The organism is Mesorhizobium sp. B3-1-7 (assembly GCF_006439385.1).
Classification (GTDB): Bacteria; Pseudomonadota; Alphaproteobacteria; order Rhizobiales; family Rhizobiaceae; genus Mesorhizobium.
The window spans coordinates 111,758-166,741 of sequence record NZ_VFTL01000007.1 but is presented as its reverse complement, the minus strand read 5'-3'; the positions used below and the strand labels follow the sequence as shown (position 1 = coordinate 166,741).

At 64.1% G+C, this 54,984-nt stretch carries 58 protein-coding genes and 1 pseudogene (2 of these 59 only partly in view); 25 read left to right on the top strand and 34 right to left on the bottom strand.

Annotation, left to right across the window (positions count from 1 at the left end):
- From FJ417_RS08375 to FJ417_RS08360, 4 genes are all read right to left on the bottom strand, one after another.
- Window positions 1-275, bottom strand: the beginning of a protein-coding gene (locus tag FJ417_RS08375) for a glycosyltransferase family 4 protein (protein WP_140783114.1). 838 nt of this gene lie to the left of the window's left edge; the window shows 275 of its 1,113 coding nt (coding positions 1-275); its start codon is at window positions 273-275; its stop codon lies off the left edge, out of view.
- Window positions 276-339: 64 nt separating this feature from the next.
- Complete coding sequence (locus tag FJ417_RS08370) at window positions 340-741, bottom strand: hypothetical protein (RefSeq protein WP_281405917.1); 402 nt, start codon at window positions 739-741, stop codon at window positions 340-342.
- Between the two features lie 147 nt (window positions 742-888).
- Window positions 889-2,631 carry a GGDEF domain-containing phosphodiesterase gene (locus tag FJ417_RS08365; RefSeq protein WP_181183180.1) on the bottom strand — a complete coding sequence of 581 codons (1,743 nt, stop codon included), beginning with the start codon at window positions 2,629-2,631 and terminating at the stop codon, window positions 889-891.
- 208 nt (window positions 2,632-2,839) lie between these two features.
- Complete coding sequence (locus tag FJ417_RS08360; protein ID WP_181183179.1) at window positions 2,840-3,727, bottom strand: MEDS domain-containing protein; 888 nt, start codon at window positions 3,725-3,727, stop codon at window positions 2,840-2,842.
- Between the two features lie 186 nt (window positions 3,728-3,913).
- Between FJ417_RS08360 and FJ417_RS08355 the strand changes: the two genes are divergently transcribed.
- A complete protein-coding gene (locus FJ417_RS08355; RefSeq protein ID WP_140783111.1) occupies window positions 3,914-4,804 on the top strand; it encodes a LysR substrate-binding domain-containing protein in 891 nt (296 codons plus the stop codon).
- A 48-nt stretch (window positions 4,805-4,852) separates the two neighbouring features.
- On the opposite strand, the gene gshB is transcribed toward FJ417_RS08355, so the two are convergent.
- From gshB to FJ417_RS08340, 3 genes are all read right to left on the bottom strand, one after another.
- Complete coding sequence (gshB, locus tag FJ417_RS08350; RefSeq protein ID WP_140783110.1) at window positions 4,853-5,794, bottom strand: glutathione synthase; 942 nt, start codon at window positions 5,792-5,794, stop codon at window positions 4,853-4,855.
- Window positions 5,795-6,019: 225 nt separating this feature from the next.
- Window positions 6,020-6,394: a GtrA family protein gene (locus tag FJ417_RS08345; RefSeq protein WP_140642012.1), complete on the bottom strand. Its 375-nt coding sequence runs from the start codon at window positions 6,392-6,394 to the stop codon at window positions 6,020-6,022.
- Complete coding sequence (locus tag FJ417_RS08340; RefSeq protein ID WP_140642010.1) at window positions 6,394-7,398, bottom strand: glycosyltransferase; 1,005 nt, start codon at window positions 7,396-7,398, stop codon at window positions 6,394-6,396. The genes FJ417_RS08345 and FJ417_RS08340 overlap by 1 nt, the downstream gene beginning before the upstream one ends.
- A gap of 126 nt (window positions 7,399-7,524) precedes the next feature.
- Here FJ417_RS08340 and FJ417_RS08335 point away from each other — a divergent pair, with 126 nt between their 5' ends.
- From FJ417_RS08335 to FJ417_RS08300, 8 genes are all read left to right on the top strand, one after another.
- On the top strand, window positions 7,525-9,321 hold the full coding sequence (locus FJ417_RS08335; protein WP_140783109.1) for a GtrA family protein: 1,797 nt from the start codon (window positions 7,525-7,527) through the stop codon (window positions 9,319-9,321).
- A gap of 257 nt (window positions 9,322-9,578) precedes the next feature.
- Window positions 9,579-10,928 carry an EAL domain-containing protein gene (locus tag FJ417_RS08330; protein ID WP_140783153.1) on the top strand — a complete coding sequence of 450 codons (1,350 nt, stop codon included), beginning with the start codon at window positions 9,579-9,581 and terminating at the stop codon, window positions 10,926-10,928.
- 274 nt (window positions 10,929-11,202) lie between these two features.
- Window positions 11,203-11,970, top strand: a complete 768-nt coding sequence (locus FJ417_RS08325; RefSeq protein ID WP_140783108.1) for an SDR family oxidoreductase — start codon at window positions 11,203-11,205, stop codon at window positions 11,968-11,970.
- Complete coding sequence (locus FJ417_RS08320; RefSeq protein WP_246687415.1) at window positions 11,967-12,902, top strand: 2-dehydro-3-deoxygalactonokinase; 936 nt, start codon at window positions 11,967-11,969, stop codon at window positions 12,900-12,902. Before FJ417_RS08325 ends, FJ417_RS08320 begins: the two co-directional genes overlap by 4 nt.
- Window positions 12,899-13,537: a 2-dehydro-3-deoxy-6-phosphogalactonate aldolase gene (locus FJ417_RS08315; protein WP_140654573.1), complete on the top strand. Its 639-nt coding sequence runs from the start codon at window positions 12,899-12,901 to the stop codon at window positions 13,535-13,537. The genes FJ417_RS08320 and FJ417_RS08315 overlap by 4 nt, the downstream gene beginning before the upstream one ends.
- Window positions 13,537-14,409 (top strand): SMP-30/gluconolactonase/LRE family protein, encoded by an 873-nt coding sequence (locus FJ417_RS08310; RefSeq protein WP_140783106.1) that lies wholly within the window; start codon window positions 13,537-13,539, stop codon window positions 14,407-14,409. Before FJ417_RS08315 ends, FJ417_RS08310 begins: the two co-directional genes overlap by 1 nt.
- Before the next feature lie 112 nt (window positions 14,410-14,521).
- On the top strand, window positions 14,522-15,580 hold the full coding sequence (locus FJ417_RS08305; RefSeq protein WP_140783105.1) for a D-alanine:D-lactate ligase-like protein: 1,059 nt from the start codon (window positions 14,522-14,524) through the stop codon (window positions 15,578-15,580).
- A gap of 83 nt (window positions 15,581-15,663) precedes the next feature.
- A complete protein-coding gene (locus FJ417_RS08300) occupies window positions 15,664-16,932 on the top strand; it encodes a low temperature requirement protein A (protein WP_210240640.1) in 1,269 nt (422 codons plus the stop codon).
- Window positions 16,933-16,949: 17 nt separating this feature from the next.
- Here the strand turns inward: FJ417_RS08300 and FJ417_RS08295 are convergent, their stop codons facing one another.
- From FJ417_RS08295 to FJ417_RS08255, 9 genes are all read right to left on the bottom strand, one after another.
- Window positions 16,950-17,237, bottom strand: a complete 288-nt coding sequence (locus tag FJ417_RS08295; RefSeq protein WP_140783104.1) for a DUF1330 domain-containing protein — start codon at window positions 17,235-17,237, stop codon at window positions 16,950-16,952.
- 54 nt (window positions 17,238-17,291) lie between these two features.
- On the bottom strand, window positions 17,292-17,975 hold the full coding sequence (pyrF, locus tag FJ417_RS08290; RefSeq protein WP_140783151.1) for an orotidine-5'-phosphate decarboxylase: 684 nt from the start codon (window positions 17,973-17,975) through the stop codon (window positions 17,292-17,294).
- Window positions 17,976-17,998: 23 nt separating this feature from the next.
- The gene (locus tag FJ417_RS08285) at window positions 17,999-18,595 is read right to left on the bottom strand and encodes an NADPH-dependent FMN reductase (protein ID WP_140709233.1); all 597 of its coding nucleotides are present in this window, start codon (window positions 18,593-18,595) and stop codon (window positions 17,999-18,001) included.
- 79 nt (window positions 18,596-18,674) lie between these two features.
- Window positions 18,675-19,277, bottom strand: coding sequence for a phospholipid N-methyltransferase PmtA (pmtA, locus tag FJ417_RS08280; protein WP_140654565.1), 603 nt, complete (start codon window positions 19,275-19,277; stop codon window positions 18,675-18,677).
- Between the two features lie 164 nt (window positions 19,278-19,441).
- Entirely contained in the window at window positions 19,442-20,572 is a 1,131-nt protein-coding gene (gene dnaJ, locus FJ417_RS08275) for a molecular chaperone DnaJ (RefSeq protein ID WP_140641991.1), read from the bottom strand.
- A gap of 222 nt (window positions 20,573-20,794) precedes the next feature.
- Window positions 20,795-22,711 carry a molecular chaperone DnaK gene (gene dnaK, locus FJ417_RS08270; protein WP_140641989.1) on the bottom strand — a complete coding sequence of 639 codons (1,917 nt, stop codon included), beginning with the start codon at window positions 22,709-22,711 and terminating at the stop codon, window positions 20,795-20,797.
- A 464-nt stretch (window positions 22,712-23,175) separates the two neighbouring features.
- On the bottom strand, window positions 23,176-24,144 hold the full coding sequence (locus FJ417_RS08265) for a substrate-binding domain-containing protein (RefSeq protein WP_140783103.1): 969 nt from the start codon (window positions 24,142-24,144) through the stop codon (window positions 23,176-23,178).
- Window positions 24,145-24,162: 18 nt separating this feature from the next.
- Window positions 24,163-25,458, bottom strand: a complete 1,296-nt coding sequence (locus tag FJ417_RS08260; protein ID WP_140641985.1) for an ABC transporter permease — start codon at window positions 25,456-25,458, stop codon at window positions 24,163-24,165.
- On the bottom strand, window positions 25,455-27,035 hold the full coding sequence (locus FJ417_RS08255; protein ID WP_140783102.1) for a sugar ABC transporter ATP-binding protein: 1,581 nt from the start codon (window positions 27,033-27,035) through the stop codon (window positions 25,455-25,457). The genes FJ417_RS08260 and FJ417_RS08255 overlap by 4 nt, the downstream gene beginning before the upstream one ends.
- A gap of 219 nt (window positions 27,036-27,254) precedes the next feature.
- Here FJ417_RS08255 and FJ417_RS08250 point away from each other — a divergent pair, with 219 nt between their 5' ends.
- Window positions 27,255-28,274, top strand: a complete 1,020-nt coding sequence (locus FJ417_RS08250) for a LacI family DNA-binding transcriptional regulator (RefSeq protein WP_140641981.1) — start codon at window positions 27,255-27,257, stop codon at window positions 28,272-28,274.
- Here FJ417_RS08250 and FJ417_RS08245 read toward each other — a convergent pair.
- The 5 genes and pseudogenes from FJ417_RS08245 to FJ417_RS08220 form a co-directional block, all read right to left on the bottom strand.
- A pseudogene (locus tag FJ417_RS08245) lies at window positions 28,264-29,065 on the bottom strand (inositol monophosphatase family protein). The gene FJ417_RS08250 and the pseudogene FJ417_RS08245 overlap by 11 nt on opposite strands.
- A gap of 72 nt (window positions 29,066-29,137) precedes the next feature.
- Entirely contained in the window at window positions 29,138-30,136 is a 999-nt protein-coding gene (locus FJ417_RS08240; protein WP_140783101.1) for an LLM class flavin-dependent oxidoreductase, read from the bottom strand.
- A 3-nt stretch (window positions 30,137-30,139) separates the two neighbouring features.
- Complete coding sequence (locus tag FJ417_RS08235; protein WP_140783100.1) at window positions 30,140-30,961, bottom strand: arylamine N-acetyltransferase; 822 nt, start codon at window positions 30,959-30,961, stop codon at window positions 30,140-30,142.
- Between the two features lie 88 nt (window positions 30,962-31,049).
- Window positions 31,050-32,219 (bottom strand): AI-2E family transporter, encoded by a 1,170-nt coding sequence (locus FJ417_RS08230; protein WP_140641971.1) that lies wholly within the window; start codon window positions 32,217-32,219, stop codon window positions 31,050-31,052.
- A gap of 440 nt (window positions 32,220-32,659) precedes the next feature.
- Window positions 32,660-33,721, bottom strand: coding sequence for an LLM class flavin-dependent oxidoreductase (locus FJ417_RS08220; RefSeq protein ID WP_140783099.1), 1,062 nt, complete (start codon window positions 33,719-33,721; stop codon window positions 32,660-32,662).
- A 232-nt stretch (window positions 33,722-33,953) separates the two neighbouring features.
- Here FJ417_RS08220 and FJ417_RS08215 point away from each other — a divergent pair, with 232 nt between their 5' ends.
- Window positions 33,954-34,382, top strand: a complete 429-nt coding sequence (locus FJ417_RS08215; protein ID WP_140641967.1) for a DUF6481 family protein — start codon at window positions 33,954-33,956, stop codon at window positions 34,380-34,382.
- Window positions 34,383-34,557: 175 nt separating this feature from the next.
- On the opposite strand, the gene sugE is transcribed toward FJ417_RS08215, so the two are convergent.
- Complete coding sequence (sugE, locus tag FJ417_RS08210; protein WP_140709213.1) at window positions 34,558-34,872, bottom strand: quaternary ammonium compound efflux SMR transporter SugE; 315 nt, start codon at window positions 34,870-34,872, stop codon at window positions 34,558-34,560.
- A 193-nt stretch (window positions 34,873-35,065) separates the two neighbouring features.
- A complete protein-coding gene (locus FJ417_RS33785) occupies window positions 35,066-35,191 on the bottom strand; it encodes a hypothetical protein (protein WP_095819016.1) in 126 nt (41 codons plus the stop codon).
- A gap of 222 nt (window positions 35,192-35,413) precedes the next feature.
- Here FJ417_RS33785 and FJ417_RS08200 point away from each other — a divergent pair, with 222 nt between their 5' ends.
- Together FJ417_RS08200 and FJ417_RS08195 are read left to right on the top strand one after the other, a co-directional pair.
- The gene (locus tag FJ417_RS08200; protein WP_140641963.1) at window positions 35,414-36,373 is read left to right on the top strand and encodes a cation diffusion facilitator family transporter; all 960 of its coding nucleotides are present in this window, start codon (window positions 35,414-35,416) and stop codon (window positions 36,371-36,373) included.
- 35 nt (window positions 36,374-36,408) lie between these two features.
- Entirely contained in the window at window positions 36,409-36,813 is a 405-nt protein-coding gene (locus FJ417_RS08195) for a GFA family protein (protein WP_140641961.1), read from the top strand.
- 56 nt (window positions 36,814-36,869) lie between these two features.
- On the opposite strand, the gene FJ417_RS08190 is transcribed toward FJ417_RS08195, so the two are convergent.
- Window positions 36,870-38,123 (bottom strand): DNA recombination protein RmuC, encoded by a 1,254-nt coding sequence (locus FJ417_RS08190; protein WP_140783098.1) that lies wholly within the window; start codon window positions 38,121-38,123, stop codon window positions 36,870-36,872.
- Window positions 38,124-38,226: 103 nt separating this feature from the next.
- On the opposite strand from FJ417_RS08190, the gene def reads away from it, so the two are divergent.
- Genes def through truA form a run of 4 tightly spaced genes read left to right on the top strand, consistent with a single transcriptional unit; the run spans window position 38,227 to window position 41,033 of the window.
- Window positions 38,227-38,757, top strand: coding sequence for a peptide deformylase (def, locus tag FJ417_RS08185; protein ID WP_140783097.1), 531 nt, complete (start codon window positions 38,227-38,229; stop codon window positions 38,755-38,757).
- A gap of 58 nt (window positions 38,758-38,815) precedes the next feature.
- A complete protein-coding gene (fmt, locus tag FJ417_RS08180) occupies window positions 38,816-39,751 on the top strand; it encodes a methionyl-tRNA formyltransferase (protein ID WP_140783096.1) in 936 nt (311 codons plus the stop codon).
- On the top strand, window positions 39,748-40,254 hold the full coding sequence (locus tag FJ417_RS08175) for an N-acetyltransferase (protein ID WP_140641953.1): 507 nt from the start codon (window positions 39,748-39,750) through the stop codon (window positions 40,252-40,254). Before fmt ends, FJ417_RS08175 begins: the two co-directional genes overlap by 4 nt.
- 23 nt (window positions 40,255-40,277) lie before the next feature.
- Window positions 40,278-41,033 carry a tRNA pseudouridine(38-40) synthase TruA gene (gene truA / locus FJ417_RS08170; protein WP_140783095.1) on the top strand — a complete coding sequence of 252 codons (756 nt, stop codon included), beginning with the start codon at window positions 40,278-40,280 and terminating at the stop codon, window positions 41,031-41,033.
- Between the two features lie 10 nt (window positions 41,034-41,043).
- Here the strand turns inward: truA and FJ417_RS08165 are convergent, their stop codons facing one another.
- The 3 genes from FJ417_RS08165 to dapE all read right to left on the bottom strand — a co-directional run bounded on the left by FJ417_RS08165 (window position 41,044) and on the right by dapE (window position 43,217).
- Entirely contained in the window at window positions 41,044-41,325 is a 282-nt protein-coding gene (locus FJ417_RS08165; RefSeq protein WP_140783150.1) for a type II toxin-antitoxin system ParD family antitoxin, read from the bottom strand.
- Window positions 41,326-41,409: 84 nt separating this feature from the next.
- A complete protein-coding gene (locus FJ417_RS08160; RefSeq protein ID WP_140642079.1) occupies window positions 41,410-42,015 on the bottom strand; it encodes a transporter in 606 nt (201 codons plus the stop codon).
- 2 nt (window positions 42,016-42,017) lie between these two features.
- Window positions 42,018-43,217: a succinyl-diaminopimelate desuccinylase gene (gene dapE, locus FJ417_RS08155; RefSeq protein ID WP_140783094.1), complete on the bottom strand. Its 1,200-nt coding sequence runs from the start codon at window positions 43,215-43,217 to the stop codon at window positions 42,018-42,020.
- A gap of 176 nt (window positions 43,218-43,393) precedes the next feature.
- On the opposite strand from dapE, the gene FJ417_RS08150 reads away from it, so the two are divergent.
- Window positions 43,394-44,428, top strand: a complete 1,035-nt coding sequence (locus tag FJ417_RS08150) for a 2-dehydropantoate 2-reductase (RefSeq protein WP_140783093.1) — start codon at window positions 43,394-43,396, stop codon at window positions 44,426-44,428.
- Here the strand turns inward: FJ417_RS08150 and FJ417_RS08145 are convergent.
- Genes FJ417_RS08145 through dapD form a run of 3 tightly spaced genes read right to left on the bottom strand, consistent with a single transcriptional unit; the run spans window position 44,403 to window position 46,362 of the window.
- Window positions 44,403-45,104 carry a hypothetical protein gene (locus FJ417_RS08145; protein ID WP_140641944.1) on the bottom strand — a complete coding sequence of 234 codons (702 nt, stop codon included), beginning with the start codon at window positions 45,102-45,104 and terminating at the stop codon, window positions 44,403-44,405. The genes FJ417_RS08150 and FJ417_RS08145 overlap by 26 nt on opposite strands.
- Before the next feature lie 7 nt (window positions 45,105-45,111).
- Window positions 45,112-45,483 carry a DUF805 domain-containing protein gene (locus FJ417_RS08140; protein WP_140783092.1) on the bottom strand — a complete coding sequence of 124 codons (372 nt, stop codon included), beginning with the start codon at window positions 45,481-45,483 and terminating at the stop codon, window positions 45,112-45,114.
- Between the two features lie 24 nt (window positions 45,484-45,507).
- Window positions 45,508-46,362, bottom strand: a complete 855-nt coding sequence (gene dapD / locus FJ417_RS08135) for a 2,3,4,5-tetrahydropyridine-2,6-dicarboxylate N-succinyltransferase (protein WP_140783091.1) — start codon at window positions 46,360-46,362, stop codon at window positions 45,508-45,510.
- A 144-nt stretch (window positions 46,363-46,506) separates the two neighbouring features.
- Here dapD and FJ417_RS08130 point away from each other — a divergent pair, with 144 nt between their 5' ends.
- Window positions 46,507-47,346 (top strand): LOG family protein, encoded by an 840-nt coding sequence (locus tag FJ417_RS08130; RefSeq protein ID WP_140641938.1) that lies wholly within the window; start codon window positions 46,507-46,509, stop codon window positions 47,344-47,346.
- Window positions 47,347-47,381: 35 nt separating this feature from the next.
- On the opposite strand, the gene FJ417_RS08125 is transcribed toward FJ417_RS08130, so the two are convergent.
- Both FJ417_RS08125 and FJ417_RS08120 read right to left on the bottom strand, forming a co-directional pair.
- Window positions 47,382-48,005: a response regulator transcription factor gene (locus FJ417_RS08125; RefSeq protein WP_246677222.1), complete on the bottom strand. Its 624-nt coding sequence runs from the start codon at window positions 48,003-48,005 to the stop codon at window positions 47,382-47,384.
- A gap of 297 nt (window positions 48,006-48,302) precedes the next feature.
- Window positions 48,303-48,980, bottom strand: a complete 678-nt coding sequence (locus FJ417_RS08120; protein WP_181183178.1) for a sensor histidine kinase — start codon at window positions 48,978-48,980, stop codon at window positions 48,303-48,305.
- 95 nt (window positions 48,981-49,075) lie between these two features.
- On the opposite strand from FJ417_RS08120, the gene FJ417_RS33055 reads away from it, so the two are divergent.
- The 3 genes from FJ417_RS33055 (at window position 49,076) to FJ417_RS33050 (ending at window position 50,689) form a co-directional block, all read left to right on the top strand.
- Entirely contained in the window at window positions 49,076-49,594 is a 519-nt protein-coding gene (locus FJ417_RS33055) for a hypothetical protein (protein WP_181183177.1), read from the top strand.
- 175 nt (window positions 49,595-49,769) lie between these two features.
- Window positions 49,770-50,222: a hypothetical protein gene (locus FJ417_RS08110; RefSeq protein WP_140641933.1), complete on the top strand. Its 453-nt coding sequence runs from the start codon at window positions 49,770-49,772 to the stop codon at window positions 50,220-50,222.
- Window positions 50,222-50,689 (top strand): hypothetical protein, encoded by a 468-nt coding sequence (locus tag FJ417_RS33050; protein ID WP_181183176.1) that lies wholly within the window; start codon window positions 50,222-50,224, stop codon window positions 50,687-50,689. Before FJ417_RS08110 ends, FJ417_RS33050 begins: the two co-directional genes overlap by 1 nt.
- 336 nt (window positions 50,690-51,025) lie before the next feature.
- Here the strand turns inward: FJ417_RS33050 and FJ417_RS08100 are convergent, their stop codons facing one another.
- Window positions 51,026-51,733, bottom strand: a complete 708-nt coding sequence (locus FJ417_RS08100) for a pyrimidine 5'-nucleotidase (protein ID WP_140641931.1) — start codon at window positions 51,731-51,733, stop codon at window positions 51,026-51,028.
- 150 nt (window positions 51,734-51,883) lie between these two features.
- Between FJ417_RS08100 and FJ417_RS08095 the strand changes: the two genes are divergently transcribed.
- From FJ417_RS08095 to FJ417_RS08090, 3 genes are all read left to right on the top strand, one after another.
- Complete coding sequence (locus FJ417_RS08095) at window positions 51,884-52,645, top strand: GGDEF domain-containing protein (RefSeq protein ID WP_140641929.1); 762 nt, start codon at window positions 51,884-51,886, stop codon at window positions 52,643-52,645.
- 168 nt (window positions 52,646-52,813) lie between these two features.
- The gene (locus FJ417_RS33045) at window positions 52,814-52,972 is read left to right on the top strand and encodes a hypothetical protein (protein WP_181166880.1); all 159 of its coding nucleotides are present in this window, start codon (window positions 52,814-52,816) and stop codon (window positions 52,970-52,972) included.
- Window positions 52,969-54,408, top strand: coding sequence for a GMC family oxidoreductase (locus tag FJ417_RS08090; RefSeq protein ID WP_140783089.1), 1,440 nt, complete (start codon window positions 52,969-52,971; stop codon window positions 54,406-54,408). The genes FJ417_RS33045 and FJ417_RS08090 overlap by 4 nt, the downstream gene beginning before the upstream one ends.
- Before the next feature lie 93 nt (window positions 54,409-54,501).
- Here the strand turns inward: FJ417_RS08090 and phhA are convergent, their stop codons facing one another.
- On the bottom strand, window positions 54,502-54,984 hold the 3' portion of the coding sequence (gene phhA, locus FJ417_RS08085; protein WP_140783088.1) for a phenylalanine 4-monooxygenase. 354 nt of this gene lie beyond the right edge of the window; only the last 483 of its 837 coding nucleotides appear in the window; the start codon falls outside the window, past its right edge — the gene reads right to left on this strand; its stop codon occupies window positions 54,502-54,504.

Genomic DNA, 54,984 nt, shown 5'->3' with positions numbered 1-54,984 from the left:
AGCGAGTGACGGGGGTTCCTAAGTCTATGCAGAACGGCATAGGTCCGGATCGTTTTGACGCTGGAATTGTTTTCGATGGACCAGGTTGGCGAGATGAGAAACCAGGCACGGTGGCTGCGTGGAAGGAGAGGCATGTGACTTGCCAATCCGAGGGGCGTGCCGGACATTCCCGAATAGGATATGAACGGATCGTCCGACAGCAAACTTGCCTGAAGAGCAGGTTGCGACTTCGCGGAAGGGTACCCTTTCCGGAGATAGCGGCGATGACGCAGCATTGCTCCGACAATCTCGAATACGGTAGGAGGGCGATACCCGTGCTGTAGAGTCAACATGCGGCAATTACGCGGCCGACTTCAGCCGCTTCTCCTCCACGCAATCCCAGAACAGGGCAGCTATATCGGCGCCGCCGAAACGCTGCACCTCGCGCACGCCGGTCGGCGAGGTCACGTTGATCTCGGTCATGTAGTCGCCGATCACGTCGATGCCGACCAGGATGAAGCCGCGTTCCCTGAGCGCCGGCCCGATGCGGGCGCAGATCTCGCGCTCGCGTTCCGTCAGCTCGGTTTTTTCGGCGCGGCCGCCGACATGCATGTTGGAGCGGGAATCGTGATCGGCCGGCACGCGGTTGATCGCGCCCACCGGCTCGCCGTCGATCAGGATGATGCGCTTGTCGCCCTTGAGTTCCGAGAACTCGGTGACGAAGATCTTTTTCCGGGCGACCGTGCGAATCCGCGCCACCATCTTTTCTCAAGCCCCCGGATACCGGCTCGCTCGCGGCCCTGCGTCAGGTTGCGAGCGAGATCAAGCCAGACAACCACAGATTTTTGCTTTGGGCAAGAACATTACGGGAACATATCGACGCTGAGGTTATGCCAGCCACGCACGATCCTAACGGTGTCCAAGCTGGGGCGGGAGGCACGCGAAAGTCGCGGCATCAACGGCCTCGCCAAAGAAAAACCCTTGTCCGAAGCGGCAATTCATATCCCGTAGACGTGCGCAGTCATCGCCCGTTTGTATCCCCTCCGCTACGACACGAAATCCGAGTTCGTTAGAGATCCTGATGATCGATTCGACGATGATCTGCTTGGAGCGGCTCTCTCCAAGCCCCGTGATAAAGGTGCGATCGATTTTGATCTCCGTAATTGGAAGCTCTTCCAGGTAGCGCAGGTTCGCGTAGCCCGTCCCGAAGTCATCGATCGAGAGCCCGACCCCAAGTTGACGAAGGTCTCTCATTATCGACAGCATTTCAGCGGAGCTTTCGACCATCAAGCCCTCGGTAAGCTCAAGCGTGATCCAGGCGGGATTGACCTCGCGTTCCGACAGAACCTCGGAAACGAATTGCGGCATATCGCGAAGCTTGAATTCGATCGCCGAGACGTTCATCGAGAACTTGAGCGCAGTCGACCGGCCGTCGTTTGTCCGCTGCGCATAGTCCACGACTGCCCGCAAACCGCGGAACCCGATGTCAAGTATGAGGCCCGTGTCTTCGGCGTGCTCGATGAATCTACCGGGCTGCTGAGTTCCGAACAGGCCGTGATGCCATCGCAACAAAGCCTCACCGCCGACCAGAGTTCCCGTGTCCAGCTCGACCTGCGGCTGATAATAAAAACCGAATTCGTCATTGGCCAATGCCTGCTGCATTTCGCGGGTCAGGCGCAGCCGATTGCGGGCCTGCCGCTCATCCTCGGGTTTGAATTCGCGAACCTCCAGGAAAGCCGATGATTTTGATCTGCGCAAGGCAACGCCGGCTTGGCGGGCCAGAGTCATCGCATCGGCCTTCGGGTGTCCGACGACATAACCCATGGCGAACCGCATGTTGATGGTGGCGCCGGCAACGACGAAGCTTTGCGAAAGGACCGACCGGATCGTCGCATTGGTGATCTCAGCACTTTGGCCGGGCGTCAGCGGATGCGCGACGCCAAATTCGTCTGAGCCGGTCCGCGAGACGACGGCGATGCTCGCTCGGGCGAGCCGCTGCGCAATCTGTTTCAGGACCTGATCGCCGACGTCGTAGCCGTAGCCTTCGTTGATGTCATGGAACCCTGCCATGTCGATCTTGGCGATCAGGATCTGTTCCTGCCGGCCAACCAGGAGATTTCCAATTTCCTCGATAAAGGCATACCGATTGAGGGCCCCGGTCAGAAGGTCTGAGCGCGCACTATGCTCGATCTGCTCAGCGGCGTTCTTCCCTGCGGTCACATTGCGGATCAATCCGATGTAGTGCGTTGCCTCCTGCCCATCCGCACTGACCGGCACGAGCCGAAGATCATTCCAGAACAGACTGCCGTCTTTGCGATAGTTCCTCAAAGTGACGGATATGCTCGTCCGCCTCGCAATTGCCTCGCTAACCGCATGTATTTCAGGCTGGAGCCGGTCGCTACCTTGCAGAAAGCGGCAGTTTTTCCCGACAAGCTCGTTGCTGACGTAGCCTGTAATCTCCTGGAAGGCCCGGTTGACGTACACCAGCGCGCAATCCTTGTCGCGGAGATCACTGATGGCCACGCCGTCTCGTGAGAGATCAGGCAGCCTATTCGTGATTGTTTCCGGTAAGTGGTCGCGAAGCCAGTCCGAGCGTTCATTCCCTGTCGAGGTAACCAGCGCGCCGAAACCGGCCTTGAATTTTGGTGGCATGGCTCGCCTGCAAGACATGTGGGTTCAGCCAGAAAGTATCAGCCGCCGTCACACTTTCTACTGGGAGGAATAACAGGGCAGATGTTCACGTCCAGAGTAGCGGCGCCAGCCTGGTGCGCCACGTGGTGAGGCGAGAGCGCGAAAAATGAGTACTCCGCTTGCAGACTGGCGGAACTTCCGAAGTCCGTCCTTGCTGTGTTCGTTCGCGCTAATCGCTCAGGACGATGCGAAGCAAGTCGACGGTGCTCCTCGCCCCGGTCTTCTTGATTAGGTTCTCGCGGTGAAACTCGACGGTTCGGGGGGCGATGTTCAAGATGCGGGCGATCTCCTTGCTTGAGTGCCCTTTGACGATCTGGGCCAGCACCGTGCGCTCTCTTGACGTCAGCGCATCATGTCCCGGAAATGAATTCGGCAGAATGTCCGGCGCGCCGTTGGGCTTCTTCCCGCCCTGCTGTTTTGGTTGCCTGAGCTCAGGGGACTCAAGAAACTCCCAATCATTGTTTTGCCTGATAATCGTGCCCTGATGGGCGCGCGCCACCTCGAGAAGGTCCACGATCCCGCTTTTCGCCATGGAATAAGTGCACAAGACGAGCATTTTCTGGCCCGCGACGGACCGGTCCAGGTCGCGCTCATATTCGCAGAACTTCTCCCAATGGTCGGTGCCGAGCCAGAATGCGTTCCCGCTGATCCGTATTCCGTCATAGCCTTTCGTCAGTGCGTTCCCAAGCTTTTCGTTCCAGCTTCGGATAATCCGTTTCAGGTCAAATTCACCGCCGGGCAGGTACCACTCGGCAGCACACACCATTTCGATCTGGCCGGCAGATAGGCGCGCGTCGATATCGGGAATGGAACCTCGCAGCGCGATTCTGGCTTCTTCCTCTGTGATCGGCTCGGAGATCGCCCATAGGCAAAACTCGTTGTTCTCCAACCCGGCCTGAAAGTATGCGACGTTGGCATCTAGCAAATCTTGTGCGGCTTCGTAGAAAACGCACATATGCATGCCCCAAGAAATCTCGCCGAAAACGCCTATCCCTGACTTGCGCTGTGGGCCGGTCCCATCGCCGTCATGCCATTCTGAGGAGTGCCTGGAGGTCATCGGAAAATCACCTGCAGCGCAGGCGTTGCATCTCCTTAATCGCAACATAGGGTCGCATATGGACCGGAAAGCGACGAGGCGCTCGCCGCGACATGAAAACTCAAGATGGGCGTCCCTTGCCTATCACTCAAATAGATTATACTGATGTCATTAAGCGATTTGATAGCTTAATTAAAGGACGTTTCCTTGGAAATTCGACAGCTGCAGCATTTCGTAGCCGTGGCGGAGGAAAAGCACTTCACCCGTGCCGCGCAGCGCGTGAACATCGTGCAGTCGGCGCTTTCAAATTCGATCCGGTTGCTCGAGGAAGAACTCGACGCCAAATTGTTTATCCGGAGCACGCGTCAAGTAAGGCTGACTGACGCTGGACGAATCTTGCTCGACAAGGCGAGGAGTGCGCTGGATTCCATCCGGGATGCGCGCGAGTCGGTTGCAGCTGTCCGCAATCTGGAACGAGGAACATTGAGCATCGGTACGGTCCAAAGTCTGCCGGCGTTTCTTGATCTGCCCTCGCTCATCGAAAAATTCCACGCCTTGCATCCCGGCGTTGAGGTCAAACTCCGCCAAGGCAGCTCTTCGGAACTCATCGAAAGAATGAGAAACGGTCGTCTCGATCTGGCGTTTTTCCCCCTCAGCGAGTCACCAGCCGATATCAAGACCGATATGATTGCCTGCGAGCCTCTCGTCCTGGCATGTGCTCCAGGGCATCCCCTCGCGGGGGCGCAAGGCGTCTCTTTTGCCGCTCTGAAAGATGAGCCCTTTGTCGATTTCGAACCGACCTGGGGGACGCGATGGCTGGTTGACCAAGGATTTCTCGGCGCCGGCATTGGCCGACACATTGCCTTCGAGGTCAGCGATCTCGAAACTCTCTTCGAGTTGGTGAGGCGAGGCATGGGCGTGGCTCTTTTGCCCGAAGCAATCGCGGAAGCTCGTCTCCCCTCGCTCGGAATTGCTCAACTCGCCGGGCCGGAGATTTGCTGGGAACTCGTGGTGGCCTACCAGACAGTAGAAGGCGACGATGAGGGACCGCCAGATCATGCTGCGCGAGCCTTTTTGAATCTATTGGATATGCCATAGGGTCAGTCGAATGCCACTGCCCGAACTGACCCATAGCGCAGGCCGAAGCTACCCCCGCTTCTCCTCCACGCAATCCCAGAACAGGGCAGCTATATCGGCGCCGCCGAAACGCTGCACCTCGCGCACGCCGGTCGGCGAGGTCACGTTGATCTCGGTCATGTAGTCGCCGATCACGTCGATGCCGACCAGGATGAAGCCGCGTTCCCTGAGCGCCGGTCCGATGCGGGCGCAGATCTCGCGCTCGCGTTCCGTCAGCTCGGTTTTTTCGGCGCGGCCGCCGACATGCATGTTGGAGCGGGAATCGTGATCGGCCGGCACGCGGTTGATGGCGCCCACCGGCTCGCCGTCGATCAGGATGATGCGCTTGTCGCCCTTGCGCACGTCCTTGAGATAGCGCTGCACGATATAGGGCTCGCGGAACAGCTGGCCGAACATCTCGAGCAGCGAGGCGAGATTGCGGTCGGCTTCTAGCAGATGGAAGATGCCGGCGCCGCCATTGCCGTAGAGCGGCTTGACGATGATGTCGCCGAATTGCTTGCGGAAGGCGGCCACCTCCTGAGGGTCCTTGGTGATCAGCGTCTCCGGCATCAGGTCCGGGAATTCGGTGACGAAGATCTTTTCCGGGCTGTTGCGCACCCAGGCCGGGTCGTTGATCACCAGCGTCTTCGGATGGATGCGCTCCAGTATATGCGTGGTGGTGATGTAGTTCATGTCGAAGGGCGGATCCTGCCTCAGCAGCACCACGTCCATCTCGGAGAGGTCGGTGCGCACCTTCTCGCCGAGCGCGTAGTGGTTGCCCTTCTCGTCGCGCACCTGCATCTCCTCGATGCGCGCGAACACCTTGCCGCCCAGCATCGACAGCCGGTCCGGCGTGTAGTGAAAAAGCTTGTGGCCGCGCCGCTGCGCCTCCAGCGACAGCGCGAAGCTGGTGTCGCCGGCGATCGACACGGTGGAGACATGGTCCATCTGGACGGCGATCTTCAGCGGCATTTGCGGTCTCCGGGGAACTCAGACGCCCGATATAAGGAAATCGGCGGCGCCTGCCAATCGTGCTCGCTTGGTGCAGAAGCTCAGAGACCCGTTTCGAAATTCGCTCTGGCGAGTCATATGGTGGTTGTTTCGAGAACCGGAGCGGAGCGGACGTTTGGGTCCGTGAGCACCGGAAGCGCAGAAACCGCCATCAGATGGCCGCCAGAGTAGAATTTCCAAACGGTCTCAGCGGTCGAAGACCAGCCTGGAATAGCCCAGGAAGGACAGCGTCATCGCGACGACCGAGGCGACGCCAAGGGCCGCCAGCGGCGTCAGCGCAGGCAGCGCGAAGAGCAGCGCGCAATAAACCAGGTAGTTGACGATGCCGGTGGCGATGCCGACGCCGCCATAGCGCGCGCCTTCCTGCGCCAAGCCTCGGCTCGACGGCGAGAAGGTCAAATGGCGGTTGATCTGCCAGGTGACGCAGAGCGCGAAGCCGATCGACAGCACGCGCGCCGCTATCGGGCCGAGCGGCGTGGTGGCAAGCAGCAGCCAGAGCGCCGCCGCGTCGGCGACGAAACCGATGCCGCCGGTAAGGATGAAGCGGACGAGGCGGCCCACTATGCCGCCCGCGAGGCCTTGCCCGGCTCGCTTTTCGATGAGGCCTGCCCGGATATCCCGCGCTCGGCCCGGCCGGAGGAAATCGACAGGTAGAAGATGCGCTTCTGCTCGGCCCGGCCGCGCGACACCGAATCGAGGATCAGCCCGGTCATCATCGAAAGCATGGCCAGAAGCAGCATGCCGATCGACAGCACCCAGGTCGGCATTCGCGGCACCAGTCCTGTCTCGGCGAATTCGACCAGCACGGGTATCATCAGGCCGACGCTCGCCGCCAGGAAGAACAGCGCGAACGTGCCGAAGAAGCGCAGCGGCTGCGTCTCCTTCACCAGCATGGCGAACATCCACAGGATCCTGGCGCCGTCGCGGAAAGTCGACAGTTTCGACGACGAGCCCTCCGGGCGGCGGCCGTAATCGAGCGCCATCTCGCTCACCGGCAGCTTGAGCTGCGAGGCATGCACCGACATCTCGGTCTCGATCTCGAAGCCGCCGGACACGGCCGGGAAACTCTTGACGAAGCGGCGCGAAAACACCCGGTAGCCGGAGAAGATGTCGGTGAAGTCGGTCCCGAACAGGCCCTTGTAAAGGCGGTTGAAGACGCGGTTGCCGAAGGCGTGGCCGTTGCGGCCGGCATCGTCGGTGACGCCGCGCCTGGTGCCCACCACCATGTCGGAGCGCTCCGTCTGCAGCACATTGATCAGCTGCGGCGCATCTTCCGGCGCGTAGGTGCCGTCGCCGTCGGCCATCACATAGATGTCCGCGTCGATGTCGGCGAACATGCGCCGCACCACATTGCCCTTGCCCTGGCGCGGTTCGCGCACGACGGTGGCGCCGGCCGCGCGAGCTTTCAGCGCCGTGAGGTCCTTGGAATTGTTGTCGTAGACATAGATCGCGGCCGAAGGCAGCGTCTCGCGGAAGCGCAGCACGACCTCGCCGATCGTCAGCTCCTCATTGTAGCAAGGCAGGAGCACGGCAATAACCGGCTCGTGGCGGACTGCATGCGGCATGTCTGTCTCCGGACGCTCGACCAGCCTCCAGCCGTCCCTGTGCCGGCCCCTCGAGCCGTTTTACTATTTATTGAAGCCGTTAAGGCTAGGTTTAAAACCGATCCTCTCCCTGCAAAGGCCACTGCAATGGGCACAACCGAGACCGGCGCCGCCACCTGGAAGTCCGATCTGGTGCTGGCGCTGCTTGCGGCCCTGCTCGCCTTCGCCGTCGATGCGTGGGCCGGCTTTGGCCAACTGACCGATGCCGGCGGCGACAACGACAATCTGCTGCGCCTCGTCGAGGTCCGCGACCTGCTGGCCGGCCAGGGCTGGTTCGACCTGCACCAGTACCGGATGGGGCTGGAAGGCGGCTTCGTCATGCACTGGTCGAGGCTGGTCGACGCCCCGATCGCCGCCATCGCGCTTGCCGCCTCGGCGCTCACCGGCAGCAGGCCGCTTGGCGAGAACGTGGCGCAGGTGCTGTGGCCGGCGCTGCTGCTTTGGTCGACCTTGTTCTTCACCGCCCGCGCCGCGCGCAGCTTCGGCGGCGGCGCCGCGGTGCTGCCCGCCATCCTGATTGGCGCGGCCGGCTATTATTTCATCGGCATCTACGACCCCGGCGCGCTCGATCATCACAACGTCCAGCTGATGCTCACCATGGCGAGCCTCGCTTTGCTGCTCGAGGCGCCTTCCCGGCGCTGGGCCGCGCTGTTGTCCGGCCTCTGCGCCGCGCTGACGCTCGCCGTCGGCATGGAAACCGTGCCCTACGTCGCCACCATCGGCCTTTGCGTGTCGCTGTTGTTCGTCGCCGATCCGGGCGGCGAGCGGGCGATCGCCCGGGATTTCGGCCTCGGCTTCGCCGGCGTCGCGGCGCTTGTCTTCCTGGTCACCATCCGTCCGTCTGATTGGGGCGCGGCGCAGTGCGATGCCTTCTCGGTCGCGCAGTTCGCCGTCGCGGCCATTGCCGGCATCGGCCTGGCGGCAATCGCCGCTGTCGAGCCCGCCGCAGGCAGCTGGCGGCGCAGGTTGGCGTCGCTTGCCGCGCTGGGCGTCGTGCTCGGCGTGGTCGTGGCAGTGCTGTTTCCGCAATGCCTCTCGGCACCCTACGCCTCGCTCGACCCGCGCCTCAAGGAATTGTGGCTCGACCATATCGACGAGGCCCAGTCGCTGTTCACGCTGCTTGTCCGCGATCCGGCACGTGTCGCAGCGCGTTACGCCACGCCGCTGGTCGCGATCGTCCTGATGGCGCTGCGTTTGCGCCGCGGCGGCTGGCGGCGGCAGGACAGCCTCATCGCGGCACTGCTCGCCGTCGCTTTCGTGGTCGGCGCCTGGCAGGTGCGCGGCACCACCTTCTCGATCGCCTTCGCGGTCGTCCCGCTGTCGGCCTGGATCGCCAAATGGCGGGCGCGGGCCGAAACCAGTTCCTCATTTGGCGTGGCGCTGCGCCTTGCGGCCGTCTGGCTGGTCTCGATCAATCCGGTATGGACGGGCGTCGCCGCGGCCGCCTCGGTCGCGTTCGAAAAAGGCAAGGCCGTCGCCGACGGCAGCGCAACGGACAAGACCTGCGAGAAGAAGGCCACCTTCGCGCCGCTTGGCGCCATGGCCGATACCACCGTGCTCACGATTTCCAATCTTGGAGCGCCCGTCCTCGTCTATAGCGACCATCGCGTCTTCGCCGGTCCCTATCACCGCAATGTCGCCGGCAATCTCCTGGCGCTGGACGCCTTTCTCGGCTCGGCCGACAACGCGCGCGCAATCGTCGAGGCGCATCGTGTCGGCCTCGTCGGCGTCTGCCCCGGCAATGTCGAGACCCTGATCCTGACCCGGAAAGCCCCGCAGGGCTTCCTTGCCGGCCTGCTGCGCGGCTCCGTGCCGGACTGGCTCGAGCCGGTCAGCGGGAAAGGCAGCCCGATCGAGCTCTACCGCGTAAAGCAAGCCGGCTAAAGCAATGTCCCGAAAGGCGCGAAGCGGCCATCCGTTCGCCTCAAACGGGAGCATCCCGGAAAAGGTCGTTCGATATTTCTGTTAGAGGTTACTCATGAACGACTATTTGGGCTAGATTACCGTTTTTTTGCCCGAAGCTGAACAACCGCCGGCGAAGCAAGCAACTTTTGCACGACGGAAAATCGATTTTCCGATACTTTTCCTAAACGCTTTGCTGCCAGTGTGGCCGAAAATACCGACATCAGAACAGAGGCATGATGCAAACGACGTTTGGCACCGGTCAGCCAGGCAAGGAAAATACGGATCTGGCCTTCACGGATTCGTTGACCGGGCTCGGCAACCATCGTCGCTTCTTCGACAAGGTCGATCGCCTGATCAGCGACCGCGCCGACGATCCCGCGCCGTTCACCGTCGGCATCCTCGACCTCGACGGCTTCAAGCCGATTAACGACCTGTTCGGCCACAAGGCCGGCGACGACATCCTGATCCAGGTGGCGATGCGGCTGCGCGCCTCGATGGATGGCCACTCCACCGTCTGCCGCATCGGCGCCGACGAGTTCGCCTACCTCTACCCGATGGTGTTCTCTGAGGAGCAGGCGGCCGAGAAGTCGCGCATGCTGATCGAGATTCTGTCGGCGCCCTATGATGTCGGCGAACGCACCGCCAGGCTTTCGGCCTCGGTCGGCTGCTCGCTGTTCTATTCCGGCGACGAGACCACCGAGATCCTCATCAACAAGGCCGAGACCGCGCTCTATCATGCCAAACGCTCGGGCCGCGGCCGCGTCGTCGTCTACACCCGGGAGATGGAAGAGGCGGCCAAGCGCGTCACCCGCATCGAGCAGGCGCTGCGCCGCGCCGTCTCGGCCGGCGAGGTCGAACCGCATTTCCAGCCGATCGTCGACTTGAACAGCCGCCGCACCATCGGCTTCGAGACGCTGGCGCGCTGGACCGACCGCGACCTCGGCGTCGTGCCGCCATCCGTCTTCATCCCGATCGCCGAGGAACGCGGCATCATCGGCCCGCTGTCGCAGCTGGTGCTGCGCAAGGCGACCGAGGCGGCGCGCAGCTGGCCGAAGGAATTGTTCCTGTCCTTCAACCTGTCGCCGTCGCAGCTCGTCGACCAGAACACCGGCCTGCATATCCTGGCCATCCTCGACCGCACCGGCTTCGATCCGCGCCGGCTGGAGATCGAGATCACCGAGACCGGCCTGATGAACGATCCGGCCTCGGCCGAGAAGATCGTCGAGGATCTGCGCCGCGTCGGCATCCGTGTCTCGCTCGACGATTTCGGCACCGGCCAGTCGTCGCTCGGCCGCCTGCGCGAGTTCCATTTCGACAAGCTCAAGATCGATCGCGCCTTCGTCTCCTCCATCCTCGACGACCGCCCGTCCGAGCATATCATCCGCGCCATTCTTGCCATGTGCGAGGGGCTCGGCATGGATGTCGTCGCCGAAGGCATCGAGGACGAGGCGCAGGCCGACCGCCTCGTCCAGTTCGGCTGCGCCGGCGGACAGGGCTATCTGTTCGGCAAGCCGGCCGATGCCGACGCCACGCTCGGCTATCTGCGCGATTCCTATCGCGGAGCGCTGCACGCCAAGGCAATCTGACAAGGTCTGTTGATATTCAGGTGAGGCCGGTCTGCAAATGGCGGTCTCCTGCGCTTCCGGTGCTCACGTACTTTAGGTACGCTCCGCTCCGGTTCTCGGAACCCACCATTTTCGATTCGGCCTGACCTGAATCTCAACAAACATTGAGCTGCTTCCGGGAGGCGGAGGTGCAGACCTCATTTGTCGGACATAAGCTTCCGAAATCCGACGTTTCTCCCTTGCTCCCGCGCTTTGTCTGGCTAGGATGCGCGCCGGCAAAACGGGAGAACGGATCATGATGCCATCGGCGCGTTTCGCCGACCTTGACGGCGCCTCGGTGCTGATCACCGGCGGCGGCTCCGGCATCGGCGCCGCGTTGACGGAAGGCTTCATGCGGCAGAACGCGAAAGTCGCCTTCATCGATATCGCCGACAAGCCAAGCACTGCCCTTGCCGACCGGCTGGAGAAGGAGCTTGGCCGCCGCCCGCTCTATCTCAAGGCCGACCTGCGCGACATCGAGGCGCTGCGCGCCGCCGCGGCCAGGGCGGCTGAAGCGCATGGCGATGTGACGACGCTCGTCAACAACGCCGCGCTCGATGACCGCCATGCGGTCGAGGACGTCACGGTCGAGTTCTGGGACAACAACCTCGCCGTCAATCTGCGGCCGCATTTCTTCACCGCGCAGGCCGTGGCGCCCGGCATGAAGCGCGCCGGCGGCGGCTCGATCATCAACTTCACCTCCACCTCCTATCTGATCAACCACCCCGACATGCCGGCCTACACCGCGGCCAAGGCAGGCATACTCGGCCTGACCAAGGGCCTTGCCGGCAAGCTCGGCGGCGACCGCATCCGCGTCAACGCGGTGGCGCCGGGCTGGGTCATCACCGAACGGCAGCGCGAGCTTTGGGTCACCGATGAGGGGCTTGCCGCCCATGTCGCCAAGCAATGCATCAGGCAAGTGATGCAGCCCGACGACATGGTGGGCACGGTGCTGTTCCTGGCGTCGGATGCTTCGCGCATGCTGACCGCGCAGATGTTGATCGTCGACGGAGGCTTCCTGTGAGCCCGGCACCCGCGGTCGCCGCGCTCGACTGGGGCACGACCAGGCTCAGGGCCTGGCTGCTCGACGGTACGGGCAAGGTTCTTGCCGAGGGGCGCGGCGACGACGGTCTGATCACCGCCCGCGAAAAAGGTTTTGCCAACGTGCTGGAAGGCCATCTTGGCGCCATGGGCGCGCCGGACACGCTGCCCGTCATCATCTGCGGCATGGCCGGTTCCCGGCAAGGCTGGATCGAGGCGCCCTACGTCACCGTGCCGGCGCCGATCGGCGCCATCTTGCGCGGCGCCGCCCGCATCGAGGGCTCGAGCCGCGACATCCGCATCGTGCCAGGCCTCGCGCAGCGCCTGGCCGCAGCGCCGGATGTCATGCGCGGCGAGGAAACCCAGCTTGCCGGCGCCGGTTTGCCGGCAAAGGGACGCCATCTCGTCTGCATGCCCGGCACGCATTCCAAATGGGTCGCGGTCGACGCTGGCGCCGTCGAAGGTTTTGGCACCTGGCCGACCGGGGAATTGTTTTCGGTGCTCGCCACGCACTCGATCCTGAAACATTCGCTGGGCGAGCATCCCGCTCCGGTCGCCGCGGACAGCCCGTTCTTCGGGCAGTGGTGCGAGCGGGCCCTGGGCGAGGGTGGTGACGTCACCTCGAAACTGTTTGCCATCCGCGCAGCCGGCCTCTTGCAGGATCTGCAGCCCGCCGATGCGGCGGCATGCCTGTCCGGACTTCTGATCGGCGGCGAGATCGCCTCGGCAAGGCGCCGCTATGGCGCGAGCGACGCACCGGTGGCGCTGGTCGCTTCGGGCGCGCTGGCCACGCTTTATGGCGCGGCGCTCGGCCTTTCCGGCCTTGCTTTTCGCACTGTCGACGCCGATGAAGCGGCGCGCGCCGGTCTCGTCGAGGCCGCGCGCGAGAACGGCATGATTGGAGGCGCTCGATGAGCCAGACCGCACCCTTCCCGAAGCTGAAACGCGGCCTTGTCGCCATCCTGCGCGGCCTCAAGCCGGCGGAAGCGGTGGCGATCGGCCGGGCGGTCCACGACGCCGGCATCGAGGCGATCGAAGTGCCGCTCAATTCGCCGGAGCCGTTCGTCTCCATCGCCGACCTGGTCCAGGCGCTCCCGCAGACCGCGCTGATCGGCGCCGGCACGGTGCTGACGGCGACGGACGTCGATGCTTTGCACAAGGCCGGCGGACGCCTGCTGGTCAGCCCCAACATCGATGCCGAGGTCATGGGCCGCGCCATGCATCATGGCATGGTGACGATGCCAGGCGTGTTCACGCCCACCGAGGCTTTCCAGGCGATCCGGCTCGGCGCCTCGGCGCTGAAATTCTTCCCCGCCAGCGTGCTTGGATCGAGCGGCATTGCGGCGATCCGCGCCGTGCTGCCGGCAACGACGCTGGTCGGCGCCGTCGGCGGCGTTTCCGACAAGGATTTTGCCGGCTACAAGGCGGTCGGCGTCAGCGTCTTCGGCCTGGGATCGAGCCTCTACAAGCCGGGCGCGACGGTCGAGGACGTGGCGCAGCGCGCCCGCGCCGCGGTCGCCGCCTGGGATGAAGCTTTCGGAGTGGCGTGATGGACGGCGTTTCGGTTTTTTCCGACCATATCTGCGAGCTCGGCGAAGGCCCGAGCTACGATCCCGCCACCGACACGCTGTTCTGGTTCGACATCGTCAACGGCGAGCTTCTGGAAAAGCCGCTTGCCGGCGCGCTGAAGGTGCATGATCTCGGCGTCATGGCCAGCGCCATCGCCGTCATCGACGACGACCGCCAGCTCATCGCCACCGAGGTCGGCCTGCAGGTCCGGGACGTCAAGACCGGCAGGCTGACGCTGCACACGCCGATCGAGGCCGACAACCCGCTGACGCGCTCCAACGATTCCCGCGTTCATCCCTGCGGCGCCTTCTGGACCGGCACGATGGGCAAGGACGAGGAGAAGGGCGCCGGCTCGATCTACTGGTTCTTCAAGGGCGAGCTGCGCCGGCTGTTTTCGGGCATCACAGTCTCGAATTCCATCTGCTTCTCAGAGGACGGCAAAATCGCCTACTACACCGACACCGCGACCGGGCTTCTGATGCGCGTCGCCTGCGATCCGGCGACCGGCCTGCCCGCCGGTGAAGTGAAAGTGTTCGTCGATCATCGCTCCTCGAAAGGCTATGTCGACGGTTCGGTCGTCGACCGCGACGGCGTGCTGTGGAACGCCGTCTGGGGCGGCAGGGCGGTGAAGGCCTATGCGCCCGACGGCACGCTGCTGCGCGAGATCGCCATGCCGGTGACGCAGGCGTCCTGCCCCGCCTTTGTCGGCCAGAAAGCCGACCGCCTGGCGGTGACCTCGGCCTGGAAAGGCAAGGACGAGAAGCAGCGCGCGCTCGATCCGCAGGCCGGCATGACCTTCCTGCTCGACATTCCGGTCAAAGGCCGCTTCGAGCCGCGCGTGCTGATCGCCTGAGCGGAACGGTGCGCAGCTGTCGCGCAACCGTCCGGCCCGGTCGGTTTCCCGCAAGCCAATCATGGGCGCCATGCGATGGTGGCGGCCGACGTCCCTCCAGAGCAGTCCACCCATGCCGCGTAGCAATCCCAAGCTGATCCTCGTCCATGAGTCCGAGAAGGCTTGTTTCGACCGCTTGGTCGCGGACGGCCATGCGCCGGATCGCGCCGCCGAGATATCGTCCTACCTGGCGCAGTCGACCGATCTCGCGCCCGATTTCGATGCGCTGGCCGTCGCCTGCGACAAACGCGGCCTCGCCTTCGTACCGGTGGAACTGGATGCCGCCGCAAACGCGCTCGCCGGGGCTGACCCAAACGTCACGCTGGTCTGGACGCTGACCGACGGCATCGCCTATTTCCGTGGCGGCGCGGCCCCTGCGCTCGCCCGCCTCAACGGCCTGCGCACCATCGGTGCCGACGATTCGCTGTTCGCGCTTTGCCAGGACAAGTTCCGCTGCGGCGCCGTGCTTGGCGCTCTCGGTCTTCCGGCGCCGCAAGCAGGCCTTGCCCGACACGGCGAATGGCTTGTCGAGCCGCCGCCGTCGCCTGCCGGTTGGTTCGTGAAACCCAACCGGCTCGGCGCCAAGATCGGCATCTGGCCGGTTTCCCGCGTCACCGATCTCGGCCATGCGTTGGAGCTTAGCCGGCGTGTCTTTTCCCATTATCGCGACGACGTCGTCGTCCAGCCCTATGTCGCCGGCCGCAACGTGCGCGCGAGCTTCCTCGGGTTGAAACCCGAAACCGGCGTCGAGGCTTTGGGCATCTTCTTCGTCGACTCCGGCGGCGACTTTCAGACCATGGCCGACTCGATGGCGCTCTACGGCGAAACCGGCCAGGCCGCGAAGGATGCGGGCACCTATGCCGAGCCGGAACTCGAGCCGGTCGGCTCGAGCCAGCCGGCGGCCGACCGGAAAATCCGCGCCGTTGCGCAAAAACTGATAAGCGGTCTTGGCCTTCGGGATGTCTTTTCCGTCGATTTCAGGGTCGAGGCCGACGACACCGTGCATCTCATCGAGTTCGAGGTGTGCCCCGGCCTGCCCTGTTTCGATTTTCGCGACTATTGTCGCACGCAGTGGGGCCTGAGCCTCGCCGATGCGATGGCGGAGACGGCCGCCAGCCGGCTCTTTGGTTGAGACAGGCTCTCGGCGCGATAGCCGCGCCTTGACGCTTGATTCATCGCCTCTACTGTCGCGGCTGTGTCAACGAAAGCCGCGCAATGAACACAACGCCCGTCAGCGTTCAAAGTCTTCACCATCATTTGAAGCGCATGAGCGGCCGCGACCCGCATGAGGAGCATCGCGTCGCCACGCCGCTCGAGCTGCTCTTCGACCTGACTTTCGTCACCGCTTTCGGCCTCGCCTCCTCGCAGCTGGCGCATGCCCTGGCCGAGGGCCACTACGCGGCCGGGCTGCTCGGCTTCGGCTTCGCCAGCTTCGCCATCTGTTGGGCCTGGATCAATTTCTCCTGGTTCTCCTCGGCCTATGACACCGACGACTGGGTCTTCCGCCTCATCACCATGGTGCAGATGATCGGTGTGCTGGTTTTGGCCATCGGTCTGCCGCGCATGTTCGCCTCGATCGAGCATGGTGAGCATCTCGACAATTCCGTCATGGTGCTGGGCTACGTCATCATGCGCGTCGCCATGATCTTCCAGTGGCTGCGCGCGGCCAGGCAGGATCCGGCGCGGCGCGGCATCTGCCTCACCTATGTCACGGCCATCGCCATCGCCCAGGTCGGCTGGGTGGTGCAGATCCTGGTCGATTTCTCGATCGAGACCAGCGCCGTGCTTGCAATCATCCTGCTGCTGGTCGAGCTTGCCGGGCCCGTGCTCGCCGAGCGCAGGAACGGCGGCACGCCCTGGCACGCACATCACATGGCCGAACGTTACAGCCTGTTCGCCATCATCGCGCTCGGCGAAGGGGTTGTCGGCACGTTGGCCTCGTTGTCGGCCGTCGTCGAGGAGCAGGGCTGGAACCTCGATGCCGCGCTTGTCGGCGTCGCCGGCACCGGTCTCACCTTCGGCATGTGGTGGTGCTACTACATGCTGCCGTCGGCACCGGTCCTGCATACGCACCGCGACCGCTCATTCGTCTGGGGCTACGGCCAGATGCTGATCGTGGCCGCGATCGTCGCCACCGGCGCCGGCCTGCATGTCGCGGCCTATTTCCTCCAGCACAAGGCCCATATCGGGCCGCTGGGGACGCTGCTCTCAACCGCGATCCCGCTCGCCATTTTCCTCGGCATGATCTATGCGCTCTACTATTATCTCGTGCGGCGCTTCGACCCGTTCCACATCTGGCTGCTGCTGGCCACGGCGGCGGTCGTGGCACTTGCCGTCGCCGCCGCCATTGCCGGCGTGGACATGGCGGTGTGCCTGATCATCCTGACGCTGGCGCCGGCGGTCACCGTCGTCGGCTACGAGATCCATGGCCACCGGCATGAGGCGGAATCGCTCGCCATCGACGAGCGGCACACGCTGCACTGACGGGTTTTCGAGGCTGGTCAGATGCCTTCGACCAGAACGATATCGCCGTCGGCCACTTTCTGGCGGATCGCGACGGCGCGCTGGTATTCCGGCGAGTGGTAGCAGTCATGCGCCGCCGCCAGCGATTCGAATTCGATGATGACGTTGCGGGCGCGGCCTGGCCCTTCGGCCTTTTCATGCTCGCCGCCGCGCGCCAGAAATTTCGCGCCGAAGCGGTCGAAGGCGAGCTTCGCGGCGGCGACATAGTCCTTGTAGCCCTCGGCGTCGCGCACATCGACACGGGCGATCCAATATCCCTTCGGCATTCTTTTTCTCCTGTCTTTCTTTCGCGTCTTTCTTTCGCGACCGAGGACCGGACCTCAGGCGGATTGCATTTCGGCGAGAATTGCCTCGGCCGCCGCGCGCCGGTCGGGCGCCGCGACGATCGGCCGGCCGACGACCAGGTGGCTGGCGCCGTTGCGGATCGCCTGCGCCGGCGTCACCACGCGTTTCTGGTCGCCATGGTCGCTGCCGGCCGGCCGGATGCCCGGCGTCACCACCGCCATGTCGGGTCCGACGATCCGGCGCACCGCCTCGGCCTCCTCGGCCGAGCAGACGATGCCGCCCATGCCGGTGTGCAGCGCCTGTTCGGAGCGTCTGAGCACCAGTGTGTGCGGGTCGTATTCATAGCCGGCGTCGATCATGTCCTGCTCGTCCATCGAGGTGAGCACGCTGACCGCCAGCAGGCAAAGCTCGCTTCCCCTGGCCGCGTCCACGGCGGCCCGCATGGCTTTCGGATAGGAATGGATGGTGAGCATCGTCATACCCATCCTGACGATGTTCTCGACCCCCTTGGCCACCGTGTTGTCGATGTCGAGCAGTTTCATGTCGAGGAACACCTTGGTGCCGCCGCTGGCCAGTTCCCGCGCGAAGTCCAATCCGCTGGCGAAGGCGAGCTGGTAGCCGATCTTGTAGAAGGAAACGGCGCCTTCGAGCTCGCGCACCGCCTTCTCGGCCTCCTTCAGCGTCGGCAGGTCGAGTCCGACGATCAGCCGCTCCCGCATTGCATCGGCCTCCGCGAAATTGATCACGCCTCGATCCGGGTGGACAGCATGCGCGAGGTTTCGATCAGTGTACGGCATAGGCGCTCCATCGATTGGTGTAGTCTGGCGTCCTTGAACTGTCCGTCCTCGGCGAACGCCGTGTCGGCCTCGGAGACCGAGCATTCCGGCGTGATCACCTCCATCTGGCAACGCACCAGCACCGCGCGCAGATGATTGATGCAGCGTATGCCGGCGAATTTGCCCTCCGATGACGAGCAGAGTCCGACCGGCTTGCCGGCAAGCGGTCTGTACGCGCGGCTGCCGTCGCGCCGTATCCGGCTCACCCAGTCGATGCTGTTCTTGAGCAGGGGCGGGATCGAGCCGTTATATTCGGGCGTCGCGATCAGCAAGCCGTCATGGGCGGCGATCTGCCGGCCGAGCTTGACCGCGTTCTCGGGGAGGCCTTTTTCCTTTTCCAGGTCCTCGTCCATGATCGGCAGCGGATAATCGCCGAGCGAGATGCGCGTCACCTCGGCGCCCTGCATGGCCAGTTCCTTCTGCGCCGCATCGGCGGTCCGGCCGCTGAAGGCGCCGGTCCGGACCGAGCCGGCGAAGACGAGGATTCTTGGGATCACGGGCATTGCTTCGCAAAAGGCAGTAGGGAATAGGCACTAGGCACTAGGCACTAGGAGGGTGGTTTCCTGACTATTCCCTACTGCCTTATCCCTCCCTTCGGTAGATCCAAAGCTGCGTCGGCGGGATGTTGCGGATGATGAAATCGAAATGCTTGACCGTGTAATTGCCGCGGCCGGGCGGGATCGGCGACAGCGGACCGTAGGTCAGCTGCACGATCGGCCTGCCGGCGGGAATGCGGTCGAGCAGGCTTTCGATATAGGCGATGCGCTGGGCGACCGGGAAGTTGAGCAGCGGCACGCCGGAAACGACCGAATCGAACACCATGTCGCGCTTGTCGCCGAGCGTGGCGTTCAGATTGAAGGCGTCGCCCTCGATCACGTTGACGCCGGGATAGAGCCCGCGCAGATGGCGCACGAAGTCGGTCGAATATTCGACCGCGTAGAGGTTTTCGGGCTTCACGCCCTGGGCCAGGATGGCGCGGGTGATGACCCCGGTGCCGGGCCCGACCTCGAGCACCGGCAGGCCCGATCTCGGATTGACGATCGACGCCATCTTGCGGGCGGTGATGGAACTGGTGGGAACGATCGAGCCGACGGTCTTCGGCTTGTCGATCCAGCCTTTGAAGAACTTCAGCTCGTCGTCGAATTTTTCCGCCAGCGCTTTGCGCAACCCGGGACTACGTGCCATGCGAGCTCTCCTCAATGCTCACCCCCGATCCGCTACTTAGCAGTTGGGTGGAACAAGGCAAGGCGTCAACCTGGCATAAGGTGTTGACGACGCTTGGGAAGCCGAACGCAAGTCGCTCAAAAGCGCGAAGCGGTTTTGGGACAACGACTTGCGTCAAAAAGACCTCAGCCTTCGCCGAACGACTCGAAGAAGTCCTTCATGCGGGCGAAAAAGCCGCTCGACTGGGGCGAATTGTCCTTCGAGGAGAGTTGCTCGAACTCTTCCAGCAATTCGCGCTGGCGGCGCGTCAGGTTCTGCGGCGTCTCGACCGCCGTCTGGATATAGAGGTCGCCGACATTGGGCTGGCGCAGCACCGGCATGCCCTTGCCCTTCAAGCGGAACTGGCGCCCGTTCTGCGTGCCTTCCGTCACCTTGACCTTGGTCTGCGTGCCATCGAGCGTGGTGACCTCGAAGGAGCCGCCAAGCGCTGCCGTCGTCATCGAGATCGGCACTTTGCAGTAGAGATCGGCGCCGTCGCGCTGGAAGAATTCGTGCGGCTTGACCGCCAGGAAGATGTAGAGGTCGCCGGACGGTCCGCCGCGCAGGCCGGCTTCGCCCTCATTGGCCAGCCGGATGCGGGTGCCGTCCTCGATGCCGGCCGGGATGTTGACCGACAGCGAGCGCTCCTCGGTGACGCGGCCCTGTCCGGCGCATTTCGGGCAGGGGTCCTTGATCGTCTGGCCGCGGCCCTGGCATTGCGGGCAGGTGCGTTCGATCGAGAAGAAGCCTTGCGTGGCGCGCACCTTGCCGTGGCCGTGGCACATCGAGCAGGTCACCGGCTGCGTGCCGGGCTTGGCGCCGCTGCCGGAGCATTCCGAGCACGAGATCGAAGCCGGCACGCGGATCTGCGCCGTCTTGCCGGCAAAGGCTTCTTCCAGCGTGATTTCCATGTTGTAGCGCAGGTCGGCGCCGCGTTCGCGGCCGCCGGAGGAACGGCGCTGGCGGCCGCCCATCATGTCGCCGAAAATATCCTCGAAGATGTCGGCGAAGCCGCCGGCGCCGAAACCGTGTGCTGCGCCGTTCATGCCGCCCTGCTCGAAGGCGGCGTGGCCGAAACGGTCATAGGCGGCGCGCTTCTGCGGGTCCTTCAGCGTCTCGTAGGCTTCGTTGATTTCCTTGAACTTGTGCTCGCAGGCACCGTCACCCGGGTTGCGGTCGGGATGGAACTGCATGGCGAGCTTACGGAAAGCGCTCTTGAGTTCCTTGTCGTCGGCGCCTTTTTGCACGCCCAGCGTTTCGTAGAAATCAGCTTTCATTTTTTCCCGCTGTCCGGATGCTCAATGTCTTCAAGCATTGTTGGCGACGTTTGCCGGCACGTTCTTGGATTTAGGAGCGATGTTTCCCGGATGCTAGTACCAAGCCGGCGCCACTCCGGGTTTTTCCGTCACATTTTCAGGCAGATCCGCACTTTTTCAACGAAGGTTGCAAAAAAGCCCGGCCTTGCGCCGGGCTTTTGCACTTATTCGCCGTCAGCCGGCTCAAGCCGACTTCTTCTTGTCGTCGTCTTCGTCGATTTCCTCGAAGTCGGCGTCGACCACGTCCGAATCCTTGGCGGCATCCGCCTTGGCGTCGGCTTCGGCCGCTTCCTTCTGCGAGGCCTCGTACATGGCCTGGCCGAGCTTCATCGAAGCTTCGGCAAGCGACTGCGACTTGGCCTCGATATCGGCCGGGTCGTCGCCTTCGGCCGCGGCCTTCAGCGCGGCGATGGCGTCGGCAATCGCGGTGCGGTCAGCCTCCGAGACCTTGTCGCCATAGTCCTTGAGCGACTTCTCGGAAGAATGCACCAGCGCTTCGGCCTGATTGCGCGCCTCGACGAGGGCACGGCGCTTCTTGTCCGCGTCGGCATTGGCCTCGGCGTCCTTCACCATCTTCTCGATGTCGGCGTCGGACAGGCCGCCCGAAGCCTGGATGCGGATCTGGTGCTCCTTGCCGGTGCCCTTGTCCTTGGCCGAGACGTTGACGATGCCGTTGGCGTCGATGTCGAAGGTGACCTCGATCTGCGGCACGCCGCGCGGGGCCGGCGGGATGCCGACCAGGTCGAACTGACCGAGCATCTTGTTGTCGGCCGCCATTTCGCGCTCGCCCTGGAAGACCCGGATCGTCACCGCCGACTGCGAATCCTCGGCGGTCGAGAAGGTCTGGCTCTTCTTGGTCGGGATCGTCGTGTTGCGCTCGATCAGCCTGGTGAACACGCCACCCAGCGTCTCGATGCCCAGCGACAGCGGCGTCACGTCGAGCAGCAGCACGTCCTTGACGTCGCCCTGCAGCACGCCGGCCTGGATGGCGGCGCCGAGAGCGACGACCTCATCCGGGTTGACGCCCTTGTGCGGCTCCTTGCCGAAGAACTGCTTCACGATCTCCTGGATCTTGGGCATGCGGGTCATGCCGCCGACCAGCACCACTTCGTCGATCTCGCCGGCCTTCAGGCCGGCATCCTTGAGCGCCGCCTTGCAGGGCTCGATCGTGCGCTGCACGAGGTCCTCGACCAGGCTTTCGAACTTCGCCCGGGTGAGCTTCATCGTCAGGTGCTTCGGGCCGCTGGCGTCGGCGGTGATGAAGGGCAGGTTGATTTCGGTTTGCGTCGTCGACGACAGCTCGATCTTGGCCTTTTCCGCGGCTTCCTTGAGGCGCTGCAGGGCAAGCTTGTCGTTCTTCAGGTCGATGCCCTGTTCCTTCTTGAACTCGGCCGCCAGATACTCGACGAGCCTCATGTCGAAGTCCTCGCCGCCGAGGAAGGTGTCGCCGTTGGTCGACTTCACCTCGAACACGCCATCGCCGATTTCCAGCACGGAAATATCGAAGGTGCCGCCGCCAAGGTCATAGACGGCGATGGTCTTGCCGTCCTTCTTCTCCAGGCCATAGGCGAGCGCCGCGGCCGTCGGCTCGTTGATGATGCGCAGCACCTCGAGGCCGGCGATCCTGCCGGCGTCCTTGGTCGCCTGGCGCTGGGCGTCGTTGAAATAGGCCGGAACGGTGATGACCGCCTTCTCGACCTTCTCGCCGAGATAGGCTTCCGCCGTCTCCTTCATCTTCTGCAGGATCATGGCCGAGATCTGGCTGGGCGACTGCTTCTTGCCGCCGGCCTCGACCCACGCGTCGCCATTGTCGCCCTTGACGATCTTGTAGGGGACAAGCTTCTTGTCCTTCTCCGTCACCGGGTCGTCATAGCGGCGGCCGATCAGGCGCTTGACCGCGAAGATGGTGTTTTCCGGATTGGTGACCGCCTGGCGCTTGGCCGGCTGGCCAACGAGACGTTCGCCGTCATTCGAGATCGCGACGATGGAAGGCGTCGTGCGCGCGCCTTCAGCGTTCTCGATCACCTTGGGGTCTTTGCCATCCATGATGGCGATACAGGAATTGGTGGTGCCGAGATCGATACCGATAACTTTTGCCATTGTTCTAGTCTCTCCTCTAAGCAGGCTCTCAGGACCCTTCAAAAGGCGTTCCGACGAAAGCCCCTGTTCACAAGAAATCCCATCGCGGTCCCCGCTTTTCGAGGCCGGACGGCTGGCGCGTATATAAGAACAGGCGACACAAGGCGCAAGCATTCTGCGCAAGGTGTCCGTCGTCTCGGCACGGGCCCGAAGGCGAGCCGCCGCGCCTTGCGGCAGGACTGGCGCCAGATTGCGCTATCGCATTGTTCCGGATCGCTTTTTTGAAACAGGCGCGGTTGACGGCGCGCGGATAGGCCTTCCGGGCAGGGCAAGGCTTGCCCTGGCAGGCGTGACTTTCGGTCGCGAAAGAGCCGGAGATCCGCGTCGCCGCCATGGTTTTCGGCACCTGGCGACGAGATTTGAAGAGCGCCCGGCGCTCGGGCAAAGGCCCTGCCGGGCGCGTGGCCCGGCAGGGTATCCCGGGCTTAGAGCCCGTTGTCCTTGAGAATCTTGGCGGCGTTGTCCTTGGTGACCTTTTCCGTCGGCAGCGTGATGGTCTTCTCGACCTTCTCGCCGTTCAGGAACTTGATCGCCTGGCGCAGGCCCTCGGCGCCCGGCGTGACATAGGTGAAGGTCGCCGTCAGCTCGCCCTTGTTCACCATCTGCACGCCTTCGTTGGGCAGGCCGTCGATGCCGATGAACTTGATGTCCTTTTCGCGCCCGACATCCTTGGCCGCGAGATAGGCGCCATAGGCCATCGGGTCGTTGTGGCCGTAGACGAGGTCGATCTTCTCGTTGGTCTTCAGCGCGTTGGCCATGATGTTGTAGGCCTGGTCCTGCTTCCAGTCGCCCGACTGCTGGTCGAGCAGGTACTTGATGCCCGGCTCCTTGTCGGTGAACTCATGGAAGCCGTCATGGCGGTCATGCGCCGGCTGCGTTCCCATGCCGCCCCAGATCTCGACGACATTGCCCGCGGCCTTGCCCTTGCCGCCGAGGAGCTCGACGGCGTATTCGCCCGCGGCGCGGCCGATCAGCGCGTTGTCGCCGCCGACGAACTGCGTGTAATCCTTGGTGTCGACATTGCGGTCGAGCACGAAGACCGGGATCTTGGCGTCGATCGCCTGCTGCACCACGCCGGTGAGCCCGGCCGATTCCTTCGGCGACACCAGCAGCGCGTCGACCTCCTGGCGGATCAGGTTCTCGACATCGGCGACCTGCTTTTCGGTCTTGTCCTCGCCGTCGGTGATGATCAGCTCGACGTCCGGATGCTTGGCGGCCTCCGCGATGATGTCCTTGTTGAACTGGGCGCGCCAGGGCTCGATGGTCGTCACCTGCGAGAAGCCGATCTTCCACTTCTTGTCCTGGGCAAAGGCATGGTTGCCGGACAAGATTGCGGTGGTCGTCAGCAGTGCCGCCGCGAAAGTGGCGAGCTTCAGCATTTCACGTCGTTTCATGGTCCTGTTTCCTCCGGATTATAGAGACGAGGTCTCCTGTGACGGTCGCTTGGCCGCGGCCGTTTCCTTTTGCGCCGCCCGTCCGTTGGGCAGGCGCAGATAGCTGAGAAGGTCGCCGGCGTTGCGCTCCTGCACGAGCACGGTGCCGATGATGATCGCCCCCTTCAGCACCAGCTGAAGGTTGGAATTGATGTTGTGCAGTTGCAGGATGTTGGACAGCAGCCCGAAGATCAGCACGCCGCAGAAGGTGCCGATCAGGCTGCCGCGCCCGCCCATCAGGCTGGTGCCGCCGATGACCACGGCGGCGATGGCGTCGAGCTCGAGCCCCGCGCCGGCATCGGGCTTGCCTTGCCGGTACTGCGCCACGTAGAGCACCGCCGCGATGCCGGCGAGCAGGCCGGACACCGCATAGGTGGCGATCTTGACGCGCCCCGCGGCGATGCCCGAAAGCCGCGCCGCCTCCTCATTGCCGCCGATGGCGTAGACATAGCGGCCGAAGGGCGTGAAGCGCAGCACCGCGCCGTAGATCACGATCGCGCCGAGGAAGAACAGGCCCGGCATCGGCACGACGCCGAACACCAGCGAGCGCAGGATCTCGAATTCGGCGGTGGCGTTGGAACCGGTATAGACCGGCAGCACCGCATTGTTCTGGCCGGCGGTCAGCCTGGCGATGCCGAGCGCCGTCACCATCATCGCCAGCGTGACGATGAAGGGCTGCAGCCGCCCGGCGACGATGATGAAGCCGTTGATGGTGCCGAACAGAAGGCCGACGCAAGGCGCCACCAGAAGCACGCCGAGCACACCGAACTTGGTCTCGACCTGCGGCAGCAGGTACCACAGCGAAAGGCAGCATAGGATGACGCCGACCACGCCCGGGATGACCAGCCCGCGCGCCTTGTCCAGCCGCACCTCGCGGCCGGCTTCGGCGCCGGCGCGGGATTTCTCGATGTTGAGCAGGATGAAGCGGGTGACGAGCGCGCCGAGGCACAAGGCGACCAGCGCCGTTGTCGGCACGCCGAGCGCCGCCGACGGCGTGACGCCCGGCACCGTCAGCAGCATGGCGCAGACGACCGAGCAGATCGCCATCAGCGAGCCGACGGAAAGATCGATGCCGCCGGTCAGGATCACCGCCGTCATGCCGGTGGCGATGAGGCCGGTGGTCGACACCTGGCGCAGCACGTCGAGCAGGTTGCCGTAGGACAAGAAGATGTTGTTGCCCTTGGAACTGATCGGCGAGCCGAACACGCCGATCAGGAAGATGGCGATCAGCCCCCAGTAAAGCTTGGTGCGGGAGAGAAGGCTGATGAGGTTCATGCGGCGGATCTCGCTGTGCGTCTCGGCGCGGCGAGCCGCATGATCGCTTCCTCGCTGGCTTCGGCGCGGGACAGGATGCCGCGCTGGCGGCCCTCCGCCATGACCAGGATGCGGTCGGCCAGATGCAGAAGCTCCGGCAGTTCGGAGCTGATCACGGCAATCGCCAAACCGTCGCCGGCGAGCTTGAAGATGAGGTCGTAGATTTCGCGCTTGGCGCCGACATCGATGCCGCGCGTCGGCTCGTCGAGCAGAAGCACGCGCGGCCGCGTCGCCAGCCATTTGCCGATCACCACCTTCTGCTGGTTGCCGCCCGACAGCGTGCCAGCGGCCTGCTCGATGCTTTCGCAGCGTATGCCGAGCGCGCCGACCGCCTCTCGCGCAAGGCCTTGCTCGCCTGAGCGCGAGCGCAGCCCAAAGCGCGCCAGCGCGCCGACCAGAGGCAGGGCGACATTGTCGGTGATCGAGGCTTGGAGATGCAGGCCTTGCGTCTTGCGGTCCTCGGTCACCAGGGCGATGCCGAGCCGTCGGGCCTCGCGCGGCGAGCCTATCTCGACCGGCGCGCCGTCGAGCCGGATCTCGCCGCCGGTGCGGCCGCCGCTGGAGCCGAAGATCGCTTCCAGGATCTCGGTGCGGCCGGAACCCAGCAGCCCGCCGATGCCGAGGATCTCGCCGGCGGCAAGGTCGAAGCCGACGCCGTCGATCACCGTGCGCCAGCCATGCCGGTCGGGCTTCGACAGCGACAGGTCGCTGACCGAGAGCACCACCTTGTCGCCGGTGCCGCGCTCATGATCGGAGGAAGCGAGGAGGTCGCGCCCGACCATGGCCGAGATGATGGCGTCTTCGCCCAGTCCCGCCATGTCCTCAGTCAGCACATGGCGCCCGTCGCGCAGCACCGTCACCCGGCTGGCCAGATGCATCACCTCGTCGATGCGGTGCGAGATATAGACGATCGCGACGCCGCTTGCCGCAAGCTGGCCGATGATGCGGAACAGTCTCTCGCACTCGGCCGGCGACAGCGCCGAGGTCGGCTCGTCCATGATCAGGATGCGCGCCGATTTCGACAGCGCCTTGGCGATCTCCACCAGTTGCTGCTCGCCGACCCTGAGCGTGCCGACCCGCGCTTCCGGATCGAGCTCGATGCCCAGCCGCTGCAGCAGCGCGCTGGCGGCGCGGCTGCTCGCCTTGCGGTCGACGACCAGCCCGGCGATCAGCTTTTCGCGGCCGAGGAAGATGTTGTCGGCGACGCTGAGCTCGGGAACGAGGTTGAGCTCCTGGTGGATGATGGCGATGCCCGCATCCTCGGCGTCGCGGACGCCGGTGAAACGCACCGCCTGACCGTCGATCGCCACGGCGCCTTCGTAATCGGTATAGACGCCGGAAAGGATCTTCATCAGCGTCGACTTGCCGGCGCCGTTCTCGCCCATCAGCGCATGCACCTCGCCGGGCCTGAGGTCCAGCTTCACGTCGGACAGCGCGGCGATGCCGCCAAATCGCTTGGAAATGCCGGTCGCGCTCAGGACGACGGCGGGACCGTCGGCGGTCGCGTTGCCAGTCGTGATGGACTCAGCGCGCTGCATGGCAAAAGGACGGCCTCCCTCCGTCGTCTTCGACTGCCCGAACGCTAATCTAAACGTTTCGAATGTGTCAAGCGCCTATCTCCTCACTGAGGATTGATGCATTTCAATTCTTGCGAAAAACGCCGGGTTTACGTAGGTTTAGCCAAATAAGGGTGGCTAAACGTTTCGAAAATGACGGTGTCAGGGCGGAAAAAACAGCGGAAATCCACGGCGCCGACCATGCTGCATGTGGCGGAAGCGGCGCGTGTGTCCGTGGCCACCGTGTCGGCATTGCTGAACGGCACCGCCACCGTCAGTCCGGAGCTTACCCAGCGCATCGAGCAGGCGATCCGCGACATCGGCTACAAGCGCAACGCCATTGCCCGCAGCCTCAAGATGGGCACCACGCGGACCATCGGCCTCACCGTGCCGCACATCACTAACCCGTTCTTCACCGATGTCGTCTCGGTCATCCAGCAGGCGTTCGACCGCGCCGGCTATGCCGTCATGCTGTGCTGCACGGACGAGGATTTGAACACGCAGGACGAGCAGATACGCCTGCTGCTCGACCGCATGGTCGACGGGCTGATCGTGGCCCGCGTCGGCGACGGCGGCATTTTGAAGAGCATCGTCGAGGACGCGAATGTGCCGGTGGTGCTGCTCGACCGTCTCTGCGAAGGCGTCGACACCGATGCGGTGGTGCTGGACAACCAGCGCGCCGTGTTCGACGCCGTCACCTATCTGATCCATCTTGGCCATAGGCGCATCGGCTACATCACCGGCACCTCCGACATATCCCCCATGCATGACCGCATGATCGGCTACCGCGAGGCGCTGCAGGCGGCCGGCCTGCCGGTGGCTGAGGAGCTCGTACGCTCCGGCAATTTCCACGAGATCGACGGCTACAACGCGACCATGCAGCTCTTGTCGCTGCACGACCGGCCAAGCGCGATCTTCTCGGCCAACAACCCGATGGTGATCGGCACCATGAAGGCGATCCGCGACATCGGCCTATCCTGTCCCGAGGACATCTCGGTCGCCTGCTTCGACGATTTTCCCTGGTCGGACGTGTTCGTGCCGCAGCTGACCACCGTGGCGCAGCCCGTGCAGGCGATCGGCGAGCAGGCGGCGAACCTTCTGCTCGACCGGCTGGCCGGCAATCGCGACGCGCCGCCGCGCAAGCTCGTCCTCAAGGGCCGGCTGATGATCCGCAATTCGTGCCGGCCGCTGGGAGCGGTCGCGCAGACCGTCAGCGCGTAAATCCGAAGGCGGTCTCGCAAAGCAGCTGCAGCTTGGGGAAGATGTGTTTGCCGCCGGTGATCACGCGGGTGCCTTTGCCGATCACGGTCTTGGGGTCCGCTTTCAGCACCGTGCCGCCGGCCTCTTGGACCAGCAGCATGCCGGCCAGGCAGTCCCAGGCATTCATGTGCTCCTCGATATAGCCGAGCAGCCGGCCGGACGCCGCATAGGCAAGCATCAGCGCTCCAGAAGCATTACGGTAGAAGACGCCGCCTTCGCCCATGATCAGGCCGATGAGCACGACGACATTCGTGGTCGAAGCGCGGTTGGAGAGCCCGGTCCCGACCGAACCTTCCGAAAGCGAGGTGGCATCGCTGGCCTTGATCGGCTTGCCGTCGAGGAAGGCGCCGCCGCCGAGCCGGCCGTAGAAGGTCTCGTCGGTCGAAGGCTCATGGATGACGCCGACCTCTGTCTCGCCATCCCTGGCACAGGCGATCACCACGCACCAGGCGGGAATGCCACGCACGAAATTGGCGGTGCCGTCGATCGGGTCGATCACCCAGACATGACCGGTTGTTCCGGCCACGGCCGCGTGCTCCTCGCCGACGATGCCGTCTTGCGGATAGGCCTCGGCGATCGCCGCGCGGATGAACAGCTCGACCTCGCGGTCGCCTTCGGAAACCAGGTCCTGGTGGCCCTTGCTCTCGACGGTCAAATTGTCGAGGTCGCGAAAAATATTTCAGTCCAAGCTCGCCGGCGCGCCGCGCCAGGTCGATGGCAAAATGCATGCGGTCGTCGAGGTCGTGGGTCACGGGGGAACTCTTTGTTGAGGAAAGGCCGTCCGCGCCCTTAGCAGACCGGTGTGTCATTCAAAAGCGGCCCTCTCAGGCCGCCTTCGACATCGATTTGTGCACGTCGGCGAGGATCTCGAAGGAACGCACGCGCGCCGCGTGATCGAAGCACTGCGCCGTCACCATCAATTCGTCGGCGCCGGTGCGGCCTATGAAGGCCTCGATGCCCTGGCGCACCGTTTCCGGCGAACCGACGACGGCGCAGGACAGCGCCTGGGCAAGCATGGTCTTCGCGACGGAATCGAGATCGCGGTCGTAATTCTCGACCGGCGGCGGCAACTGGCCGGGCCGGCCGCTGCGCAGATTGACGAAGGCCTGCTGCAGCGAGCTGAACAGAAGCTTCGCTTCGGCGTCGGTCGGCGCGGCAAAGACATTGAGACCGAGCATGACATAGGGCTTGTCGAGCTGCGCCGAGGGCTGGAACCGCGTGCGATAAACCTCCAGCGCATGGTCGAGCTCGGCCGGCGCGAAATGCGAGGCGAAGGCGTAAGGCAGGCCGAGAAGTGCCGCGAGCTGCGCGCCATAGAGGCTGGAGCCGAGGATCCAGACCGGCACGGTCTGGCCTTCGCCGGGCACCGCGCGGATGCGCTGGCCTTCCTCGGCCGGCTGGAAATAACCCATCAGCTCGACCACGTCCTGCGGGAAGTTATCGGCGGACTCCAGGTTGCGGCGCAGCGCTCGCGCGGTCAGCATGTCGGTGCCCGGCGCGCGGCCGAGACCGAGGTCGATGCGGCCGGGAAAAAGCGCGGCCAGCGTGCCGAACTGCTCGGCGATCACCAGTGGCGCATGGTTGGGCAGCATGATGCCGCCGGCGCCGACGCGGATCGACTTGGTGCCGCCGGCGACATGCGCGATCACGACGGACGTCGCGGCGCTCGCAATGCCCGGCATGTTGTGGTGCTCGGCCAGCCAGTAACGCTTGTAGCCCAGCCGCTCGGCATGGCGGGCAAGGTCGAGCGAATTGGCGAGCGACTGCGTTGCGGTGCTGCCTTGCGTGATCGGCGACAGGTCGAGAACCGAAAGGTCCGTCATTGGTCAGGTCTCCACGATGCGTTTTTCCCGCAGCCTTGTCTCGAAGGCGGCGCGGTCGGGAATGACGATGGCGAGCTGGTTCTCCAGCACGTCGGCGAGCTCGGCGGCCATCGCGATTTCGCGCTGCTCGCTGCGGCCGCCGGCATGATGTGTCGACAGCCGGTTGTTGCGCAGCGCATAGCGCCGGTCGGTCAAGGCGAGTGCGGCCACCAGCGTCGTCAGGAAATGCGAGCTCGGATGCGTCGACAGGAAATGGCTGGCGACCCGGTAATCGACCTCATAGGCTTGGCTCATGTCGAAGCGGTAGAGCGTGCGCCAATCACCGCCAATGCCTGCCTGCAGGCGGAAATGGTCGCCGGTTCCGACGACGCGGAAGGCCTCGTGCGGCGTCTGCTGTTCGAGGCCCGGCTCCAGCAGCAACGGCGCCGTCAGCGTCAGGCCGCCGAAGCCGACATCGGCGATATAGGCACGGCCGCCGAGCTCGATGCGCAGCAGCATATGGCTGCGCGCCGTAATGGCGTCATCAGGCTGGCCCCAGAGCACGCGGGCGGCAAGTCCGCTGACCGTGAACCCCAGCGCGTCAAGCGCATGCATGAAGATCAGATTGTGCTCGAAGCAATAGCCGCCGCGGCCCTGGCTGAAAATCTTGTCCTGCAGCGAAGCGACGTCGAGGCCGACGGAAACGCCCATCAAGGCGTCGATATTCTCGAACGGGATCGCCCGCGGGTGGATTGCGTGCAGCGCCTGCAGCGTGGCGAGCGAAACGTCGGTTGGCCCGTCATAGCCAATGCGGGCGAAATAGCCATCGAGATCGAAGTCGCTCATACAGGCAGGGTCCGGCTTGACCGGTCCGATATAGGCACTCGCCGACGGTGCCGCAAACAATGTACGAGTTTGAGATTATGCCAGGGTTTCAGGGCGCGGATTTGTGATTGTTCTCGGTCGCTTCCTCGTCCACGGCCATGGACTGCTGCGCCGCGAGGAAGTTGCCGACATGGCTCAAGCCCTCGAAATGGTCGCAGAAGACCTTGATGACGACCAGCAACGGCACCGCCATCAACGCGCCGACGAAGCCCCATAGCCATGACCAGAAGGCGATGGCGATTAAGATCGCCACCGCGTTGATCTCAAGGCGCCGCCCGACCACCGTCGGCGTCACGAACTGGCCTTCGACGATATCGCACAACACCACGAAAGCCGGCGGCAGCAGCGCATAGGCGATCGTGTCGAAGCTGATCAGCGCGATGATGGCGACGAGCAGGACGGTCATCAGCGCGCCGACATAGGGCAGGAAATTGAGCAGCGCCGCCGCCGCGCCCCAGACCAGCGGGGTGGGCATGCCGAGCCCCCAGAGGCCCAGCCCGATTGTCGTGCCGAGGCCGGCATTGATCAGGGCAACGGTAAGCAGATAGTGCGAGATTTCGTGCTCGACGTCATAGACCACGCGCAGCGCCCGCTTCTTCTGGGTCATGCTGGTGAAGGACTGCACGATCTTCTCGTAGAACAGCGTGCCCGAGGCGAGCAGGAACAGCGACAGCACGAAGACGATGGTGATCGAGGTGCCGGCTTCCAGGATATTGCTGGCCGCCGTGGACAGAACGCCGGAAGGCGCCACCGCGACCCGCTGCACGCCTGGCTCCTGCGAAGTCTCGGTCAGCGCTTCGAGCTGATGCGCGAGATCCATCACCCGTTCGAGCGGCCGCTTGAACGGTGCCAGCCGCTCGGTGAGCTGCTGGCCGATCGAATAGGAGTTGTTGATGAGGTCGATGACCGGACCGCTGAGCAGATAGCCCGCGACGACGAAAACAAAGATGGAAAGCAGCACCAGCAGCGTCGCCGAAACCACCTCCGGTACGCCGTGCTTGCGCAGGAAGCGCACGATCGGCGTCAGCGTCAGCGCCAGCAGGAAGGCGAGGATCACCGGCATGAAGAAGTCACGGGCGAAGTAGAGCGCTGCGATCGTCAGCAGAATGAAAATCCCGATCACCAGCGACCGCGTCAAGCGCATGTCCGCCCGGGCGTTGGCACGCGGATCAGGGCTTTCGGCAACGCTCGCGCCCGAAGCAATCGGTTCGGTTTTCATCGGTTCCCCTTGCAGCCCGTCACCCAAACAATGAATGCATGGCAGGCTTCTGCGCGAAACGCGGGAGTTCCGGGCAAGGTTCCATGAGCCGGCTTTCCCCGGCATCGCTCATGCGGTCGCGCTATTACATGACGTGTAATTGAGCCGCCGCGCCGGCCTGGCCTAATACGGGGCAGGCCTTCGCGACGACAGATCGAGCCGCAAACCGTCGCCGCCCAGGAACCGCGTGTCGAGTGCATGTTCCCGGCCGATGAGACAACCGAGACGCTCCATGCCGAAATGGCCGTCGGCGCCGGGCATCCAGAGGCCTAGCGCGTTTCACCGTTTCACGGAAACGGCGAACCGCTCTATCTCTTTGTTTCTACGCAATTCCGGACGGAAAACCGCTCACACTTTTCCTGGAATTGCTCTAGCATCTGGAGACCGGCTTCGACTGCCGCTCAGGCGACGGGCGCCAAGATGGCGGGCGCGGCCTTCGCCGTCTCCTTGCGCACGATCGGCGCCACCCTGGTGCCGTAGAGCTCGATCGCCTTCATGATCTTGGCATGCGGCATGGTGCCGATCGCCATCTGCAGCAGGAAGCGGTCGTTGCCGAAGATCTTGTGCTGGGCGACGATCTTTTCCGCCACAGTTTCAGGATTGCCGACGAAGAGCGCGCCGTTGGGTCCGCGCGCCTGGTCGAAATGGGCGCGCGAGGTTGGGCCCCAGCCGCGCTCGCGGCCGATGCGGTTCATTACTTCGGCCTGCGGTCCGTAGAAATCGTCGGCCGCCTGTTCGGTCGTCTCGGCGATGAAGCCGTGCACGTTTATGCTGGTGGCAAGCGTTGCGGGGTCGGTGCCGGCGCGCCGCGCCGCCTCGCGATAGATATCGAACAGCGGCGCGAAACGCGCCGGCTCGCCGCCGATGATGGCCAGGGCCAGCGGCAGGCCGAGCACGCCGGCGCGGGCGGCGGATTGCGGCGTGCCGCCAATGGCGATCCAGACCGGCAGTTTTTCCTGCAACGGTCGCGGATAGACGCCGCGGCCGTTGATCGGCGCGCGCAGCTTGCCCTGCCACGTCATTGTCACCTGGTCGCGGATGGCGAGCAACAGGTCGAGCTTCTCGGCGAAGAGCTCGTCATAGTCCTCGAGATTGTAGCCGAACAGCGGGAAGGATTCGATGAAGGAGCCGCGCCCGGCCATGATCTCGGCGCGGCCGCCGGACAGAAGGTCGAGCGTCGCGAATTGCTGGAAGACGCGCACCGGATCGTCGGAGGAAAGCACCGTGACCGCGCTGGTCAGGCGGATGCGCTTCGTGCGCTCGGCCGCCGCGGCCAGCGCCACGACCGGAGCCGAGGCGGCATAGTCGGGGCGGTGATGCTCGCCGAGGCCGAACACGTCGAGGCCGACCTGGTCGGCCAGCTCGATTTCCTCGATGAGGTTGCGCAGCCGCTCATGCGGGCCAATCGCGCCGACACCCGGCTCCGGGCTGACATCGGCGAAAGTGTAGAGACCGAGTTCCATCTGGTTTTTATCCTGAGGTGTTCATATGGGTGTTGCTTGTCGGCACTAGAGGTAGCCATCTACCGTTCTGCCCGCCAGAGGTGCGATCTGTGAACAGTGCATCGCGCGCTGCCGAGCCGTATCCCTTCGGCAACAAGCCCGGATTTTTCATGGCTGGTATACCGTTTTGGCGCTTGAACTTGCCGCTTTCACGCGTATGTAAGCGTCGCGAATAGACTGCAGGGAAGTGCACTTGGCTATCTACAGGGAAAAAGACATTTTCGAGCGGCGCAATGCCGCGAACGAGGCAAAGAAGGCGCTGCTCGAGCGCTTCAAGGCAAAACCGGCGGCGGATGATCCGACAGTGCTGGCTCGCCAGGCCGAACGCAAGGCTATCCTTGAGGCCCGCGCCATCCGCGAGGCGGAAAAGGCAAGGCTGAAGCAGGAAAAGCTGGCGCGCGAAGCGGCCCAGAAGGCCGAGCGCGAGGCGATTGCTGAAGCGGCGCGTCTTGCGGCGGAAGCTGCGGCGGCCGAAGAGGCCAAGCGCCGCGAGGCCGAGGACTCCGAGCGCATCGCTTTCGAACTCGCCGATGAGGCCGCGCGCAAGGCCAAGCGTGACGCACGCTACGCCGCTCGCAAGGCACGCGTCGGCCGCACGCCTCCGGGCTTCTCCGCCCGCTAGAGCAATTCCAGGAAAAATGGTTCAGGGTCGCCGAAAGCGGCCCTGAACGCGTTTGTGCTGCGGATAACGGGCTAATGCATGTCGCGCAAAAGTGACCTCGGTTTTGCGATAACGACATGCATGAAAACAAAGGCTTAAAGCGCATCGCGTGAATCCGTTTCGACGCGACGCGCTTTTAGGCGACCAGTTTCAGCCCGACGATGCCGCAGACGATCAGGCCGATACAGGCGAGCCGGACAATCGTCGCGGGCTCGCCGAGCAGCCAGATGCCGAGCAGCGCCGTGCCGACGGTGCCGATTCCGGTCCACACCGCGTAGGCCGTGCCGACGGGCAGCGTCTTCAGCGCCAGCCCGAGCAGGCCGAGGCTGACGATCATCGAGGCAATGGTGAGAAGGGTCGGCAGCGGCTTCGAGAAGCCGTCGGTATATTTGAGGCCGATCGCCCAGCCGATCTCGAACAGGCCGGCGAAGAAAAGAAGAATCCAGGACATCGAAGACACTCCGTCATTCCGGCATCACTTGAGATGCCTGGTGGCGGGTCGTCCCGGCCGGTTTTCGGGGAAGCGAGGTCGTCCTCGCCCTTGATATGGGGTGGCCTGTTTCCCGATCAACAAAACACCGGCAGCATTGTCATGCCGCCGGTTCAAAGTCTGCGTTGAGCCGGATCGACCGAATTTCGTCCGCTTACTTTTCCTTTATGCGCATCGCCTTGACCGGCGGCGCCTTCGGAGCCGGGGCCGCAGCGGGCTTCTTGGCGTCCTTCTTCGGCTTGCGGGCTTCCTTGCCCGCCTTCATCGCACCTTTAGCCATGATTCGCTCCTCCGATTGTGGACGTGCAAGTGAAACAAGAGAAATGCCGGACCGCAAGAGGCCCGCCTCGCTTGCGAAGCCGTCCAGCCGGATGTCAACCGGTTTCCCGACGCCTTGCTGGCTCGAGCGCGCTGTGGTGGCTTGAACTTCGGACTGCCTGGCGCATTGTCTGTGGAGTTTCGCCTGGGCGGGCATCAATGCTCGGGCGCGCCGGGAGATCGAATGGCAGGACATAGCGGGTCAAGACGAGTGATCTATGCCGCGCTCGCCGGCAATTTGGCGATCGCGCTGACCAAATTCGCGGCTGCGTTCTTCACCGGTTCGTCCTCCATGCTGTCGGAAGGCGTGCATTCGCTGGTCGACACCGGCAATGGCGGTCTCCTGCTCTATGGCATGCACCGCGCCGCGCGGCCGCCCGACCGCACCCACCCGCTCGGCCACGGACGCGAGCTCTATTTCTGGAGCTTCATCGTGGCGCTTCTGGTGTTCGCGCTCGGCGCCGGCGTTTCCTTCTATGAGGGCGTTATCCACATCATGGCGCCCGAACCGGTCGTCAATGCCAAGGTCAACTACATCGTGCTTGCCCTCTCCTTCGTCTTCGAGGGCAGCTCATGGCTGGTGGCGCTGAAGGAGTTCCGGCAGCAGAAGGGTAAGCAAGGCTGGCTGCAGGCTGTGCAATCGAGCAAGGATCCGAGCGTCTACACGGTGCTGTTCGAGGACAGCGCCGCGCTGCTTGGCCTTATCGTCGCCTTCGCCGGCATCCTGTCGGCCGAACTTCTGGAAATCCCCGAGCTCGACGGCGTCGGCTCGATCGGCATCGCCATCATCCTGGGCGCCACGGCCATCTTCCTGGCGCGCGAGAGCAAGGGCCTGCTGCTGGGTGAACCTGCCTCGTCCGAAGTGCAGAAGAAGGTGCTGGCGATCGTCCAGGAGGATCCGGCGGTCCAGCGGGCGAACGGAATCCTGAGCGTCCATATCGGTCCGGAGGAAATCGTCGCGGGTTTGAGCATCGAATTCGAGGATCATCTCACCGCGCCCGAGATCGAGGCCTGCGTCGAGCGCCTGGAGGCAAGGCTGAAGCAGGAAATGCCGCAGATATCCAGGCTCTTCGTCAAGCCGCAAACGACTGGCACATGGGAGCAGCGGCGCGAGGCCATCGCCGAGGCTTCGGACGAGAGTTAGGTTCAACGCAACGAACTTCGTGAGGAGGAAAGCTGATGAAGATCGACGGCGGATGCCACTGCGGCGCGATCGCCTATGAGGCGGAGGTCGATCCGCAAAAGACCTCGATCTGCCACTGCACCGACTGCCAGCAGCTGACCGGCACGGCCTTTCGGGTCACCGTTCCGGCGCCGGAAAGCGACTACCGGATCACCAGGGGCGCGCCGAAGATCTACATCAAGGTCGTGGCAAGCGGCGCCAGGCGCGCCCAGGCTTTTTGTGCCGACTGCGGCTCGCATCTTTATGCAACGTCGGTCGGCGATGGTCCGAAGGTTTATGGGATCAGGGTCGGGACCGCGCGGCAGCGTCAGGACTTGGTTCCCAGACAGCAGAAATGGCACCGGTCGGCCCTGCGCTGGCTTCCGGAATTCGAGGGCATGGCGACGACGGAAGAGCAATAGCGCTATCGGATCGGCCAGCTGGCGCGAGCCTTGGCGATTGGCCGAATCTTCCGCGACTACTCGTCGCCCTCGACGACGCGCAGCCTGAGCTGACCCGTCTTTGAATCGGCCACGCGCGCCCCGGCCTCGACCTTGGCCGGCCCGTTGCGCGGCGGCTCGGCCTCGCCCTCGGCAAACTCCAGCGCCTCGATCTTCTGGCCGCGCTTGGTCACTTTCGACGTCGACACCAGGATGTCGTCGATGTCCTTGGTCGCCTGGCCGAAATGCGTCTGCAGCCGGCGCACCCGCTCGTCGACCCGCGCCACATCCTCCATCAGCCGGATGACCTCGCCCTGGATCAGATGCGCCTGCTCGCGCATGCGGGCGTCCTTCAGGATCGACTGGATGACCTGGATCGACAGCATCAGCAGCGAGGGCGAGACGATGACGACGCGGGCGCGGTGCGCCTTCTGCACCACCGCCTCGAAATTCTCGTGGATTTCGGCGAACACCGATTCCGACGGCACGAACATGAAGGCGGTGTCCTGCGTCTCGCCCTGGATCAGATATTTTTCAGCGATATCGCGGATATGTATCTCGATGTCGCGCCGAAAAGCCTGCGCCGCCGCCTTCTGCATGTCGGCGCCCTCGGCGGCCCGGATGGCGTTCCAGGCTTCGAGCGGGAACTTGGCATCGACGGCCAGCATCGGCGCGCCGTTCGGCATCCGCACCAGGCAGTCGGGCCGGCTGCCGTTGCTCAGACTGGCCTGGAATTCGTAGGCGCCGTGCGGCAGGCCGTCGGCGACGATCGCCTCCATCCGCGACTGGCCGAAGGCGCCGCGCGTCTGCTTGTTGGAGAGGATTGCCTGCAACTGCACGACCTGGCCGGCCAAGGACTGGATGTTGCCCTGCGCGGTGTCGATCACCGCCAGCCGCTCCTGCAGCTTGGCCAGGCTCTCATGCGTCGACTTGGTCTGCTCGGCCATGGTCTGGCCGAGACGCCCGGTCATGGCGTCGAGCCGTTGTCCGAGCGACTGGGTGAGCTCGGCCTGCCTCGCCCCAAAAACTTCGGCGATCGCGCCCATGCGCCCCTGCATCTCGGCCTGCGCCTGCATAATGTCGGCCATCCTCGCCTCGGCATCGCGGGCATGGTCGGCGGCTTCGGCGGCCGCCACCGCGCGCGCGCCGGCCGCGCGCCACAAGGCGACCACGAGCGCCACGAACAGCGCAAGCAGAAGGACTGCGCCGAAAGCCAGCGCCTGGCCAAACGTGATGGTCGTGGCGCCAAGCCGCGCGATGGGCTCGGAAAGCGTGGAGGTCATGTCGTTCATTTGGCCAGCATAACCGATTCGGCCGCCTGGCACAGATCAAAACGTGAACAAGCCAAAGATGCCCCGGTTGACGCTTTTCAAGCGAGGTCTTAGGTGAGACGCCATGTCGATCAAGCCTCTCATCATCCTTCCCGATCCTGTCCTGCGCCAGGTTTCCGAGCCGGTCGAGCGCGTCGACGCCGATTTGCGCAAGTTGGCCGACGACATGCTCGACACCATGTATGACGCGCCGGGCATCGGCCTTGCGGCGATCCAGGTCGGCGAGCCGCGGCGGCTGCTGGTCATCGACCTCGCCAAGGAAGGCGAGCCGCCGGAGCCGCATGTCTTCATCAATCCGGAAGTGCTCGAAAGTTCCGACCAGCGTTCCGTCTATGAGGAAGGCTGCCTGTCGATCCCAGACTATTATGCCGAGGTCGAGCGCCCGGCTTCGGTGCGGGTGAAGTATCTCGACCGCGACGGCAAGCTGCAGGAAATGCAGGCGGAAGGCCTGATGGCCACCTGCCTGCAGCACGAGATCGACCATCTCAACGGCGTATTGTTCATCGACCACATCTCGAAGCTGAAGCGCGACATGGTGGTGAGGAAGTTCAAGAAGCTCGCCAAGGACAAGGTGCCGGGCAAGATGGTGGGCTAGGGGCGGTCTGGACCGCGCGAGCACCTGGAGCTGCCATGAAACAGGATCGCAAGACGTCATGCCGCTTCGCGTCATCTTCATGGGCACGCCGGATTTTTCCGTGCCGACCTTGCGCGCCATCGCCGAGGCCGGCCACGAGATCGCGGCCGTCTACACCCAGCCGCCGCGCGCCGCCGGCCGGCGCGGGCTGGAGCTGACGCCCTCGCCGGTGCAGCGCGAGGCCGAGCGGCTGGGGCTCGAAATGCGCACGCCGACATCGCTGAAAGGCGAGGCCGAGCAGCAGGCCTTCGCCGCCTTGCGGGCCGATCTCGCGGTCGTCGTCGCCTACGGATTGCTGTTGCCGAAAGCCGTTTTGGACGCGCCGAGGCTGGGCTGTCTGAACGGCCACGCCTCGCTTTTGCCACGCTGGCGTGGTGCTGCTCCCATCCAGCGCGCGATCATGGCCGGCGATGCGGAGACCGGCATGATGATCATGCGCATGGAAGAAGGTTTGGACACCGGGCCGGTGGCAATGGTTGAAAAAGTCGCCATCGCACCCGATATGACGGCCGGCGAATTGCACGACCTCCTGATGGTTCAGGGCGCTTCGCTGATGGTTGAGGCACTCGCCCAGTTGGGGATAAATTGTCTGACATTTGCCCAACAGGCGACGGCAGGGGTGACCTACGCCCGAAAGATCGATAAATCGGAGACACGCGTAGACTGGACGCGGCCTTCTGGCGAAGTCCACAATCACATTCGCGGCCTCTCGCCCTTTCCGGGCGCGTGGTGCGAGGTCGAAATTGGCGGCCGCATGGAGCGGCTGAAACTGCTTCGCTCGACGCTCTCGGATGGCGTCGGCGAGTCGGGAGGAATTCTCGATGACCGGCTGACGGTCGCCTGCGGGTCGGGCGCGGTCAGGCTGGTCGAAGTTCAACGGGCGGGCGGAAGGCCTGCCGCCGCGCAGGAGTTTTTGCGCGGAGCCAAGATCGAAAAAGGAACGAAACTCACATGAGCATGATGTCGATACGCGCGGCGACGCCGCGGGATCGCGAGGCGATCCGCCTCGTCGAAGAGCATGCCTTTGGCCAGCAGGCGGAAGCCGGCCTGGTCGACGCGATTGTCACTGGCGGCGATGCCGTCGTCGAACTGGTTGCCGAGGAAGACGGCCAGGTCGTCGGCCATATTCTTTTCTCGCGGCTTTTCGTGCAGAACGGCGCCAAGCAGTTCGCCGCTGTCGCGCTGGCGCCGCTGGCGGTCGAGCCCTCCTTCCACGGCACCGGCATCGGCGGCGCGCTGATCCGCGAGGCGCATGTCCGGCTCAAGGAAGCCGGCGAGACGCTGGCCGTGGTTCTGGGCGATCCGGTCTATTACGGCCGCTTCGGCTACACCCACGCCCGCGCCGGAAAGTTCGAAAGCGAATATCAGGGCGAGGCGCTGCAGGCGCTCGCCTGGGGCGACTCGCCCGAGACCGGCAAGCTGGTCTACGCTTCAGCCTTCACCGCTTTAGCCGCCTAGGTTAAGGCGAAAGCACAGCTGGCATGCCGCGTTTTCGGCTCGATATCGAATATGACGGCAGCCAGTTCGCCGGCTGGCAGCATCAGGCCGACCAGCCCTCGGTGCAGCAGGCGATCGAGCAGGCGATCGAAAAGTTCTGCGGCGAGGCCGTGAGAATACGTGCCGCCGGCCGCACCGATGCCGGCGTGCACGCCACTGCCCAGGTGGCGCATGTCGACCTGGCCAAAGCGTGGTCGGGCGACAAGGTGCGCGATGCGGTGAACGCCCATCTGCAGGCGGCTGGCGCGCGCGTCGCCATCCTGAAAGCGGCCGTCGTCGCCGACGGTTTCGACGCGCGCTTTTCCGCCACCGGCCGCCACTATCTCTATCGCATTCTCAATCGCCGGGCGCCGGCGGCGCTGGAAAAGGGCAAGATCTGGTGGGTGCCGAAGCGCCTCGACGCCGAGGCCATGCATGAGGCTGCCAAGGTGCTCCTCGGCCGGCACGATTTCACCACCTTCCGCTCCACCCAGTGCCAGGCCGAAAGCCCGGTCCGCACGCTTGACCGCCTCGACGTCAGCCGCGATGGCGACTTCATCGAGGTGCGCAGCTCGGCCCGCTCTTTTCTGCACAACCAGGTTCGCTCGATGGTCGGCTCGCTGAAGCGCGTCGGCGACGGCTCCTGGGGCGCCGCCGATCTCAAGGCGGCGCTCGAAGCGCGCGACCGCGCGGCCTGCGGCCAGGTAGCGCCGCCGGATGGGCTGTTTCTTGTCGGGGTGGATTATCCGCAGGACGCCTGAGGGCGGCGCTTCACGGTTTCTTCTGGGAATGGGTCTCGTGGCGCTTGCGCGGCCGTTCGGCCATTTCCGCAGGCGAAATGACTTTGCCGGGATTTGTCTTCAACGCATCATAGGTCGGAGCGACTTCCTCGCGGAGCCAACGCTCCACCGCGGCGTCGCGCTCCTGAAGGGCGCGAAGCCCCGCGCGGATGACTTCGCTGCTGGTCGCATAGGTGCCCGAGCGGACGAGCTGGTCGATGAAGGCGGCTTGCTCGGCCGGCAGGCTGAAGGTGCGTTTTTCGGCAGCGGACAGGGGGTTAGCGCTCCGCGAGGACGGCAGTATGAAATTATCATACTTTCCGGCTCAAAAATGAAGACGTCGTCCGTCTGGCAAAGATCAGCCCGTCGTGCCGTCCGGTATGTCGATGCCGAGCAGTGCCTGCAAGCCGAACAGGACGAGCAGCGAGGCAATGAACATGCCGACGAACACGGTGGTGCCTACGGCGGCGCCCCTGCCGATCGATGCATTGGTCATGCGCCATGTCAGCACCATCGAGAGCGCGAACAGGAACAGCGACACGAGGCTGTTCACGTCGCTGGTCGAAGGCAGGAAGAGCCTGAGCAGCGCCGAGGGCAGCATCAGCCAGGCGATGATCGCCGACGTCCAGTTGGAAGCGACGACATAGTGGACGAAGCGGCCGCCGATGCCGGCGCGCGGCGCGACCAGCGCGAGCGCCACCAGCGGCAGCACCCAGGAGCCGATATCGACGGTCGCCAGCCGTATCAGCATGCCGAGGCGTCCGGCGAAGGCGTCCGGATCGCCGATCTCATTGGCGATGCCGACCCAGCCGACGATCAGCGCCGGCGCCGCTACGACAATGGCGAAGAAGGAATTCCAGAAACCGTCGGCCGAAAGGTCGAGCAGGCGCAAGCCGTCGGCCTTGCCGAACATCAGCCGCCAGGCGCCGGCCAGCGAAGCATAGGTTTCGTCCGCCGAAAGCATGGTCACAAAAGGCCTTGTCCGAACCAGTCTTCGATGAAGCGTTCGTAGATTTGCGTCAGCGTCTCGAGGTCGGCAAGCGCGACGCGCTCGTCCACCATATGCATGGTCTTGCCGACCAGGCCGAACTCGACCACCGGGCAATAATCCTTGATGAAGCGCGCGTCCGACGTACCGCCGGAGGTGGAGAGCGCCGGCGTCTTGCCGACCACCGCCTTGACCGATCTGCCCAGCGTATCGATCAGCTTTTCGTCACGCGTGAGGAAGACATGGCTCGGCCGATCGCGCCAGACAAGCTCGTACTCGACCGGCGCTTTCTTGCCCGGCCGGTATTTCTTGCGCCCGGCGGCCTGGTCGAGCCGGTTGTGGATATCGGCCTGGACGGTCTCCGCATCCCAGGTGTCGTTGAAGCGGATGTTGAAAATGGCCGTCGCCTTGGCCGGGATGACGTTGGTCGCCGGATTGCCGACATCGATCGACGTCACTTCGAGGTTGGTCGGCTGGAAATCCTTGGTTCCCTTGTCGAACACCGGATGGAGCAGCGCGTCGACCAGGCTGATGAGCCCGCGCACCGGGTTGTCGGCAAGCTGCGGATAGGCGGCATGGCCCTGGCGTCCATTGACGGTCACGCTGCCCGACAGCGAACCGCGCCGGCCGATCTTGATCATGTCGCCGAGCGCATCCGGATTGGTCGGTTCGCCGACGATCGAGGCATCCCATTTCTCGCCCTTGGCCGCCGCCCAGTCGAGCAGCTTCGTCGTGCCGTTGATGGCCGGTCCTTCCTCGTCGCCGGTGATCAGCAGCGACACCGAGCCCTTTGGCCCGCCATTCTTCGCGACATGGCGCGCCACCGCGGCAATGAAGCAGGCAATGCCGCCCTTCATGTCGACGGCGCCGCGGCCATACATCTCGCCATTGGCGATTTCGGCGGCGAAGGGTGGATGCGTCCAGGCCGCCTCGTCGCCCACCGGAACGACATCGGTATGGCCGGCAAACATCAGATGCGGGCCGTTGCCCGAGCGCCGCGCATAGAGGTTTTCGATGTCCGGCGTGCCGTCTTCCGAGAAGACCGGTCGCTCGACCGAGAAGCCGAGCGGCTTCAGCATATGCTCCAGCGCGGCAAGCGCCCCGCCTTCGGCGGGCGTCACGGAAGGGCAACGGATCAGGGCGGCAAGATTCGCGGCGGGATCGGTCGGCAATGTCATGGGCAAAGCGATAGTCGAAAGCGTTTGTCGTGTCACGATGGCAGATCATCGCCGGTCATGCCGCCGACAATATGGTTTTCGTGGCGTATAAATGCATGTCGCCCGGAAGTGTGGGCAGCGGTTCCGGGAAAACGACATGCATAATAGCAAGTTGCGGGCCAAGCCAGGACGAATGCATGGCCAGTGAAACAAGCACCATCGCGATAGCCGGCGCCGGCAGCATTGGCTGCTATGTCGGCGGCTGCCTGGTGCTCGCCGGACGCAAGGTCGTCTTCCTCGGCCGCGGCCGCGTCGTCGAGGCCATGCGCGAAAGCGGGCTGCGCGCCAGCGATCTTGACGGCCGCGACCGCCGCGTCGAAGCGCGAGCGATTTCGGCCACGGACGATCCGGCGGAAGCACTCCCCGATGCGGACGTCATCCTGGTGACGGTGAAGAGCGGCGCAACCGCGGAGATGGCCGGGCTGATCGCCGCCCACGGGCGCCCGGATGCCGTAGTGGTCAGCCTGCAGAACGGCGTCGACAATGCGGACAGGTTGCGCGCCGCGCTTCCTGGACGGCGGGTGCTGACCGGCATGGTGATGTTCAACGTCGTCCTGTCGCCCGATGGCGAGGCGCCGTTGCGTGCGCACCGCGCCAGCCAGGGCGAGGTGATGATCAACGACGGCGACGACGGCCTTGTCGATCTGCTCGACGTCGACGGGCTTGCCGTCGAAGCGCGCACCGACATGAAGGCGGTGCAGTGGGGCAAATTGCTGATGAACCTCAACAATGCCCTCGTCGCGCTTTCCGACCTGCCGCTGGCGAAGCAGCTCGCCGACCGAAGCTGGCGCGTCATCCTGGCTGGCCAGATCGATGAAGCGCTCGCCGCGATGAGGGCGGCGGGCATAGCGCCGGCGCGCATCACCGGCCTGCCGCCGGCGCTGCTGCCGAAAGTGCTGCGGTTGCCCGACTGGCTGTTCGGGCTTCTGGCGCGCCGCATGCTGGCGATCGACCCTCAGGCGCGCTCGTCGATGTGGGACGACCTCAAACGCGGCCGCCCGACCGAGATCGACGAATTGCAGGGCGCGGTCATTCGCCTGGCCAGGCGAACGGGCGCCCCGACACCGGTCAACGAACGCGTCACCGCGCTGGTGCGTCAGGCGGAAGCGGCAAAGCGCGGTCCGCCTGGTCTTAGGCCGGAAATGGTCAGCGGCGGTCCTCGATCAGCGTGATCTTCTGCCAGATCTTGCGCGACAGGTTGGAGGACAGGTTCTCGATGTCGTTGACCGCATTGACGACGACATCGTCGTTGACCGACTGCGCGAACAGCGCCGCGATCTTGCCGGTGATCGACAGCATCTCCGAGCAATAGTCGAGATAGCGCGCCAGGTCGGCGGGGTTGGTGATGCGAGCGGGCGAGTGCGAGGTCGGCTTGAAGTCGGCCGACAGCGTCGCCGGATCCTTGGTCAACTGGTGCATGTCGATGACATGGATCAGCGAGCGCAGCCCGTGCAGCTGCCGGAACACTTTCTTGCGCTTGATCCGCTCCTCGGCGCGGATCAGCGCCAGCAGGCCGAGCACCGCCAGGATCACGGTGTTGATCGTCGCCTCGATGCCCTGCATCGACTGCACGGCATCGTCGGCGCCCGAAATGCGGTCGAGCGGCAGGATGGTGCCGACGAACAGGAACATCGCCACGCCGGCGATGAAGGCCGCGACGATGACGCCGCGCAGCCACCAGATCGGCGCTTCCAGCTGCTTGGCGGCCTTGGCGAGGTCCCGCGACAGCGACACCAGTTCGGCGGCGACGGCGCGCAGGCCCCTTTCCGGGAAACGCTCGGCGACACGCTCCTCCAGCCTTTGGGCGGTCTCGATGATCCGCGTCGGATCGAGCGTGCGGTAGCGCATGGCGACCTCAGCTATCGCCCGGCGCGTTGGCGCGCCTGCCGTAGCGGTTCGGTCCGGGATCGCTGCGGAAACAGGCGAGGATGATGAGCAGGATGGGACCGATGATCAGCGAGATCAGCGCAAAATAGGTCGGCTTGCCGAAATCATGGAAGCGCTTCGCCGTCACCGCGAACGTGGCCCAGGCCGAGATCAGCAGCACGCCCCAGCATATCATGGCCCAGTTCTGGCTGGCGCTCGTGTTCAGCTCCACCCGCGCGAACTGGTAGAACGGGAAAAACTGGACAAGCACCAGCAAAATCCCGGCCAGCGCATAGGCGACCGGGCTCAGCCGCCCCGAAAGGCTGAAGAACAGCCAGAGGAATTGCGATCTTTCAGACACTAGCGTCCGCTCCGTGGTGGAGGATCAGTCGCGCAGCAATTCGTTGATCGAGGTCTTGGAACGGGTCTTGGCGTCGACGCGCTTGACGATGACGGCGCAGTAGAGACTGGGACCCGGCTCGCCATTGGGCAGCGGCTTGCCCGGCAGCGATCCGGCGACCACCACCGAATTCGGCGGCACTTCGCCGTAAAAGACCTCGCCGGTGGCGCGGTCGACGATCTTGGTCGACTGGCCGATGAACACGCCCATGCCGAGCACCGAGCCTTCGCGCACGATGCAGCCCTCGACCACTTCGGAGCGCGCGCCGATGAAGCAATTGTCCTCGATGATGGTCGGGCCGGCCTGCATCGGCTCCAGCACGCCGCCGATGCCGACGCCGCCGGAAAGATGCACGTTCTTGCCGATCTGGGCGCAGGAGCCGACCGAGGCCCAGGTGTCGACCATGGTGCCCGAATCGACATAGGCGCCGACATTGACGAAGGACGGCATTAGCACCGCGCCCGGCGCGACATAGGCCGAGCGGCGCACGATCGAGGACGGCACGGCGCGGAAGCCGGCCTTCTCGAAGTCGACTTCGCTCCAGCCGTCGAACTTGGATGGCACCTTGTCCCACCACACCGCCTGGCCGGGACCGCCCTTGATGATCTCCATCGGGTTCAGCCGGAAGGAGAGCAGCACCGCCTTCTTCAGCCACTGGTTGACGTGCCACTGGCCGTCGTCCCGCCGCTCGGCGACGCGAGCGACGCCGCGATCGAGCAGGTCGAGCGCCGCCTGGATGGCGTCGCGCGTCTCGCCGCGCGTCGCGGTCGAAATCGTGTCGCGCTCCTCGAAGGCCTTTTCGATGGTCTTTTCGAGGCTCGCCAGATCGGGCTTCGACATGATTTCGCTCCATTACCAAGCTGTTAAGGGGCTGCGCCTTAACCTGTTTAAAAGTCGCGCGGACCCTATGTTAAGGCTCAATGGGGGTCAATCGCGCCTGCGTCACGGGACGGCGCAAGTAAGGGAATTGGACGGGTGGATTCGATGACTCCCATGGAAAAGGCGGGATGGACGCCGCTGCCGCATTCGGACGAGGATCTGGAACGCTCGAAAGGCGTGCCGGATACCCCGCAGACACGCGCCGAGACCTACCGGCTGGCCTGGAACGATCCCGAGTTCATGACGCGTCGCGAATTGCGCGCCGTGCGGCTGCAGCTCGAGCTCCTGAAGCCGGAAATGATCCTGGCCGAACGCGGCATTCGCTCGACCGTCATCCTGTTCGGCGGCGCCCGCCTGCCCGAACCGGGTGGCGAGGCCTGGGCGGCGAAGAACGAGACGCAGAAGAAGAACCTCGAGGCGAACAGCAAATACTACGAGGAAGCGCGCAAATTCGCCCGCCTGTGCTCGCAGCAGTCGGCCACCTCCTATTATCGTGAATATGTCGTGGTGACCGGTGGCGGGCCTGGCGTCATGGAGGCCGGCAACCGCGGCGCCGACGATGTCGGCGCGCCGTCGATCGGCTTGAACATCGTTTTGCCGCACGAGCAGGCGCCCAACGCCTATGTCACGCCGGAGCTCTGCTTCAACTTCCACTACTTCGCCATCCGCAAGATGCATTTCGTCATGCGCGCCAAGGCGGTCGCGGTGTTTCCGGGCGGCTTCGGCACGATGGACGAGTTCTTCGAGACGCTGACGCTCATCCAGACGGGACGCATGGAGCGCGTCCCGGTCATCCTGTTCGGCAAGGCATTCTGGCAAAGGGCGATCGATCTCGACTTCCTCGCCGAGCAGGGCACGATCTCGCCCGGCGATCAGGACATCATCGATTTCGTCGACACGGCCGACGAAGCCTGGGACATCATCCGCCGCTTCTACAAGCTCTGAAAGCGCGGCCCCGGAAGCGCAACCTGCCGGTTCGCCTACACCGGCAGTTCGATCAGCCAGCCATTCGAGTGCGCGAAGCGCACGATGGCGGCGCGGGAGTGAAGTTCGAGCTTGTCGGTTGCCCTGGTGCGATAGGTTTCGATCGTCTTTATGCTGAGGCTGAGCCGCGACGAGATTTCCTTGTTGCTGTAACCGAGCGCCACCAACTGGATGACCGACCGCTCCCGTTCGCTGAGATTGCCCGGATCGCCCTGCGCGGCGCCGCGTGGGCTCAATATGCGCGCCGCAAGCGCCGGGTCGACATAGTTGTCGCCGGCCAACACGCATCGGATGGCCTGCAGCAGGTCCGTCGCGGTCGACCGCTTGACCACGAAGCCGCGCCCGCCCGCCGCCAGCACCTGGCGCAGGCAGCCCGGGTCCTCATGCGCCGTCAGCGCTATGCAGCTGACCTCGGGAAAGCGTTCGCCAAGCCGCTCGATCAGCGTGACCCCGTTGATGCCCGGAAGCGATATGTCGACCACCGCGACGTCGGGCAGCGACTTGCCGATCCCCTCGAGGGCATCGTCGGCATTGCCGGCCAGTCCGACGATCGTCAGATCGTCCTGGCTGTTGATCATCGCCCCGACCCCCGACAGGATGATCGGGTGGTCATCGACCACAAATATCCGTCTGCAGCACACCTTTAACCTCCATCAGTCGATGAAAGAGCCTCTCGCCTGGAGCGGGCCCTCTTGTTCTTGATGGTCTAGGCAACTGCCCCGCCTGGCGCGGGACGCCCGTCTGTCCTGGCAGGCCTGAACGGCCGCAACGGGTAAGCCATCCCCCGCCTAACCCAATGATGCCGCACTGTAAGCCGCGGCTAATGTCCGGGATGTGCAGCGCTTCACGTAATCCCACCTGACGCCGAAGATGCCGTTTCAGACCCGATCGCATCGTTGCCGGCTCGAAGCCGCCGGTCAGCCGGCGAGGGGCACATCGGCGTAAATGGTGGTCCCCTTGCCCCAGGCGGTTTCAACCGACAATTCGCCGCCGACCAGCGCCAGCCGCTCCCGCATTCCGGCAAGTCCCAAATGGCCCGGACCGGGTTCGGCGCTGCCGTCAAAACCGCGGCCGTCATCCTCGATCGTCAGGCGCATCCGATCGTCCTGGATGTGCGCCGTGACGCTGACGCGGCTCGGCGCGGCATGCTTGCCGATATTGGTGAGCGCTTCCTGGGCAATGCGGTACAGCGTGAGCGCGATCTCGGCAGGCGGCGGGCTCGACAGGGCTTCAAGGTCCATCTCGCATGCAATGCCGAGTTGACCGCAAAGCATGGTTGTCAGGTCCTCGACCGAAGCCTTGAAGCCGAGGCGATCGAGGTCCGCGGGTCGCAGGCTCCAGGCGGCGTCATGCACCCTGGCGCTCAGCTGGTCGATAAGCATCGCGGCGCGCTTGAGGCGGGCGTCCATCTCCGGCGAGCCGGCGCGAACGATGTGCAATTCGAGCGCGACGCTGGCGAGCATCTGGCCCAGATCGTCATGCAGCTCGCGCGACAGGCGCAGGCGCTGCTCTTCCTGCACGGCAACCAGATGCCGCGCCAGGCCACGGCGCTTTCTCGAGCTATCGTCTTTGCCGGTGTCGATGCCACCCTCCATCGACTTCTTTTCCGTCAACGCCGCGAAGTGCCGGCCCCGCGAGAAGAGGCACAAGGGTTGATGCTCCGCGTAATATACACCCGGCATATGCCTTTATGCCTGTCAGTTTTTTCCCGATCACTTCAACTTTCCCTGACACGGGGATCAGCAGAAAAACCGACGGCACCTGCCGATCAGCCCGAATTCATGGGCGCTATTTCTGCGTGCATCCTTGGAGCGTCCTCTCGGTCATCTTGAACTGGCCGGGAAGCTCAACACAAACCAAGGAGAACGTCATGAAAAAGATCATCCTGGCCGCGGCTGTCCTGTCGGCCCTGACTGGTTCGGCATCCGCATTTTCGGTCGGTAGCGGCAACGGCAACGGCAACGGCAATGTCGGCGTCGGCAACGGCAACGGAAATGGAAACGCCAACATGGGTGCCTTCAGCGGCAACTATAACGGCAACCTCAATGCCGGCGCCGCCAACGGCAACGGCAACGGGAACGGGAACTTCGGCCTCGGCAACGGCAACGTGAACGGCAACGGCAACTTCGGCCTCGGCAACGGCAATGCCAACGGCAACGGCAACTGGGGCGCCGGTAGCGGCAACGGAAACGGCAACGCCAACCACTAGCGTCGCCAACTTCAGCGTCGCCAAGCTTTAACTTGGAAAGACGCAGACGTCTCTGGGATCGCCGAGCCACGCGCCCGTCCCCCGCGCAAGGCTATCGCGACATGTCGCCGGCGGTCCCAGTCCTTTTCGAAACAGGTGCAATTTCAAAAAGCTAAGCCATGGAAGGAGCTCGCAGATGAAACGCTACGTCATATCGGCGCTATGCCTGGGGTTGTTGAGTGCAACCGCGGCGAAGGCTGACACCGCGACGGGCAGCCAGGCCTTCGGCATGTCGGCTGTCCAAGGAGCGGTCGGCAAATACGGCCAAGCCATCGGTTCGAACGTCAGGAGCATGAACCCGCTCGGCAACTTCGGCGGCAATGTCGGCTACAAGAACAGCGGTACCGGTAATGTCGGCGCCTTCAACAGCGGCACCGGCAATGTCGGCGCCTTCAACGGCAACAGCAACACCTCGCCGACAAGCGGCAACAGCAACATTGGCGCCTTCAACGGCAACTCCAACACCGGCCAATACAACGGCAATAGCAACATCGGTGCCGGCAACGGCAACTTCAACGGCGGCAACTTCAACGGCAACGGCAATGTCGGCGGCTTCAACGGCAACTCCAACGGCCGGGGGAACCGCTGATGACCAGTTTGAGATCAGCCGCGTCCGTTCGGCCTCGCCAGCGCGGCGTGGCGGCGAGGCTGCTTGACGGAAACAGCCTCGCGCTCGGCGCGCTGCTTGCCGCGATCCTGGCTGCCGACGCCTCGACCCTGGTCAGGATTGCCGACCTTCCGATCGGCGTCGGCGTGACCAACGCTCTCGGCAACACCGGCAATTTCAACGGCAACGGCAATTCCGGCAACTTCAACGGCAATGGCAACAGCGGCAATTTCAACGGCAACGGCAATGCCGGAAGTTTCAGCGGCAACTTCAATGGCGGCAGCTTCAACGGCAACGCCAATTGCGGCAACGGCCACGGCAACGGCTACTCGTCCGACGGCAATGGCAACGGCAGGGGAGCCGGCAGCACTCCGGACTTGTGCCGGTTTTTGAAGGAGCTGAACGGCCGACTGGGACTGCCGCCCGGCACGATTCCGGATTTCGATTAGGTCCTCGATACAAGACTGCAGGCCCATCGATAGGCCAGATATTCACCGCTCATTCGATGAAATCAGGGCAAACGCTGGGGATTGGCCGAAGCCTCCCAGCCTCGTCATTCTAGGGCGGAGCAGCCGCGAAGCGGCGTCGCGCAGACCCTGGAATCCATTCCGTGACCTGGGCCGTGGAATGCAGCAGAGCAGAATTCTGCACCGCGGCAACGCTCGAAAGCCACGGAATGGATCCTCGGGTCTACGCGCGTCGCTTCGCTCCTTGCTCCGCCCGTGGATGACGATCGCGATGGGCGTTTCGGCCAACCTCCCAGGCTTGCCCTATGCGAACATCGTTCAGGCCACGACCTCGACGATCGCGGTCAGGAAGCTGGCGAGATCGTCGGTGACGAAATCGACGTCGTCCTCGTTTGCAGGGTCGCGTTCCCAGATCTCCGAAAAGGTCGGCTCGAAATTGCGCGGCACCACCAGCACGGTCGTCATGCCGAGCGTTTTCGGCACGGCCAGATTGCGCGCCAGATCCTCGAACATCACCGCATTATGTCCGGTCACCGAGTGCAATTCGGCAAAACGCTCATAGGTCTGGCGCTCCGGCTTGGGATTGAGCCCCGCCGCGACGATGTCGAAGATGGCGTCGAAATGTTCCAGTATGCCGAGCTGGCGCGCGGTGCGCTCGGCATGCCTGCGGTCGCCATTGGTGAAGATGAATTTGCGCCCCGGAAGCTGGCGGATCGCCGCGCCCAGCACCGGATCCGGCACCAGCCGCGAATAGTCGATGTCGTGCACCTTCTCGAGGAAATCGTCGGGATCGATGCCGTGCCGCTTCATCAGCCCGTTCAGCGTTGTGCCGTATTCCAGGTAGAGCTCCTTCTGCAGCTTGCGCGCCTCGTCGCGCGAAAGCGTCAGCAACTCGCCGACATAGGCGGTCATCTTGACGTCGATCTGCGCGAACAGGTTCGAGTGATGCGGATAGAGCGTGTTGTCGAGGTCGAACACCCAGTCCGTGACATGGGCAAAGCGGGCAGGATCGGGTGTCATCGTCATACGCTTCTTATGGCACGCCGGCGCGGAGGTTATCCACAACTTATGCGCGTCACGAAGTGTGAAAATGGCGTCTCACTTCAAATTTTAAAAGTCTCGGAAAGGTCGCCTTCAGCGCTTGCTGGCACAGAGGCTATCCGTTGGGAGCAAGTGATGAGTCGCATATTTTTGAGGGCCGCTGCCGTGGCGTTCGCTTCGGTCGCTGCCTCGCTGTTGTTGACGCTGATTGTGGTTCCGGCAATGGGCTTTCCGATGAGCCGCACCGTCTGGCTGGCGTCGACGGTTTGCCCGCTCGTGCTCGCCTGGGCCGCCAGCGCCAGCAGCTTCTGGCAGAGCGACCGGTTGCAGAACGCCCATCGCGAGCTTGCCCGCGCCCATGCACAGCTTGCGGCGGCGCACAGGCGCCTGTCCGAAAAGGCAAGCCGCGACGACATGACCGGCATGCTCAACCGCGAAACCTTCTTTGCCGCGCTCGACGGGTCGCGGCGCAAGAGCGATCGCGGCGCGCTGCTCATCATCGACGCCGACCACTTCAAGAGGATCAATGACAGCTACGGTCATCTGACGGGAGACGAAGCGCTGCTTCTGATTGCCGGCGCCATCGAACGCGGCATTCGCAGCGGCGACATGCTCGGCCGCATCGGCGGCGAGGAATTCGCGGCTTTCCTGGTCGGCGCCAGCGAACCGGAAGCCAAGCATATCGCCGAGCGTATCCGCCGCGAGGTCGAACTGATCCGCTTCCGCCCCGTCGATGAGCGGACCGTGCCGCTCACGGTCTCGATCGGCGGCATAAGCTGCGGCGAGAGCGCTACCGTTTCCGATCTGATGCGCGCCGCCGATCGCAGGCTTTACGAGGCGAAGAACCGCGGCCGCAATCTTTCGATCCTCGACCGCGAACTCCCCGAGGCGGCATGAAGCCGCGGGCGTTAGGAAAACCCTAACCATGTCCATATTCAACCGCGCTGAACGTCCGGGTGTAACCCCGTTTTCACCTAGGTTTGGCACGGAATTGGCCTCCTCGGCGGCATGTGTGCCGTTCAGGAACGGCATGCGTGGATCGACGCCCCTATCGAGAGACGTGTCATGAGCAGGTTCATAAGAAAAATGTCGCGCCGCGCGATCGTGCAGGCGCTGATCGCGCTGCCCGCGCTGTCGCTGTTCCGCAACCAGCCGGCCGTGGCCGACCCCGATGAAATCGTCGAGATCAATGGCTGGATCCTGCGGCGGAGCGATCTCGCATGATCTTCGACAGCTACGAAGCCTACAAGCAGGCCGGCTTCAAACCCAAGGCCTGTATCCTCGGCTCCGGTCCAGCCGGTACGACGATCGCCAGGAAGCTCGGCGCAGCCGGCATCCCGGTCGTCGTCCTGGAGGCGGGTTCGCGCGAATTCAGCGACGAGTCGCAGGATTTCTATCGCGGCAGGACGGTCGGCGATTTCTATTTCGACCTCGACATCACCAGGCTGCGCTTCATGGGCGGCTCATCCAACCACTGGGCCGGCTGGTGCCGCGTGCTCGACAGCCAAGATTTCGAGCCCAAGGCCTGGGCGCCGGACACCGGCTGGCCGATCAGTCGCGCCGACATCGAACCCTACCTCGGCGAAGTCCACGACATCCTCGAGCTTCCCGACTTCCGCCCCGATGTGCCGGTTTCGGACGACATCCGCTGGGTGCAGTTGATCAAGAGCCCGGCGGTGCGCTTCGGCGAGAAGTTCGCCGACGAACTCGACAAGAGCAAGAACATCGCCGTCGTGCTCAACACCTACGCGACCGAGCTTACCGGCGACGGCAAGCGCGTCACCGGCGCGAAGCTCTGGTCGAACGGGCAGGACGCCGGCACCTTCGGCGCGGACTATTTCGTCATCTGCACCGGCGGGCTGGAAAACTCACGGCTGCTGTTATGGTCGAATGAGCGCTCGAATGGCGGCGTGGTGCCGAACGCGACGGCGCTCGGCCGCTACTGGATGGAGCATCCGACCTTCGAGGGCGGCAATGCCATCCTCGCCAGTTACTCAGAGTTCGAGGTCGACGCCTCGAACGAAGCCTTCTTCTCGCCGACGCTTGCCGCGATGGAGCGGCTGCAGATCATGAATTTCGGCATCCGGCTGATCGAGTCGCCCTATCCTAATGTCAAGAAGCTGATCGCCGATCTCGCCTGCACCGCGCCCAACATGGCGGAGTGGATGTCGTCCCAACTGGACCAAAGGCTGCACTGCGCGGCCCAGCTTTACGTCGCCTGGGAACAGGCGCCGCTTGCCTCCAACCAGATCGAGCTGTCGAAGGTCGATGTCGACCACGCCGGCGTGCCGCGCATCGAATTGCATTGGAAGAAGTTGCCGCTCGAGCGCCGCACGCTGCTCGAAGGCCTGAAGCTTTTCGGCACGACCATGGCGCAGAAGAATCTCGGCCGCGTCCGCATCGACGACTGGATCAGCAATGGCGACGATTATCCGACCAATGAGGAAACGGCCGGCCACCACCACATGGGCGGCACCCGCATGGGCACCGATGTCTTGAAAAGCGTCGTCGACGCCAATTGCAAGGTGCACGGCATGGACAATCTCTATGTCGGCGGCTCCTCGGTGTTCTGCACCTCCGGCCAGTGCAACCCGACGACGACCATCACCGCGCTCGCCTGCCGCCTGGGCGAGCACCTCGGCAAGGTGATCGTCGTCTGATCTACCGAAAAGACCGGCTTGGCCGACGTAAAGCGGCCCAGCCGCCTCTCGGCGGCTGAACCGCCCTGAATGTCGGTTGGGCGAAAACCGACCTCAGACCGTGGCCGGGTCGAGCGCCGGCTGATCCTTGAACCGCGCCACGATGCCGGCGAGGTCGCCATGGGCGAAAGCATCGCGCAGCGCATCGAAGGACGGCAGCACGAAATAGGCGCGCTGGAACTTGTCGATCTCATAGCCGGTGCGCATCACCGTCGCGAGGTCGAACGGCACGTGGTGGGCATCCTTGCTCTCGACCGCGAATTGCAGCTCGGTGAAGGACGACATCAGCCCGGCGCCGAAGGCCTTCAGCGGCTGCCCGGCTTCCTGGATGAGGCCGTATTCGGCGCTGTACCAGTAGAGCCTTGTGATCATCTCGTCGCCGCCGAGCGCAATGACGTCCTCGGCCTTCTCGCCATACATCTGCATGAAATCGGCGAACACCGGCTGGGTCAGGATCGGCACATGGCCGAAGAAATCGTGGAACATGTCCGGCTCGACGATATAGTCGAGCTCTTTCTTCGTCCGCAGCCAGTTGGT

Bases quoted from the DNA above. Each gene is read 5' to 3' on its own strand.
- FJ417_RS08250 (WP_140641981.1), top strand. From the start codon at position 27,255: ATGCTGCATGTGGCGGAAGCGGCGCGTGTGTCCGTGGCCACCGTGTCG.
- gshB (WP_140783110.1), bottom strand. From the start codon at position 5,794: ATGCCGCTGAAGATCGCCGTCCAGATGGACCATGTCTCCACCGTGTCG.
- FJ417_RS08200 (WP_140641963.1), top strand. From the start codon at position 35,414: ATGGCAGGACATAGCGGGTCAAGACGAGTGATCTATGCCGCGCTCGCC.
- FJ417_RS08295 (WP_140783104.1), bottom strand. From the start codon at position 17,237: ATGCCGAAGGGATATTGGATCGCCCGTGTCGATGTGCGCGACGCCGAG.
- FJ417_RS08190 (WP_140783098.1), bottom strand. From the start codon at position 38,123: ATGAACGACATGACCTCCACGCTTTCCGAGCCCATCGCGCGGCTTGGC.
- FJ417_RS08100 (WP_140641931.1), bottom strand. From the start codon at position 51,733: ATGACGATGACACCCGATCCTGCCCGCTTTGCCCATGTCACGGACTGG.
- FJ417_RS08220 (WP_140783099.1), bottom strand. From the start codon at position 33,721: ATGGAACTCGGTCTCTACACTTTCGCCGATGTCAGCCCGGAGCCGGGT.
- dnaK (WP_140641989.1), bottom strand. From the start codon at position 22,711: ATGGCAAAAGTTATCGGTATCGATCTCGGCACCACCAATTCCTGTATC.
- truA (WP_140783095.1), top strand. From the start codon at position 40,278: ATGCCGCGTTTTCGGCTCGATATCGAATATGACGGCAGCCAGTTCGCC.
- FJ417_RS08110 (WP_140641933.1), top strand. From the start codon at position 49,770: ATGAAACGCTACGTCATATCGGCGCTATGCCTGGGGTTGTTGAGTGCA.
- dapE (WP_140783094.1), bottom strand. From the start codon at position 43,217: ATGACATTGCCGACCGATCCCGCCGCGAATCTTGCCGCCCTGATCCGT.
- FJ417_RS08325 (WP_140783108.1), top strand. From the start codon at position 11,203: ATGATGCCATCGGCGCGTTTCGCCGACCTTGACGGCGCCTCGGTGCTG.
- FJ417_RS08260 (WP_140641985.1), bottom strand. From the start codon at position 25,458: ATGAACCTCATCAGCCTTCTCTCCCGCACCAAGCTTTACTGGGGGCTG.
- FJ417_RS33050 (WP_181183176.1), top strand. From the start codon at position 50,222: ATGACCAGTTTGAGATCAGCCGCGTCCGTTCGGCCTCGCCAGCGCGGC.
- FJ417_RS08150 (WP_140783093.1), top strand. From the start codon at position 43,394: ATGGCCAGTGAAACAAGCACCATCGCGATAGCCGGCGCCGGCAGCATT.
- dapD (WP_140783091.1), bottom strand. From the start codon at position 46,362: ATGTCGAAGCCCGATCTGGCGAGCCTCGAAAAGACCATCGAAAAGGCC.
- FJ417_RS08300 (WP_210240640.1), top strand. From the start codon at position 15,664: ATGAACACAACGCCCGTCAGCGTTCAAAGTCTTCACCATCATTTGAAG.
- FJ417_RS08090 (WP_140783089.1), top strand. From the start codon at position 52,969: ATGATCTTCGACAGCTACGAAGCCTACAAGCAGGCCGGCTTCAAACCC.
- FJ417_RS08230 (WP_140641971.1), bottom strand. From the start codon at position 32,219: ATGAAAACCGAACCGATTGCTTCGGGCGCGAGCGTTGCCGAAAGCCCT.
- FJ417_RS08175 (WP_140641953.1), top strand. From the start codon at position 39,748: ATGAGCATGATGTCGATACGCGCGGCGACGCCGCGGGATCGCGAGGCG.
- dnaJ (WP_140641991.1), bottom strand. From the start codon at position 20,572: ATGAAAGCTGATTTCTACGAAACGCTGGGCGTGCAAAAAGGCGCCGAC.
- FJ417_RS33055 (WP_181183177.1), top strand. From the start codon at position 49,076: ATGCCTGTCAGTTTTTTCCCGATCACTTCAACTTTCCCTGACACGGGG.
- FJ417_RS08265 (WP_140783103.1), bottom strand. From the start codon at position 24,144: ATGAAACGACGTGAAATGCTGAAGCTCGCCACTTTCGCGGCGGCACTG.
- FJ417_RS08305 (WP_140783105.1), top strand. From the start codon at position 14,522: ATGCCGCGTAGCAATCCCAAGCTGATCCTCGTCCATGAGTCCGAGAAG.
- FJ417_RS08340 (WP_140642010.1), bottom strand. From the start codon at position 7,398: ATGCCGCATGCAGTCCGCCACGAGCCGGTTATTGCCGTGCTCCTGCCT.
- FJ417_RS08365 (WP_181183180.1), bottom strand. From the start codon at position 2,631: ATGCCACCAAAATTCAAGGCCGGTTTCGGCGCGCTGGTTACCTCGACA.
- FJ417_RS08145 (WP_140641944.1), bottom strand. From the start codon at position 45,104: ATGCGCTACCGCACGCTCGATCCGACGCGGATCATCGAGACCGCCCAA.
- FJ417_RS08130 (WP_140641938.1), top strand. From the start codon at position 46,507: ATGACTCCCATGGAAAAGGCGGGATGGACGCCGCTGCCGCATTCGGAC.
- FJ417_RS08360 (WP_181183179.1), bottom strand. From the start codon at position 3,727: ATGACCTCCAGGCACTCCTCAGAATGGCATGACGGCGATGGGACCGGC.
- FJ417_RS33045 (WP_181166880.1), top strand. From the start codon at position 52,814: ATGAGCAGGTTCATAAGAAAAATGTCGCGCCGCGCGATCGTGCAGGCG.
- sugE (WP_140709213.1), bottom strand. From the start codon at position 34,872: ATGTCCTGGATTCTTCTTTTCTTCGCCGGCCTGTTCGAGATCGGCTGG.
- fmt (WP_140783096.1), top strand. From the start codon at position 38,816: ATGCCGCTTCGCGTCATCTTCATGGGCACGCCGGATTTTTCCGTGCCG.
- FJ417_RS08235 (WP_140783100.1), bottom strand. From the start codon at position 30,961: ATGAGCGACTTCGATCTCGATGGCTATTTCGCCCGCATTGGCTATGAC.
- pyrF (WP_140783151.1), bottom strand. From the start codon at position 17,975: ATGCGGGAGCGGCTGATCGTCGGACTCGACCTGCCGACGCTGAAGGAG.
- FJ417_RS08285 (WP_140709233.1), bottom strand. From the start codon at position 18,595: ATGCCCGTGATCCCAAGAATCCTCGTCTTCGCCGGCTCGGTCCGGACC.
- def (WP_140783097.1), top strand. From the start codon at position 38,227: ATGTCGATCAAGCCTCTCATCATCCTTCCCGATCCTGTCCTGCGCCAG.
- FJ417_RS08315 (WP_140654573.1), top strand. From the start codon at position 12,899: ATGAGCCAGACCGCACCCTTCCCGAAGCTGAAACGCGGCCTTGTCGCC.
- FJ417_RS08255 (WP_140783102.1), bottom strand. From the start codon at position 27,035: ATGCAGCGCGCTGAGTCCATCACGACTGGCAACGCGACCGCCGACGGT.
- FJ417_RS33785 (WP_095819016.1), bottom strand. From the start codon at position 35,191: ATGGCTAAAGGTGCGATGAAGGCGGGCAAGGAAGCCCGCAAGCCGAAG.
- pmtA (WP_140654565.1), bottom strand. From the start codon at position 19,277: ATGGCACGTAGTCCCGGGTTGCGCAAAGCGCTGGCGGAAAAATTCGAC.
- FJ417_RS08330 (WP_140783153.1), top strand. From the start codon at position 9,579: ATGCAAACGACGTTTGGCACCGGTCAGCCAGGCAAGGAAAATACGGAT.
- FJ417_RS08120 (WP_181183178.1), bottom strand. From the start codon at position 48,980: ATGGAGGGTGGCATCGACACCGGCAAAGACGATAGCTCGAGAAAGCGC.
- FJ417_RS08195 (WP_140641961.1), top strand. From the start codon at position 36,409: ATGAAGATCGACGGCGGATGCCACTGCGGCGCGATCGCCTATGAGGCG.
- FJ417_RS08240 (WP_140783101.1), bottom strand. From the start codon at position 30,136: ATGACGGACCTTTCGGTTCTCGACCTGTCGCCGATCACGCAAGGCAGC.
- FJ417_RS08335 (WP_140783109.1), top strand. From the start codon at position 7,525: ATGGGCACAACCGAGACCGGCGCCGCCACCTGGAAGTCCGATCTGGTG.
- FJ417_RS08095 (WP_140641929.1), top strand. From the start codon at position 51,884: ATGAGTCGCATATTTTTGAGGGCCGCTGCCGTGGCGTTCGCTTCGGTC.
- FJ417_RS08370 (WP_281405917.1), bottom strand. From the start codon at position 741: ATGGTGGCGCGGATTCGCACGGTCGCCCGGAAAAAGATCTTCGTCACC.
- FJ417_RS08160 (WP_140642079.1), bottom strand. From the start codon at position 42,015: ATGCTTTCGGCGGACGAAACCTATGCTTCGCTGGCCGGCGCCTGGCGG.
- FJ417_RS08310 (WP_140783106.1), top strand. From the start codon at position 13,537: ATGGACGGCGTTTCGGTTTTTTCCGACCATATCTGCGAGCTCGGCGAA.